We start from the raw sequence: 46,992 nt of genomic DNA on the forward strand, positions 1-46,992 counted from the left end.
GCCGCGCTCGTCGATTATTCGGCGATGTGGCTGAAGCGTGCCGAGGGGCGGAAGTTCCGCGCGACGTTGTCGCCCTCGTCGGACGGGCCGCGCGTCGTGCGCGATCTGCCGTTCGCGACCCCGTGGCGCACGATCCGCATCGCCGACGACGCGGCGGGGCTGGTGGCAAGCGATCTCGAACTCAACCTCAACGAGCCCAACAAGCTCGGCGATGTGAGCTGGGTGAAGCCGATGAAATATATCGGCATCTGGTGGGGCATGATCCGCGGGCCGTGGAGCTGGGGCGAGGGGGCGAACCATGGCGCGACGACGGCACGTGCGAAGCAATATATCGATTTCGCCGCGAAACATGGTTTCGGCGGCGTGCTCGTCGAAGGGTGGAACACCGGCTGGAACGGCGGACTGTTCAACTTCACCAAGCCCGCGGCGGATTTCGATTTGAAGGCGGTCACCGACTATGCGCGCAAGAAGGGCGTGACGCTGATCGGCCATCATGAAACCAACGGTCATGTCGCCAATTACGAGGCGCAGCTCGACGACGCGATGAAGCTCTATGGCCGGCTCGGCGTGGCGTCGGTGAAGACGGGCTATGTCGCCGATGCGGGCGGCATAATTGCGCCGGGCGATACGCCGGGCACGACGCGCAGGGAATGGCACGACGGTCAGTGGCAGGTGCGCCACCACCAGCGCGTCGTCGATACCGCGGCGAAATATCGCATCACGATCAATGCGCACGAACCCGTCAAGGACACGGGCCTCCGCCGCACCTATCCCAACTGGATCACGCGCGAAGGCGCGCGCGGCATGGAATATAACAGCTGGAGCGCCTTCGCGAACGGCGGCCCCGATCATGAACCGACGCTCGTCTATACGCGGATGCTGTCGGGGCCGATGGACTATACGCCTGGCGTGCTGAGCCTCGCGGGGTCGAACGAGGTGCCGATGGCCTCGACGCTCGCGAAGCAGCTGGGCCTCTATCTCGCCATCTATTCGCCGGTGCAGATGGCGGCCGACCGGATCGAGAATCTGGCGAAGTATCCGCGCGAACTCGCCTTCATCGGACAGGTACCGACCGACTGGGCCGAAAGCCGGCTGATCGCGGGTGCGGTCGGCGATTATGCGATCTTCGCGCGCAAGGACCGCGCCAGTGCCGATTGGTATGTCGGCGGGGTCAACGACGGCGCCGCGCGAACGCTAACGCTGCGCTTCGACTTCCTCGACGCCGGCAAGAATTACACTGCGACGATCTGGAAGGACGGCGAGGGCGCCACCTATCTGACCGACGCACGGCACCGGATCGCCTATGAGACGATCCGGGTGAAGAAGGGCGATAGCTACAAATTGTGGCTGGCCCCCGGCGGCGGCGCGGCGATGCGCCTGCATCCAGGGAAATAGTGCGTCAGACGATATCGCTCGCTGCGCCTTCGGGCGACCAGAGATGCGCGGCGAGGCGGTGCAGCGCGCGGGACAGGGTGCGGCGGTCGATCGTCCCGCCGAGCGAAATGCGCATCGCTTTCGGCGCTCCGGGTGCCGCCGCGAAGCGGTCCGACGGCACCGCCGACAACCCGTCGAGTGCGAGCGCGGCGGCGAGCGTGTCGGGGTGGCTGTCTTCGGCAAGCGGCAGCCAGAGGTGATAGCCTTGCGGGTGCGCGGCGTGGCGCGTCTCGCCGAGCACCGTGTGCGCCAGCCTTTGCCGCCACGCCGCTTCCTTGCGGACCGCGCCGACCAGCGCGTCGAAGCGTCCGTCGGCCAGCCATAAAGAGATCATTGCGGCGTTGAGCGGCGGCGCCATCACCGCGCTCTCGTGCTGGAACGAGGCGAGCTGCATGGCCTGTGCGACGCCCGGCGCACGGACAAAGGCGACGCGCAGCGCGGGCGAGACGATCTTGGCCATGCTCGCGACATGCCAGCTGATTTCGGGTGCGAAGCTCGCGATCGCGGGGAGGGGCGCGTCGGGCAGCAGGCCGTAGGCGTCGTCTTCGATGATCTGGACGCCGGCATCCCGTGCCCATGCCGCGATGGCCTTGCGCTCGCCGGTCGCGATCGTCGCGGCGGTCGGGTTGTCGTTGGTCGGGACGACATACAGAGCGCGCAGCGGCGCGTCGGCGTGCACCGCCTCCAGCGCGTTGGCGGTCATCGCCGCGAGCGGGACCAGCGTGACGCCGATCCGGCGCGCGATCGCGCGAAAGCCCGGATAGACATAGAGCCCGCACGCGACGCGGTCGCAGGGCTTCAGGATCGTCGACGCGATCGCGTGCAGCCCGTTTTGGGCGCCCGCGCCGACGATGATCTGCTCGACATCGGATTCAAGGCCTGTGCGTGCCAGGAGCGCGGCGCCGGTCTCGCGATCGGCGGCGCTGCCGCCCGGCCGTTGATAGTGGAGTCGCGCGAGGCCGTCGCCGCGCGCCAATGTCGTGAGCGCGGCGGTCATCGCCTCGACTAGCTGGCTTTCGGCTGCGATCGGCGGGCTGTTCATCGCGATGTCGCTCTGCGCGGCGGTCGCAACCTCGCCCGTTCGCGCGTCGTCGCTGATGAAGCTGCCGGCGCGGCCGCGCGCGACGATGAGGCCGCGCTGGCGCGCGAGGTCATACGCCTTGGTCACGGTGGTGAGGTCGATGCCGAGCCGTGCGGCGAGGTCGCGCTGCGGCGGCAAGCGGTCGCCGTGCCGCAATTCGCCGCGCGCGACCGCCGCCGAGATCGCCGCAGTCACCGCCTTGTATTTGGGACCCGCGGCGCCGGTAATGTCGGGCGCCCATGCGTCACTCGCCACGCCGTTTGTCCGCTTCGTGCCTTTCGCGCGCATTCAGTTTCGCCCACAGATGCTCGGTCCCCGATTCCTGCGCTTTGTTCACATATTGCGAGGCGACCAGCCAGCCCTTGATCGGTCGCAGCGGCAGTACGCAGCCGATGACCATGATGGGGATCGAGAAGACCAGATGGATCCACAGCGGCGGGCTGTAGGCGATCTGCAACCAGACGATGACGAAGGTCAGCGGAAACGCGACGATGCATTGCGAGAAAAAGGCGGGGCCGTCGTCGGGCGCCGCAAAGCTGAAGTCGAGCCCGCAATTCTCGCAGCGATCGGCGAGCTTGAGCCACGACCGGAACATATGCCCCTTGCCGCATTCGGGGCATTTTCCGTGCCAGCCGGCCCACAGGATCCAGCGCAACTTTTCATTGCCGACATCACCGCTTGTCATTTTTGCCTCCAACGGCCGCATGAAATGCCATGCAGAACATATATGGAGCCGGGCGATCCGGGCAGGAAGTGCAAGAATTTCACATTATAATATAGCAGTTTGCTGTATATCGGTGTCATATGCATGGTATATTGTGCACATTATACCATGCATAATATGATTGGAAATCGGAAAATTGCCCTGCATTCGGGCGCGTCTGGAAACGCCGGCGCAGCATCGCAAATCCGCCATCGTTTACGCCGCTTTTACCAGTTCCTGCGCATAGCATGTGCCGATGTTTGCGACTGGGGATAAATGATGGACAGCATGCGCGGCCTGCTTTCGGGCAGCCATGGCCAGGATGATGGCGCGATCGATGCGCCCGCGGTCGTCGGCGTCGACGAACGGCGGATGCAGGTGCGGGCCTATAATTACTGGGCCTCGCTGCTCGCCGATCGCGCTTATCCCTCGGTCGAGGATCTCGACCTCGACGGCGCCGATTTCGGGCCGCATTCGGTGCTGCTCGATTTCACTGCGGGCGTCGAAAATCCGGGACTCGCCTTCCTCGGCGACCGGCTACGCGAGGAATCGCAGATCGACGAGGATGTTCATTACATCAGCCAGATTCCGGGTCGCTCGCTGCTGTCGCGGCTGACCGACCATTATCTCCAGATCATCGCCAACCGCGCGCCGATCGGCTTCGAGGCCGAATTCGTCAACGATCGCGGCGTGACGATCATGTACCGCGGCATCCTGCTGCCCTTCTCGTCCGACGACGACACGATCGACTTCATCATGGGCGTGATCAACTGGAAGGAAGCGGTTCCCGCCGACGAGGCCGAGGAGTTGCAGCTTTCGGTCGAGCAGGCGCTGCGCAGCGCAGCGCCGTTGACCGCGCCCGTACCGGTCTGGGCCGATGGCCCCGACTCGGGGCATTTCGACGACGATGCCATCCCGGGTTTCGCGGCGCTGGACGATGCTTTGGAAATCCATGCCGGTGCCGAGTCCGTGGCCGTCATCGATGAAGATACGGCCGGGCCGGGCGACGATGCCGAACTGGCCGACTGGCTGGCGCTCGCGCGCGAAACCGCCGAACGCGCTCTCGCCGCCGATAGCCGCAGCCGAGGCGCACTTTACCAGGCGGTCGGCAAGGCATGGGATTTCGTGCTCGCCGCGGAACAGCAGCCCGACGCCTTTGCCGCCTTGCTCGACGACGCCGGGCTGAAGGCGCAGGATCGCGCCCCGATGACGCCGGTCGTGAAGCTGGTTTTCGGCGCCGCCTATGACAAGACGCGGCTTGCCGAATATGCCTGTGCGCTCGGCCACGCGAAGGAAGAACGGGTGGGTCGCGGCGAGCTCGCTGCCTATCTCGATCGCTATCCGGGCGGGCTCAAGGGGTTGGTCAAGGACGCGCGCGCGCGGCGCAAGCCGGCGAATGAAAGCAGCGAACGTTCGGACGAAAAGCTCGAGGTGCTGCGCCGTGCGCATCCCGCGCTGATCCTCGAACATGACGCCGGCGATGCCGAATTCGTCGTGCTGATCGCGCGTGCGATGCCCGGCGGGCATATCGGGATCGTCGCCAAGGCGGCCGAGGATCCCGCGCTCGTGGCGAAGCTTGCGAAGAAGGCGATCGCGATTACGCCCGGCGTGTAAGGGGCGCTGAGAGCGTTCACGCAACAGACAAACCCAAAATTGAAATAATTTTACGCGGAGTGGCGAACGAGGCCTTGAGCCGCGCGCGCGTCGGGCGCATAGGGGGCGGAGCGAACGGACCCCCGCCGATCGTCGGCTGGGATCCCCCTCTTTTGGTTCGGGATGCTGCACTTTATGCCTGAAATTACGTCCGACACGCCGGAAACGGACACCCCCACCGCCTCCACCGCCAAAGTTCCCCCGAAAATCGCCGCCGCCTACTTGGCCGCGTTGCGCGGAAGCGCGCTGCCGGGCGAGGGCGACGATATGGACAAGGGCGCGCTTGCCGACGCGAGCCAGTTCGCCGCGCGCGCCGCGCTCGACCGCGCTGCGGAAACGCCGTCGCTGCTGCTCGAACCGATCGCCGCCGACGGCACCGACCGCCGGATGCGGCTCGTCATCATCAACGACGACATGCCCTTCCTCGTCGATTCGACCTCGCAGGTCGTCGCGTCGCAGGGCCTTGCCGTGCACCGCATCCTGCACCCCGTCGTCGCGGTGAAGCGCGACGCAAAGGGACATCTGCAGGAAGCCGGTGAGGGACCCGCCCGCGAGTCGGTCATTTATATGGAGCTCGAGCGCGGCGACGCGCGGGCGCGGCGGCGGTTGCTCGACGCGGTCGAGGCGGCGCTGCGCGACGTGCGCGCGGCGGTCCGCGACTGGCGCGCAATGCGCGCCGCGATGCTCGCCGATGCCGCGATGCGCGTCGAGGGCGAGGCGGCCGAACTGTTGCGCTGGTTCGAGGGCGGGGCGATGACCCAGCTTGGGCATGAATGGCGCACGCGCGACGGCAAGGTCGAGGGTCCGCTCGGCATCAGCGAAAGCGCCGATGGCCAGCTCCTGTCGCCCGCGGCGCTCGAAGCGGCCTTTGCCTGGTTCGATAACGGGGGCACAGCCCCGCTGCTGATCAAGTCGAACCGCTTGTCGGCGGTCCACCGCCGCGTGCTGCTCGACCTCGTCGTCGTTCCCGAATTGAAGGGCAAGAAGGTCGAGCGCCTGTCGATCCACGCCGGCCTGTGGACCAGCGCCGCGCTCTCGGCGCGCCCCGACAAGGTGCCGGTGCTGCGCGCGCAGCTCGAAGCGTTGATGGCGAAGTTCGGCTTCGACCCGACGGGCCATGCGGGCAAGGCGCTTGCGCACGCGCTCACCGCCTTGCCGCACGATTTGCTGATCGCGTTCGACGCGGCGTCGCTCGAAGAGCTGGTGCTCACCTCTATGTCGATCACCGACCGGCCGCGGCCGAAGCTGGTGACGGTGCGCAGCGCGCTTGGGCGCCACCTGTTCGTGTTCGTCTGGTTGCCGCGCGACGAAGTGTCGACCGGCCGCCGTCTCGCTGTCGAAACGATGCTGGTTCGCGAAGCGAAGGCGGGCGTCATCGGTTGGACGATGGTGCTCGAGGATGGCGGTGCGGCGCTCCTGCGCTACACGCTCGACCTGCGCAGCGGCGGGGTTGTCCCCGATACCGAAGCGCTTAATGCCCAGCTCGAACAGATGGTGCGGGGCTGGCAGCCCGAGGTCGAGGCCGCGCTCGCGAAGCGCGGCGATCCCGGCCGTGCGGCGGCGCTTGCGGCGCGCTTCGGTCCGTTGTTTCCGCCCAACTATCGCAACCTCTACAATCCCGAGGAAGCTGCGCGCGACATCCTGCGCCTCCGCGATCTCGACGGCGAGAATCCGCGCAGCGTGCGCCTCGCGCGCAAGAGCCTCGACGGCGACGATCGCCTCCGGCTCAAAGTCTATAGCGCGGTTGGTCCGCTCGCGCTGTCCGACGTCGTCCCGGCGCTTGAACATTTCGGTTTCGAAGTGCTCGAAGAGATTCCGACCACGCTCGGCTCGGCGCGCGTGCCCGGCAGCGAGGATGGCGACGAACCGCCGCTGGTGATTCACGATTTCTCGCTGCGCCTGCCCGCGACTGTCGATGAACTCGCGTTGCTTCCCTATGCCGAAGTACTCGAAGGTGCGATTGCGGCGGTACTCGACGGTCGCGCCGAAAACGACGCGTTCAACGAACTGGTGCTGACCAACCAGACCGATCCCGGTGCGATCGTCTGGTTGCGCGCGTGGTTCCGCTACCTGCGTCAGGGCGGCTCCGCCTATGGCATGGACACGGTTGTCAGCGCGTTGCGCCACGCCCCCGCGCTGACCGCCGCGCTGATCGATCGCTTCCGCGCGCTGCACGACCCGAAGGCGCGTGATGCCAAGCGCGCCGAGGCGCTCGAAGCCGATATCATGGCGGGCTTTGCCGACATCAAGTCGATCGACGAGGATCGTATTCTCCGGCTCTTCCACGCCGTGATCGGCGCGACGCTGCGCACCAACGCCTTTGCGCCCGCCGCCGAGGAGGCGCTGGCGTTCAAGATCGATTCGAGCCTTGTCCCCGGTCTGCCGAAGCCGCTGCCCTGGCGTGAGGTCTGGGTCTATTCGCCGCGCGTCGAGGGCACGCACCTGCGCGCCGGCCCGGTCGCACGCGGCGGGCTGCGCTGGTCCGACCGCCGCGACGACTTCCGCACCGAAATCCTCGGGCTGATGAAGGCGCAGCGCGTCAAGAACGCCGTCATCGTGCCGACCGGCGCGAAGGGCGGCTTCTATCCGAAGGCGCTTCCCGATGCGTCGATCGACCGTGATGCGTGGTTCGCCGAAGGCACCGAATGCTATCGTATCTTCATCCGCTCGCTCCTGTCGATCACCGACAATCTGGTCGGCGGCAAGGTCGTGCATCCGAAGGGCGTCGTGATCCACGACGGTGACGATCCTTACTTCGTCGTCGCCGCCGACAAGGGCACCGCGACCTTCTCCGACGTCGCCAATGCGCTGGCGATGGAACGCGACTTCTGGCTCGGCGATGCGTTCGCGAGCGGCGGGTCGAACGGCTATGACCATAAGGCGATGGGCATCACCGCCAAGGGTGCGTGGCTGTCGGTGCGGCGCCACTTCGCCGAAATGGGCGTCGATGTGCAGAGCGACACGATCCGCGTTGCCGGTTGCGGCGACATGTCGGGCGACGTGTTCGGCAATGGCATGCTGCTGTCGAAGGCGATTCAGCTCACGGCGGCGTTCGACCATCGCCATATCTTCCTCGACCCCAATCCCGATCCGGCGAAGAGCTGGAAGGAACGCGAACGGATGTTCAATCTGCCGCGCTCATCCTGGGCCGATTACAACGCCAAGCTGATCTCGAAGGGCGGCGGCATCTTCCCGCGCAGCCAGAAGAGCATTCCCTTGAGCCCCGAAGTGCAGGCGCTGCTCGGCCTGTCGGTCTCCGAAATCGACCCGGTGTCGCTCATTTCGGCGATCCTCAAGGCGCCGGTCGACCTGCTGTGGTTCGGCGGCATCGGCACCTATGTGAAGGCTGCGAGCCAGAACAACGCCGAAGTCGGCGACCCCGCGAACGACGCGCTGCGCGTCGATGCCGAGGATCTGCGCGTCAAGGCGGTCGGCGAGGGGGCCAACCTCGGCGTCACGCAGGCGGCGCGCATCGCCTTCTCGGCGAAGGGCGGGCGGATCAACACCGACTTCATCGACAATTCGGCCGGCGTCGACTGCTCGGATAACGAGGTCAATATCAAGATCGCGCTCAACCGCGAGATGGCCGAAGGCCGCCTTGCGCAGGCGGATCGCGATGCGCTGCTCGTGCGCATGACCGACAATGTGTCGGAACTGGTGCTCGAGGATAACCGGCTGCAGGCGCTCGCGCTGTCGATCGCCGAAAAGGGCGGATCGGCGGCGGTGCCGTCGCTCGTCCGGCTGATGGAGACGTTCGAGGCGTCGGGCCGGCTCGACCGCAAGGTCGAGGGGCTCGCCGCGAACGACGAACTGCTCCGCCGCGCCGCCGAGGGGCGCGGGCTGACGCGGCCCGAACTCGCGGTGCTGCTGTCGACCGCGAAGCTCGCGCTGCAGGATGCGATCGAGCATAGCGACCTTCCCGACGATCCGGCGCTCGGCAGCGACCTCGCGGCCGCCTTCCCCGACGAGATGCAGCGCGATTTCGCGCAGGCGATCGCAGATCACCAGCTTCGCCGTGAAATCATCGCGACGAAGATTGCGAACCGCATCATCAACCGCATGGGCATCGTCCATCCCTTCGAACTCGTCGAAGAAGAAGGCTGCGCGCTCGGCGACATCGCCGCGGCGTTCGTCGCGGTCGAACGGCTGCTCGAAATGCCCGCGATCTGGGACGCGCTCGACGCGGCGAAGATCGACGAGGCGGTTCGCCTCTCGCTCTTCGCGCAGGCGGCATCGGCGATGACCTCGCAAATGGCCGACCTGCTTCGCGTGACGCAGACGCTGTCGCAGCCCGGACCTGTCGTCGCGCGGCTCGAACCCGGGGTCGACCGCCTGACCGCAGGCGTCGATGCGCTGCTGAGCTCTTCGGTGAAGCGCCAGTGGGACATGCTCGCGCAGCAGCTTCTCGACGCCGGCGCGCCCGAGGCGCTCACCGCGTCGGTCGTCCGTCTGTTCAAGACCGACGGCGCGATCGGCATCGTCGACCTCGCCGAACGGCGCGGCGACGACGAGATCGCGGTGACGCACGCCTTCACGCATCTGGGCGAAGCGCTCGGGCTCGACTGGGCGCAGACGCTGGCGGCGCATATGAGCCCCGCCGATCCGTGGGAACGCCTGCTGGTCAACAGCCTGGCGCGCGATTTCCAGCAGATGCGCCTGACTTTCCTCGCGGGGCTGCCGAAGGGCGACCTCGACGCGGCGGTGACCAAATGGCTCGCCGACCATGCACCGCGGGTCGAGCAGTTCAGGGCAACGGTCGACCGCGCGCGGATGATCCCGAGCCCGAATGGCGCGATGCTGTCGCACATCGCCGGGCAGGCACGCGGGTTGCTGGGGCGGTAAATGCCTTTCCAGCCCCGCGTCGCGATCCTCGTCCCGGCGCCCGATTATTACGAGAAGTGGCAGCCCGCCTTTGCCCGCAAGGCGGCGGCGCTGACCGCGGCCGGGCTGATCGTCGAGCAAAGGGCGTGGAGCGATCCTGGCGATCTGTCGGGTTATGATCTGGTCTTGCCGCTCTTCGCCTGGGGCTATCAGCGCGACGTCGCGGCTTGGTACGCGCTGCTCGACCGACTCGAGGCCGAGGCGCTGCCGGTCGCCAATCCGGTGCCGGTGCTGCGCTGGAACAGCGACAAGGCCTATCTCGCGCAGCTCGGCGCGAAGGGCGTGGCGGTCGTGCCGACGGTCGAGGTTGCGGCGCTCGACGATGCAGGCCTTGCCGCCGCCATGTCGGAACTCGCGATCGAAGAGGCCGTGATCAAACCCGCTATCTCGGGGGGAGCCGACGGTACGCACCGCATCACGGCGGGCGAGGCAATCCCGGCCGATGCGCACGGACAGCGCCGCCTCGTCCAGCCGCTGATGCCTGGCATCCTGACCGACGGTGAATATTCGCTCTTCTTCTTTGCGGGCAAATTCAGCCACGCGATCGTCAAGCGTCCGGCGTCGGGCGACTTTCGCGTGCAGGAACAGTTCGGCGGCCGCGAGATGGTGTGGGAAGCAAGCGAGGCCGCGCAGGAGCTTGCCGCCATGGCGCTTGCGGCTGCCCCCGCCCCGCCGGTGTACGCGCGCGTCGACATGGTCGGCGATGCGGCGGGCAAGCTCCACATCATGGAGCTCGAGTTGATCGAGCCTTCGCTGTTCCTGCATCATGCGCCCGACAAGGGCGCGGCGTTCGGTCATGCGGTGGCGAGGGCAATTCTCGTCTAGAGACCTTCAGGCAATCTTCCGATGCGCCTCGATGGCAAGCCAGGGACCTTGGCCGCCATCATATCCACCGCTCGTATAAGCTTCGATGCGGTCGATATGCCAAGCGCCCGAGGCAGCATAGGCTTCGAGCAGGAACGGCCGGTCCGTGTAGTTGAAATAGCGCCCCATCGAGTCGCGTCCCTCGACGCCGCCGGCCTTGTAATTTGCGAAATGTATTCCGCCGGGTTTTAGCGCGTTGAATATACGAGCCAGAATGGAGGGGAGCGCTGGGCGAGGGACATGCAGCAGGCTCGCGTGCGCCCATATCGCATCATATGCTTCTATCGCTTCCAACTCGTCGAAACGCATGATGCGAACAGGCCGCCCGATCCGGGCGCTGGCTTGCGCCGTCATCTCGGCGATGCCGTCGGTCGGATCGACATTGTGGCCGGCCCGAATCATCGCTTCGGCATCACGTCCGCTCCCGCATCCCAGTTCGAGGATGCGGGAGCCGGGAGGCAGGCGGTCGAGAAATGGCGCGAGCCACCGGCTCGTGCCGTCGGGGCCGCTGGCCGCGTAGTCGGGCGCTTCCCTGGAATAGAAGGCGAGGGTGGCGGGATCGAAGCCCGCATCATTCTCCGTCAATCCCCCGCTCCTTCTGCCGCCACAGCCATTGCCGGATCGCCGAGGTCAGGTTCGGCGGGTCGTCGGCTTCCATCCGTTCGACATCGATTCGCGCGACGAGCGCGTTGACGGGAAGCACCTGCCGCGCGGCTTCGGTTTCGAGCGCGTCCCAGAAGACCGGCTCGAGGCTGATCGAGGTCGGGTGGCCGGCGATCGTCACCGAGCGTTTGACCGGGGGGTTATAGGGGGCGGCCATCGCCGCAGCATAGCCGCTTCGCCACCGTTGGAGGTACGAATTATTTGGGGGTGACCGCGATTCGGGCGAGGCCTAGGTTAAGCCGGTGGAGCGAGGTGCAGACGTGACGACAGCCGGAATCCAGGCGCTCACCGAAAAGGAGAAGGAGACGCTGCGCCTGCTGGTCAGCGGCTATGACGCCAAGTCGATGGCGCGTCACCTGGGGCTGTCGGTGCACACGGTCAACGAGCGGCTGCGCGACGCGCGGCGCAAGCTCGCGGTGTCGAGCAGTCGCGAGGCGGCGCGGCAACTGCGCGACATCGAAGATCGGACCCCCGAAATAATCGGGGACAAGGCTTTGGGGGAAGCGGCGGCGGCCGGCATGGAAGAGAGGGCGGCATCAGTCGAGGCGCACCGCATGGGGCGGCCGCTCGGCTGGATAGCCGGAGGTTTGTTCATGTCGTTTGCTTTTGCCCTGCTCGCTTTCGCCTCGATGTCCGGAAGCCCCGATACGCCCGCCGTACCGCCCGCGACCGCCTCTGCCGAAAGCCCCGCGGTCGCGGCGGCACGTGACTGGCTCGCGCTGGTCGACCGCGGCGACTGGAACGCGAGCTGGGAAGCGACCGGCCAGTCGTTCAAGGCGCTTAACACCGCGGAGACCTGGGCGCGCGTGGCGCGCGAGGTGCAGGGGCCGCTGGGCGCGGTGAAGGCGCGCGTGTTGCTGAGCGAAGAGGCCGTGCCCGCGCCGCCCTATGGCTATCAGATGGTCAGGTTCCGCGCCGACTATGCGAACAAGGCCGGGACGATCGAGACGTTGTCGCTGATCCGCGAAGGCGGCGCGTGGCGGGTGGTCGGGGTGACGGTGGAGTACGGAAAAGGGTGGTGCGGTGGGCGGCGGCAAAGCCGCCGCCTGCCGTCAGACGGGTTCGGCGATCCTTGAGGGGATCGCCGCCCCGCTGGCCGTGACGATGGCTGCCGCTTCGCGACTGCCATCGTCAGTACATATGCTGCCCGCCATTGATCGACATCGTCGATCCGGTCACGAATCCGGCATCCTCGCTGCACAGGAACGCGACGCCGCGCGCGATTTCGTCGGCCTGGCCGAGGCGCCCGACGGGGATTTTCGCGACGATCTTTTCCAGCACCGGCGCGGGCACCGCGGCGACCATGTCGGTGTCGATATAGCCCGGCGCGATCGCGTTGACGGTGACGCCCTTCTTCGCACCTTCCTGCGCCAGCGCCTTGGTAAAGCCGTGGATGCCCGATTTGGCGGCGGCATAATTGACCTGGCCGTACTGGCCCGCCTGCCCGTTGATCGACCCGATGTTGACGATGCGGCCCCAGCCACGCTCGACCATGCCGCCAAAGGTCGCCTTCGCCATGTTGAAGCAGCCGCCGAGGTTGACGCGCATCACATCGTCCCAGTCGTCGTAGCTCATGCGGGCGAGCGTGCCGTCACGCGTGATCCCGGCGTTGTTGACGACGATATCGACCGGGCCGAATTCCTCGGCGATTCGCGCGCAGCTGTCGAGGCACGCCTGATGGTCGCCCACGTCCCATTTGATTGCAGCGATGCCGGTGCGGTCGGTGAATTCGCGCGCCTTTTCGTCGTTACCGCCATAGTTGGCGACGACGGTGACACCCTGTTCCTTGAGTTTCAGGGAAATCGCTTCCCCGATGCCGCGACTGCCACCGGTAACGATTGCGATACGTGCCATAAATCCAGCTCTCCCACAGAGTTATGGCTCCATGACTAGGCCGCGCCGACGACGGCCGCAAGTTGACCGGAACGTCAATCGCAAAGCTATGCAGGGGACGGAGTCTGTTCCACTAACGTGGAAAGCGGCACCAGCCCGCTCCCCCACCCGGCCTCCCAAACGATAGTAACCTAGGGAGGTCGGGTGGGGAGCGGGCTGGCGCCGAACAGAATCTAGTTGCTGATCTGCACCCGGATCTTTGAAAAGTCGCCGATCGCAAGGTCGGCCTTGTCCACCGTCACCACCAGATTGTCGCCCTCGCCGAAGCGCCGGCTCATCAGGCCGCTGGTCGGCAGCTCGATCAGAACGGCGTCGCGATCTTCGTCAAAATCGGCGATGTGACGAAAGGGTTCATGGCCTGTCGCCGCCATCTCGCGCGCCGCGAGGTCCTGCCACCAAGGTTCGTAAAAGGCGCGCGCCGGGGCCGAAAGATGGTCCGGGTTGGCGCACCAGGCATGTTTGGCCCGGTCGAACAGCATCGTCTGGTAATCATGGACCCACAGGTCGGCGTCGGCGCGGTGCGTCGTCAGCGGCAGGGTGATCGTCTCGGTCCGCTCGGCGCCCGTTTCGGGGGCGATCGTGCGTACCGCCGCGGCCCAGCGGATCGCGTGCAGCGCCGCCATCACCGCCGTCGCGTCGCCCGCTGCAAAGGCGTCGCGCGCAGCGCTGTCGTGGACGATGGCGATAATCTCGCGCGCGCGCTCGACCGCCTCGCGATTGATCGCGGCGCGGCGCTTCGCTTCGTCGGCCTCCTCGTCGCTTGCGGCGGCGGGCGGCGCATCCTCCATCGCCAAGTCGCCGAGCCGCATCTCGAGCAGCGCGACCATCGCGGTCATGCTACCCCAGTCGAAGGGGTGGAACGCCGGGTCGGCGATGTCGTAGCCGCGCTCGTACAGCGCGCGGCCGGGTTCGTCGGCGTCACCCTCTTCGAGCGGGTCGGCCTCGCCGGGGCGGACTGCGACAAGGTCGACGGGCCATTCGGGAAAGGCACGGACCGCAAAGGATGCGAGGTCGCTGGCGCCAAGGCCGCCATAGGGGGCGAACCAGCCCTCGGGGTCGTTGAGGGTGAAGGGTGGTGCGACCGGTGTGCCCACGTCGCGCAGGTGCAGGACGCGCATGTCCGGTTTGCGCCGATGGATGAAGAAAGCGAGTGTGCCGTCGCGCGGCCCCAGCCCCGCCCACAGCGCGGGCGGCAGGCCGGCGCAATCGATCTGGGCCAGGAAATCGGCGGGCTGGTCGTCGATCTTCGGCCATTCGGTTCCGGCGGGCAGCCGCGGACGACCACCGAGCCAGCTCGTCGTCGATATCGCGTCGCGCGGCGGAATCTGCGGAACGAGCCGCAGCGTCACCGCTTCGGCGTCCCGCTTTTCAATTCCGACGGCTTGCGATCCGGTATCGGCGCCGGATTTTTCCAGCCGGACGACCTGACGTTCGACGTCGGCGACGTGCGATTCGAGCGCGGCTTCAACAGCCAAGGGTTCGCTCTCCACCGACGATGTCGGGGCGGGATCATCGTTCCATTCGATCGCGGGTTGCTGCGCGAGCGGCGCCTTGCCGCTGACGCGTGCGAGCCGCGACGGCGCGATTTCGACATCTTCCAGTTCCGGCCTCGTCTTGCGTGACAGGCGCGGCAGGCGGCTTTCGCCCGGCGTTCGCGGCGCTGCATGCGCGGCGCGCGGGCGGCGGAGCCACCAGATGGCGAAGGCGATCGCGAGGAAGGCCAGGGTAAAGAGGACCAGCTTCAACGCGGCCGATTCGACCTGGTTCATCGCATATCTCCAAGGGGCGCGGCCGCCGTTTCGGCGCCGGGCCGGATGAATTTAGCGCATGGACCTAAACAGTTGGTAAGCGGGGATGGTCAGAGCCAGCCCGCGAGTTCGCGGCGCACCAGCGCTTCGATCATCGCCAATCCCGGTACGCCGGCGTTGAGGCAGGCGAGATAGGCGAAGCGTTTGCCGCCCGCGGCCTCGAACTGATGCTTGCCGCGGATCGCAAGCTCTTCGAGCGTTTCGAGGCAATCGGCGGCAAAGCCCGGCGCGAAGATGGCGACGCTCCGCCCTTCGCGACCCAATTGTTCGAGGCGCACATCGGTCGCGGGCTCGAGCCATTTGGCGCGGCCGAAACGCGACTGGAACGCGACCTCGACCGGGCGGCCGAGCGCGTCCGACAGCAGGCGCGCGGTCGCCTGGCACTGACAATGATAAGGATCGCCCAGATGCAACGTGCGCTCGGGCATGCCGTGAAAGCTCGCGAGCAGCACGTCGGGCGTGAAATCGAGCGCGGCAAGCCCGGCTTCGACCGATGTTTTCAACGCCTCCAGATAGGCAGGTTCGTCGTGATACGGGGGCACGAAGCGTAGCGCAGGTTGCCAGCGCAGCGTCTTCAGATGGTTGCCCACGGCATCGACCACCGTTGCCGTCGTTGCGGCGCAATATTGGGGGTAGAGCGGCGCGATCAGGATGCGTCGGCATCCTGCGGCGGTCAGCGCGTCGATCGCCGGACCGATTGCCGGCTGACCATAGCGCATGGCGTGGGCGACTATCGCCGCGTCGCCGAGCGCCGCCTGCAACGCCTCGCTCTGCGCGCGGGTGATCGCGGCAAGCGGTGACCCTTCGTCGGTCCACACCTGCGCATAGGCGTGCGCCGACTTTTTCGGGCGGGTGGTCAGGATGAGCCCACGCAGGATCGGCTGCCACAGGATTTGCGGGATTTCGACGACGCGTCGGTCCGACAGGAATTCGGCGAGGTAGCGCCGCACCGAGCGTGCATCGGGCGCGTCGGGTGTGCCGAGGTTGACGAGCAGTACGCCGATGCGCGGCGTCGCCAGGTGCGGATGGTCGGGCGGAAGGGTCACAGCGGATCCGCCGACAGGGGGATGCGGCGGATGCGGCGGCCGGTCGCGGCGAACATCGCGTTGGCGATTGCGGGCGCGACGACGGGTACCGCGATCTCGCCCAGCCCGCCGGGCTCACGGTCGCTGTCGACGAATTCCACGATGATCTGCGGCGTTTGCGACAGGTCGGGCAGCCCGAGCTGGCCGAATTTGCGCGCGGTCGCGATGCCGCCTTCATAGTCGGTGGTCGCGCCGACCGCGGCGGCGAGGCCGAAGACCAGCCCGCCCTCGATCTGCTGGCGCGCGACCGCCGGATTGACGAGGCGCCCGGCGTCGACGACCGCGACAAGCTGTTCGACCTGCAACCCCCGGTCGCTCTGCCGCGCGGTCGCCATCAGCGCGATATGGCTGCCACGCATTGTGTGACAGGCAAGTCCCTGCGCAGTGCCCGCGAGGCCGCCCTCCCATCCGCCGAGGCTGGTCGCGGTGAGCAGGCAGCGCGCGAGGAGCGGCGCGTTGCCGAGCATCGCCATGCGATAGGACAGCGCGTCGGTTCCGGCGCGCGCCGCCATTTCGTCGACGAAGCATTCGGTGAAAAAGGCGGTATAGCTGTCGGCGTTGCCGCGCCAGCGCCCGGTCGGCAGGCCGATGTCTGCGGGGCAATGATCGACCGCGCGGTGGCGGATGGCATAGCTTGATGCGGCGCCTTCGACCGCGGCGGCATCGGAATTGCCCGCCGCGGCGCGCTGCGCAATGTCGGCGGGCGCATTGTCGAACAGGCGCGCGCGCACCTCGTGGTTCGTCGGTGGCACCGCGATGCGCGTCACCAGCGCATCGATCCCCCCCGCGGCGTCGAGCGTCGCGGTCAGCTTTGCTCGCGCCGGCGCGCGCGGGGGCAGGCGCATGATCTCTTCGGCGCGCGACCATGCGAGCTGAACCGGGCGTTTGATTTGCAGCGCGATGATCGCCGCCTGCACCGCGACATTATGGTCGAGGCACGCGTCGAACGATCCGCCCGCCATCATCGGGAACAGCGTGACGTTCGCGGGCGCCAGCCCGGTCGCGCCGGCGATCGCGTCGCGGCACTGCGCGGGTGCCTGCGTCGCGACCCAAACCCGCAGGCCGCTGCCGTCGGGCGCCGCGGTGGCGGTGCGCGTTTCGATCGCCGCGTGGAGCGCGGGGGCGACGGCATATTCGGCCGCGACCTTCGTGCGCCCCTCCATCGCTTCGGCGACATCGCCTTCGCCCGAAATGCGATAGCCGTCGCCCTTCAGCGCGGCCCTCAGCGCCTTGTCGATCCGGTCCGACGAAATCGGCGTGCCCTCGGTCTCGAACACCGGCGCGAAGCGGTCGAGCGCGCGGTTCGCGGCCCACCAGTTGCGCGCGACCGCGGCGACCCAGCGCTCGTGTGTGACGACATGCAGCAGGCCGGGCGAGGCGAGCCCCTTCTTGCGGTCGATTCCCTTCAATCGCGTCGCGCCCAGCGGGCCTTGGCGGATCGCGGCAAACACCATGTCGGGCAGGCGGATGTCCCCTGCATAATTGGCCGACCCGTCGACCTTCGCCGGCAGGTCGAGCCGCGTGAGCTCCTTGCCGTAGAGCGGATCGGCGCTGCTCGCGCGGAAGACGGGTTCGGCGGGCGGCTCGAGCTGCGCCGCCGCGGCGGCGACATCGCCGAAGCGGAGTCGTTTCTTGCCGAAGGTGACGAAGCCGTCGTGGGTATCGCATTGTTCCCAGTCGGCGTCCCAGCGTTTTGCCGCCGCCATCATCAACAGCACGCGCGCCTGCGCCGCCGCGGCGCGGCACGGCCCCTCGAACATGCGCACCGACGAGCTGTTCGCGGTGAGCATTACCGCGTGGCGAACCGCCCATTCGCGGCGGGCCCAGCTGCGCACATCGGACACGAAATCGGGGACCACGGCGCGCGGCGTGAACACGGCGCTATCCTCATCGACGAGCAGCGTGTTGGTATAGAGCGGGTTGATCGGCGCGGTCTCGACCGCGATCGTGCGCCAGTCGGCGCCAAGTTCGTCGGCCATGATCTGCGGCAACAGCGTCGTGACGCCCTGGCCCATTTCGCATTGGGGGACGATCGCGCTGATATGCCCGTTATCGCCGATCTTCAGGAAGGCGTTGAAGATATGTTCGTCGGGCGCGGCGGTCAGGTTGGGCTGGTAATCGCGCGGCCACAGGCTCCACGCGATGGCAAGCCCGCCCGCCGCGGTCGCGCCGACCAGCATCTGGCGGCGGCTGACGTGCGGCAGGCGCGATTTGTTTTTCCCCACAGTGTCGCGAATGCCGGCCATGCCCGCTGCTGATAGTCGGCGCGAGTCGGTGAGGCAAAGGCTTTTGGAAGGCGCGTCCGCGCGGCGCGCGCGACTATTTCTCCGACAAGGCGAAGTCGACGCGCACCGACACCTGCGATTCGTTCACCCCGGGATTGAAGGGCGGCGCGGCCGATTGCGCGACAGCCCGGTTCGCCGCGGCGTCCATTTCGTAATAGGGCATCGGCGGGGCATTCTCGCCGCCGTCGCGGATCGTCAGCACGCGGTCGATCTTGAGCCCCGCGGCGCCCGCATAGGCGTCGGCGCGCGCCCGCGCGGCGCGATAGGCCGCTGCATAGGCCGATTTGGTCGCGGCCTCCTGATCGGAGACGCGCAGCGTCGGACCCGACAGGACGTTGGCGCCTGCCTCTGTCGTCGCGGCGACCGCTTCGCCCGCCTTGTCGACCGCACGCATCCGCACCTCGACCTGGTTGACCGCTTCATATTTGCCCTTGTTCGCGCCCCAGTCGATGCGGTTGACCGTGAGCTGGCGGGTCTGGAGGTCCTTGCCCGCGACCCCGAACGCCTTCAGCGCTTCGGTCACCTTCGTCATCGTTTCGTTGTTTTTCTGCGTGGCGGCTTCCGCCGACGGGGCGATCGTACTCACCCCGGCGGTGAAGCGCGCCTCGTCGGGCTTCGTTTCGGAGCGACCGGTCGCCGAGACCGACAGCAAGGTTTCGTCATGCCCGACCCCGCGCGGGTCGGGCGCCTTTTCGCTGCACGCGCCGAGCGCAAACAGCGGGACGAGCATAAGGGTCTGGCAGCGCATATTTTTCTCCCTTCGATGGCATGGCGGGCGAATCGGTTCCCTACCAGCCCCACGGGGCGGGCGGCGGCGTGACCGGCTTGGCATAGTCGAACGCGACGCGAAAATGCCGCCCCTGCCGGTCGAGGCCATAGGTGAAGCCCGTTCCGGTCGTTTCGACAGACCAGATGTTGGTCGTCGAAACGCTGCGGCCCGTGCGTTCGAACATCGCGATCGATTCGGCATCGACGGGAAAGGTCTGGCGTGTCGCCGTCCCGGCATCGGCGGTGTCGCCGCCATAAAGCGTGACCTCGTCGGGCTTGCCGTCGGCGTGGCGATGGTCGTGCTTCAGGCGAAGCCCTGTTGGCGTGCGGCTGATGATCCATGTGCGCGACCGATCCCAGCCGCCATCGGGGCCGAGTCTGTCGATATGGAAGGGGATTTCGATGCGGTCGGCGGTGCAATGGCGGATGTGCATCACCATCGCCTTGCCGCGCATCTCGGCATCGGCCTCCTGATCGCTCGCGAGGCGGCCGGCATAGGCCTTGCCGCAGCGGGCGGCGAGCGCGTCGAAAAAGGCGTCCTGCGGGTTCGCGTTCGTCGGCGTCGTTGCGCATCCTGCAAGCAGCGACGCGGCGAGCAGCGGTAGCGCAGCCCTCACTTGAGCAGGCCGAGGCGCGGGATTTCGATCTTCGGGCAACGGTCCATGACGACGGTCAGCCCGGCGGCATCGGCGCGTTTCGCCGCGGCTTCGTTGATCACCCCAAGCTGCATCCACACCGCCTTGGCGCCATGGACGATCGCCTCGTCGACCGCGGCGCCTGCGTCTTCGCTGTTGCGGAAGATGTCGACGAGCTCGGCGGGCGGCTCGACGTCGGCGAGCGTCGCAACGACCGGGGCACCGTGGATCGTCTTGCCGGCGTGCCCCGGATTGACCGCAATCACGTCATGGCCCTGGCCTACAAGAAAGGCGAGGACGCCGTTCGAAGCGCGGGCTGGATTGGGTGAAGCACCGACGATGGCGATACGGCGTTTTTGTCCGAGCAACTCGCGAATTTCGCCTTCGTCATTGATCACCATCATTTGCCCTTTCGTGCTTGCAGCCAGTCGGCCACCTTCGCCGCTATCGCATGGAATGGCTCGCCCGTGGGATCGGTTCCCGCCGCCGGGGGGACGCCGCCGTCGCTCGCGAGGCGGATACCCATCGACAGCGGCACGCGGCCGAGGAAGTCGAGCCCCATCGTACCTGCCGCGGCCTCGGCGCCGCCGCAGCCGAACGGGTCGCTGACCTCGCCGCAATGCGGGCAGGCATAGCCCGCCATATTCTCCACGAGACCGATGATCGGAACGTCGGCCTGCTCGAACAGGCTAACCGCGCGGGTCGCGTCCATCAGCGCGAGGTCCTGCGGGGTCGAGACGATCACCGCGCCCGCGGGCTTGTGGCGCTGGATCATCGTCAGCTGGACGTCGCCGGTGCCCGGCGGCAGGTCGACGACGAGCGTGTCGATATCGCCCCAGCTCGCGTCGACGAGCTGTTCGAGCGCCTTGCCCGCCATCGGTCCGCGCCACGCGATCGCCTGTCCGGGCGCCGCGATCTGCCCGGTCGAGAGCATCGGCACGCCATAAGCGTTGGGGACGGGCGCGAGCTTCGACCCGCGCGCTTCGGGCTTCACGCCTTCGCTGTCCATCAATCGAGGCTGCGAGGGGCCATAGATATCGGCGTCGACCAGCCCGACCTTCACGCCGAGGCGCCGCAGCGCGACCGCAAGGTTCGCGGCGAGGGTCGATTTGCCGACCCCGCCCTTGCCGCTGCCGACCGCGATGATCGTCATCGCCTTTTTCTCGGCCGTCATCGCGATGCGCACCTCGCGCACCCCCGCTTCGGCGAGCAGGCCGGCGCGCAGCTTGTCTTCGAGCGGTTTGCGGTCTTCGACGGCGAGTCCCGACACGTCGAGAACGACCGCGAGCAGACCCGAATCGTCGAGCAGGCGGAGGCCCGACGCGCGTCCTTCGCTGAGGTCGTCGGCGGCGGTGGTCAGGCGGGCGATATCGGCGCTTTGTTCGGTCATGTCCGCGCCAGATAGGCATGATTGGCCTGTTTGCCAGCCATTTTCGCGCGCACCCCCTGTTAATCGCGCCCGCCGACCCTATAAAAGCCTTATGAACGACAAGATTGACGGCAGCATGGGACGCCGCAGCCCGAGAGGATTGCGGCAATTTTTCCATCAGATCAGCCAGATGGCCAACAGCCCATGGGGCAATGGCCCGGGCAAGGGGGATGACGACGGAAAGGGCGACGGCAAGAAGCCCGGCCCGCGCAACCCGTGGGTGACCCCCGATCCCGCCGACCAGCGGCGCGGGCCAAAACCGCGCGGCCCCTCGGCGCTCGACGAACTGCTGCGCAAGGGGCGCGGCGGGTTCGGCGGCGGCGGCTCGGGCGGCAGCGGCCAGTTCAATTTCGGCGATTCGGCCAGGTTCTGGAAATGGGGCGTGGTCGGCGTAGCCGTCGCGTGGGTGCTCTTTTCCTCCTTCCACATCGTGCCGCCCGAAAAGGAAGGCGTGGTCACGCGTCTCGGCAGCTATTCGCGCACCGTCGGTCCCGGCGTGAAGCTGACCTGGCCGGCGCCGGTCGAGCGCATCCGGCTCGAAGACGTCCGCGCAATCCGCACGATGGCGGTCGGTTCGCCGAACGCGACCGACGAGAATTTCGTACTGACGCGCGACCAGAGCATTGTCGATCTCGCCTATGAGGTCCGCTGGTCGGTGCGCGATCCCGAACTCTTCTTCTTCCAGCTCGCCGATCCCGAAGGCACGATCCGTGAAGTCGCTGAAAGCGCGATGCGCGCGACGGTCGCGAACTTCGACCTTGTCCAGGCGATCGGCCCCGGCCGCGTCGAGATCGAGGCGCAGGTCCAGCAGCGCATGCAGGAACTGCTCAACCAATATCGCGCCGGCGTAATGATCCAGGGCATCGCGATCCGCCAGGTCGATCCGCCGAGCCAGGTCGACGAGGCGTTCAAGGAAGTCACCGCGGCGAGGCAGGAACGCGAATCGGCGATCAACCTCGCGCGCGCCTATCAGCAGCAGGTGCTCGAACGTGCCCGCGGCGACACCGCGGCGTTCGACAAGATTTACGAGCAGTACAAGCTGGCGCCCGGCGTGACCCGCCAGCGCCTCTATTATGAAACGATGGAGACGGTGTTGTCGAACGTCGACAAGACGATTGTCGAGGCACGCGGGGTGACCCCCTATCTGCCGCTGAATGAGGTGCAGAAGCGGGTCAAGGCGCCCGAAGTCACTGCGAAGGGAGGCGAATGATGAATTCGCTGTTCCAGAACCCGATGCGGCTGCTCTTTGGCGTCGTCGTCCTGCTCGTCATCCTGTCGCAATCGCTCGCGATCGTGCCCGAGGACAAGCAGGCGCTGATCCTGCGCTTCGGCGAGATCGAGCGGACGGTGAACCGCTACAAGCCGAACGAGGATTTCGGGCGCTCGGGCGCCGGTCTCGTCCTGCGCGTGCCGTTCACCGACGGTATCCAGTATATCGACAAGCGCATTCTCGGCGTGAACATGGAGCGCCAGCAGGTGCTCTCGACCGACCAGCAGCGCTTGCAGGTCGACGCCTTCGCGCGCTTCCGCATCACCAACCCGGTGCGCATGTACACCGCGATCCGCACCGAGGATAAATTGCAGGCGCAGCTTGCGACGATCCTCGGCTCGTCGCTGCGCAACGAACTGGGCAAGCGGACGTTCGCGACCTTGCTGTCGCCCGAACGCGGCGCAGTGATGGACAATATCCAGGTCGCGCTGAACCGCGAGGCGAACAAATATGGCGCCGAGATCATCGACGTCCGGATCAAGCGCGCCGACCTTCCCGAAGGCGCGACGCTCGAGGCGGCGTACAACCGCATGCGCACCGCGCGCCAGCAGGAGGCGATCTCGATCCGTGCCGAAGGGCAGAAGGAAGCGCAGATCATCCGCGGCGGCGCCGACGGCGAAGCGGCGCGCATCTATGCGGCGAGCTTTGGCAAGGACCCCGACTTCTATGACTTCTACCGCGCGATGCAGAGCTATCGGCAGACCTTCCTTGGGGAAAACAACCAGGGCGGGACGTCGATCATCATGTCGGCGGACAATGAATATCTGAAGCGTTTCCGCGGCAATTGAGGAGGTCGCGGCGGGCGGACGGTCCGATGAACGGGATATGCAAGCGCCGTTCATGTTCAAATACCGTTCAGCCAGTCCGCCGCAGACCGCCGCAGCCGGGGTAAATTGAGTTTTTCGAGAACGAAGAGGATTTCCGATCGTGCGTTATGTTTATGGCATCACTTCGGCCTTGCTGGCGGGTGGCACCGCGCTGGCGCTGGTCACCCAGTCTCCCGTCGGCGCGCAGGTCGCGCAGAATGAACAGAGCGAAATCGCCAAGGCCGTGCCGCGTTCGGGTGCACCCGAAAGCTTCGCCGACCTCGTCGAACAGCTGCAGCCCGCGGTGGTCAACATCTCGACCAAGCAGGAGGTCACGCTTGGCGTCCGGCTGAATCCCTTTGCCGGGACGCGCGAGCCGATCACGCAGGAGCAGCAGGGCGGCGGGTCGGGCTTCCTGATCTCGGCCGACGGCTATATCGTCACCAACAACCACGTCATTTCGGGCGGCCCGCGCGGCGAGGCCGTCAACCAGGTTACCGTGACGCTGACCAACCAGAAAGAATATAAGGCGACGATCGTCGGCCGCGACGTCGCGTCCGACCTTGCGCTGCTCAAGATCGACGCGAGCGGCCTGCCGTTCGTGAAGTTCGCCGACAGCAGCACCGCGCGCGTCGGCGACTGGGTGGTGGCGATCGGCAACCCGCTCGGTCTCGGTTCGACGGTGACCGCGGGCATCATCTCGGCGGTGCAGCGCAACATCGGGCAGGGCGGCGCCTATGACCGCTATATCCAGACCGATACCGCGATCAACCGCGGCAATTCGGGTGGCCCGCTGTTCGACCTGCAGGGCAATGTCGTCGGCATCAACAATATGCTGATCTCGCCCGTCGGCGCGAACATCGGCGTCAATTTCGCCATCCCCGCCGACGCGGCGATCCCGGTGATCAACGCACTGCGCGCCGGCGAAAAAGTCCAGCGCGGCTATCTGGGTATCGGCATCGCGCCGGTCGACGAGGATCTGGCGGCGGCGCTCGGCCTGCCGAAGGACCGCGGCGAGTTCATCCAGCGCGTCGAACCCGGACAGGCGGGCGAAAAGGCCGGGCTGAAGCGCGGCGACGTCGTGACCAAGGTCAACGGTAAGGACGTCACGCCGCAGCAGACCTTGTCGTACATCGTGTCGAACACCAAGCCGGGCACGCGCATCCCGCTCGAAATCATCCGCGACGGCAAGGCGATGACGATCCAGACGCTCGTCGGCACCCGTCCGCCCGAAGAGGAACTGGCGGGCAGCAACTTCGATCCCGAGGCTGAACAGGCCGAACCCGAAGATGCGACCGGCGCCGCCGACAAGGCGATCCAGAACGAACTCGGCCTGTCGGTGCAGGCGGTGACCCCCGATATCGCACGCGCGGTGGGTGTCGATGCCGGGACCAAGGGTCTCGTGATCGGCGCCGCGTCGGCGAGCAGCGACGCGGGCCGCAAGGGCCTGCGCCGCGGCGACGTGATCCTCAGCGCGAACCGGACGCCGGTGACGACGGCCGAGGCGCTGGCCAAGGCGGTTGCCGATGCGAAGAAGGCGGGCCGCGATGCGGTCCTGCTCGAAATCCTGCGTCGCGGCGGCCCGTCGGCTTTTGTCGCGATCCGCGTGAAATAAGCTCCGGCCCTTTCCGGCCGGGACAGGGGCGCCGCGACCTTCGGGTCCGGCGCCCTTTTCATTTGCGCGCCGTTGCCGATGTTCATATTATGTTCGCATAACATCGAGTCGGGAGAATGATGATGATTGGCTATGTGACGCTGGGGACGAAGGATCTGGCGAAGGCGGCCGCCTTCTATGACGCGATCGCCGCCGAACTCGAAACGCCGCGGATGATGGAATATGAAACCTTCATCGCATGGGGCAAGCCCGACGGCGGCGCGGGGATCGGGCTGACCAAGCCGTTCGACGGCAACGATGCGACTGTCGGTAACGGCGTGATGGTCGCGCTGCAGGCGAAGGACAAGGACCAGGTCCACCGCCTCTATGACATCGCTCTGGCCAACGGTGGGACGTGCGAAGGCCCCCCGGGACCGCGCGGCGAGGGATTCTACGCTGGCTATTTCCGCGATCCCGACGGCAACAAGCTCAACGCCTTCATCATGGGGTGAACCGCCTGAGGCCTGTCGACTTTGGGGCGGAGAGCGGTCGTTCACTCACCGTCTCTCGTCATCCCGGACTTGATCCGGGGTGACGATGATGGAGAGGTCCGCTTCCGGTCGCTGGCCTGTTTGCCGATTGCCTGACCTGCCCCTCCGCTCTAACCTCCTCCGGACTATCAATGGAGGACAACGGGTGAGCGACGGCAGCACGGCAAGCGAAATCTATATCGGCCTCGGCGGCGGCGGAGCGGCGGACGGTCCGCGCCAGTCGCTCGTGCTGAAGCGTGCGAACCGCCACGGGCTGATCGCGGGCGCCACCGGCACCGGCAAGACGGTGACCTTGCAGGGACTCGCCGAAGGGTTTTCGGCCGTTGGCGTCCCGGTCTTTGTCGCCGATGTGAAGGGTGACCTTGCCGGCATGGCGATGGCGGGCAGCCCGACCGCAAAGACGCACGAGATTTTCGCCGCGCGCGCCGCCGAGATCGGTGACAGCGACTGGGCGTATCGTGACAATCCGGTGATCTTCTGGGACCTGTTCGGCGAGCAGGGGCATCCCATCCGCACGACGATTTCGGAAATGGGGCCGCTGCTGCTCGCGCGGCTGATGGGGCTCAACGAAGTGCAGGAGGGCGTGCTCGCGATCGCCTTCCGCGTCGCCGACGAACAGAATCTGCTGCTGCTCGACCTCGGCGACCTGCAGGCGATGCTCGCCTGGTGCGCCGAAAATGCCGACGAGCTCACCACAAAATATGGCAATGTGTCGAAGGCCACCGTCGGCACGATCCAGCGCCAGCTGCTCACCCTCGAAAGCCAGGGCGGCGACCATTTCTTCGGCGAGCCCGCGCTCGATATCCAAGACATGATCCGCACCGACGAGAGCGGCCGCGGCTATGTGAATATCCTCGCCGCCGACAAGCTGATGGCGAGCCCGAAGCTTTATGCGACCTTCCTGCTCTGGCTGCTGTCGGAGATGTTCGAGACGCTTCCCGAGGTCGGCGACCCCGACAAGCCGAAGCTCGTCTTCTTCTTCGACGAGGCGCATCTGCTGTTCGACGACGCCCCGCCGGCGCTGACCGACAAGATCGAACAGGTCGTGCGCCTGATTCGCTCGAAGGGCGTCGGCGTCTATTTCGTCACGCAAAACCCGATCGACATTCCCGAGGATGTGGCGGGCCAGCTCGGCAACCGCGTCCAGCACGCGCTGCGCGCCTTCACCCCGCGCGACCAGAAAGCGGTGAAGGCCGCCGCCGAAACCTTCCGCCCCAACCCCAAGGTCGACGTCGCGCGCGAGATTACCGAACTCAAGGTCGGCGAGGCGCTGGTCTCGTTGCTGATGGCCGATGGCGCGCCGTCGCCCGTCGAACGCACCTTGATCAAGCCGCCCTGTTCGCGCGCCGGCCCGCTCGACGCCAAGGAACGCGCGATTATCAAGTCGATCTCGCCTGTCGCCGACAAATATGACACGCCGGTCAATCGCGAGAGCGCCGAGGAACTGCTCGCCGCCAAAGCCGAGCAGGCACAGGCGGCCGCGGTCGAGGCGAAGGCGCAGGTCGAGGCCGACAAGCAGGCGGCGATCGCCGCGAAGGAAGAGGCGAAGCGCAAAGTCGCCGAGGAGAAAGAGCGGCTGCGGCTCGAAAAGGCGGCGGCGCGCGAGGCGGCGAAGCCGAGTTTCACCGACAAGATGGTGCAATCTGCGGCGCGCTCGGCGGCGACGAGCCTCGGCCGGCAGGTCGCGGGCAAGTTCGGCGGCCAGCTGATGCGGGGCATATTGGGCAGCCTGTTCAAATGACCGGCGCCCCGGCGATGGAGGCGAGCCTTGCCGCCGTCGCCGACGCGGGTATCGATATCCGCCACGCGCTGTTCGACCGCTTCTTCGCCGCCTATCCCGAACGACGCGCGAGTTTCATGGTCGTCGACGCCTCGTCGCGTCGGATGACCGACGAGACGTTGCAGATGATGTACGGTCTGGCCAAAGGCGAAAGCTGGGTGTGGCCGCTGGTCACCGAGCTGGTGCATACCCACCGTGCCTATGGACCGCTGCCGATCGCCGAATATGACGCCTTCATCGACATGACGGTCGCCGAACTGGGCGTGGCGGCCGGCGCGGCGTGGACGAGCGAATGCGCCGCCGCCTGGGCCGGGCAGGCCGAGGCGCTGAAGGCGATGATTCGCCGGGCGCGTGCCGAATGGCAGGCGGCGCTGCCCGACCCCGCGACGGCGGTCTGAACTGCTGTTTCTGACGGCTCGACTCGGGCGCCGAATTGCGGCAGCTTCGTTTCATGACAAAACCTATATTGCCCGGAGAGGTCGCCGCCGCTGTCGTCAATCCCGCCGCCTACGGCGCATGGGATCCGCTGCACGAACAGCTTGCCTGGGCGCGCGCCAATGTGCCGCTTGGTATCGCGGAGAATCACGATCACGACCCCTTCTGGCTCGTCACGCGGCACGCCGACATCATGGCGATCAGCCGCGATCCGCAGCGCTTTGCGAACGGCATCCGGCCGACGGTGCTGACCAATCGCGACGGCGAGGCGCTGGCCCGCGCGGCGACGCCGAACAATGACGGGCATCTGATCCGTTCGCTGGTCCAGATGGATGCGCCCGATCATATGAAATACCGGCTGCTGACGCAGAGCTGGTTCATGCCCAAGAATCTGAAGATCGTCGAAGAGCGCATCCGCCAGATCGCGCGCGAGACGGTCGATCATATGCTCGAGACGGGCGGGACATGCGATTTCGCGCGCGACGTCGCGGCGCATTATCCGCTGCGCGTCATCATGGACATATTGGGCGTCCCACCCGAAGACGAGCCGCGGATGCTGATGCTGACGCAGCAATTGTTCGGCCCGACCGACCCCGAACTGAACCGCAGCCGCGAGGCGATCACCAGCGCCGAGCAGGCGATCGCGATGCTCAACTATGTCATCGCCGATTTCGAAAATTATTTCGGTACGCTCACCGCCGATCGCCGCGCCAACCCGCGCGAAGACATCGCGACGGTCATTGCGAACGCCATGGTCGGCGGCGAACAGATCCCCGACCGCGAACTCGCCGGCTATTATATGATCATCGCGACCGCGGGGCACGATACGACGAGTGCGTCGACAGCGGGTGCGATCATGGAACTCGCGAAGAATCCCGCGCTGTTCGAGCGCTTTCGCAGCGCGACAAGCGACAAGGCGGGGCTGATCGAGGAAGCGATTCGCTGGACCACCCCGGTCCAGCATTTCATGCGCAGCGCCAGGCAAGATGTGGAAATCGGCGGACAGACGATCCGCGAAGGCGACTGGCTGATGCTCAACTATGTTTCGGGCAACCGCGACGAGGACGTGTTTGGCGATCCCTTCGCCTTCGATCCCGATCGCGAAAAGAACCAGCAGATCGCGTTCGGCTTCGGCGCGCATGTCTGCCTCGGCCAGCATCTCGCGCGGATGGAGATGCGCATATTGATGGAAGAGTTGCTGCCCCGGCTTAAAAGCCTCGACCTCGCGGGCGCGCCGGCGCGCGTCGAATCGGTTTTCGTCGGCGGGCTCAAACGCCTGCCGATCCGGTTCGAGGCGGCATAGGCGATACGCCGGTCATCACGCGCGGCGTACCGCCCGCAAAAAATGGAACAAAGTCCGCGTTCGCCGCGTTTCCCGGCGGCTTGCTGAAAGGACTTCGTCATGAATCTTTGGAAAAAGGCCGCGGTTTCAATCGCCGCGACTTCGATGACCCTCTCGCCGGTGGCTGCCTTGGCCGCGCCGACCATGGGGGATGCTAGCGCTGTATCGATTACCGAAGGGCAGAATGAACTCGAAGGCGCAAGCTGGATCGCGATCGTGCTCGGCCTTGCGATCATCGGTGGCGGCATCTGGCTGCTCGTCGATGACGATGGCGACGACGACCCGGTTAGCCCGTAAGTTCGAGAATGCTGCGGAACGGCGCCCTCCCGACGCGGAGGCGCCTTTCGCTTACGCCTTTTCGCCCGGGAAAAAGCGCGCGATGACATCGCTCGCAAGCCGTGCGGGTCGCATCGTTTCGGCGTCGATGCAACACCAGCTCGACTTCACTTCGGCGAGCACCTCCTCGCCGCGCTTGATGATCGTCTCGTAAAAGGCGCGCGCGCCCTGCACTTTTTCGAGGATGACGGTCGCGATGACCTGATCGTCGAGAAACGCCGGACGGCGATAGGTGATCTCGTGCTTCAGTGCGACCCACAGATGCGCCGCAACCGCGTCGGGCGGCGCGATATGCCGCCAGTGCGCGAGCACCGCTTCCTGCACCCAGCTCAGGTAATGGGCGTTGTTGACATGCCCCATGAAATCGATCTGGTCGGCGCCGACTTTGATGTCGTGGTCGTGCGGAAGCGAGGCTGCGGTCATATCGCTGACACTAATGTCAATATTTTGTGACGGAAAGATGAATCTTTCAGCCGCGCCCGCGATAGGGGGCGACCCCCTGATCGGGAAGCCACAATCCCTCGGGGGGCGCGCCCGATTGCCAGAAAACGTCGATCGGAATGCCGCCGCGCGGATACCAGTAACCGCCGATGCGCAGCCAGCGCGGCTGCATCTCGTCGAACAGCCGGCGGCCGATTCCGACGGTGCAATCCTCGTGGAAACCCGCATGGTTGCGGAAAGACCCGAGGAAGAGCTTCAAGCTCTTCGATTCGACGATCGTTTCGCCGGGGGCATAATCGATCACGAGATGCGCGAAATCGGGCTGGCCGGTCACCGGACAGAGCGAGGTGAATTCGGGCGCGGCGAAGCGAACGAGATAGAGATCGCCGGCGCGCGGATTGGGGACATAGTCGAGCACCGCGGCTTCGGGCGCGGCAGGAAGTTCGCTCGATTGGCCGAGATGTTTCGGCGCGAGCGGTGTGGGGCTGGAATCGGTCATGGAAAGCCTCTAGTGCGCAGCGCAGCCGATGTCACCGACCTCGTTGGGCGGCGCGGCCGGGTTCAGCGCCAATTCAGCGGCGCCGGACCAGGATTCATGGTTCGGGATCGCGGAAACAGAATGATCAAGAGGAAGATGGGGCAGGCAGGCAGGGCGGCGTCGCCGCTGATGGCACTCGCGCTGTTGCTGGCGGGTGCGGCGCCCGCGTTCGCGCAGGATACGCCCGCGCCCTCTTCGTCACGCCCGCTCGACTTCCGCCTGCCGCCGCCCACCGACGACAACCGCGCGCCCGGCGTACAGGGGCCGTCGGACAATGGTTTGCCGCCGGTCGCGCCCGGCGAACGGCGCGGCCAGCCCACCCCGACGCCCGCGCCGGCACCGATCCAGCCCGCGACGCCGCCGCGCGTGACCCCCACGCAGCCGGTGACGGCGACGACGCCCGCTCCGGCCCCTGCACGCCGCGATACGCCGGCAACGCCGCGCCCGGCATCGCCCGACGCCGCGACACAGGCTGCGCCCGTCACGACCGGTAACCCCGCGCTGCCGCCGCCGGAGACGGTGGCTCCGGCCGCATCCCCCGCGACCGAAGCGCCGCCCGTGGCTGCTTCCGACGACACGCTGGCCGCCGCCGCGCCTGCAAGCGCGCCGTCGGGCACGCCGATCTGGGCCTGGGCGCTCGCCGCGCTGGCCGCGCTCGGCGCGGGTTACTGGTACTGGCGCCGCCGTTCGGCCTTGGCCGGCCCATCGATTGACGAAGCGGACGAAGCACCGCGTCCCGCCGCCCCGGCGCCCGCAACGCGCGCCGCCGCGCCGAAGCCCGCCGCACCGGCGCGCCCGGCGCCGCCGCAGCCCGCGCCCGTCACGCCGCTCGAACCGCGCGCGGCATCGCCGCTCGTCACCCGTCCGGCGGGGGAGAAGCGCGCGGTCGTCGGCATGGCGCTCGACATTCGCAGCATCCGCTTCGCCGCCGATCATGTCGCGGTGGGTTTTGCGCTCAACCTCCTCAACCAGGGCACGGTGGCCGCCACCGGGCTGATGGTCCGCATCGCGCTGAACCAGGGGTCGGCGATGCCCGAAGCGGTGCTCGGCCGCTTTTTCGATGGCGCGGGCGGAAGCGTCCTGCGCGACGACATTATGCTTGCGCCGGGCGCGGGCGAGGAATTGTCGACCGAAGTCATGCTGCCGCGCGCGGCGATCGAGCCGCTGATGATCGGTGGCAAGCCGATGCTGGTCCCCGTGATCGCATTCGACGTCACCTATCATTGGGACGGCGAGGGCGAGGCGTTCGGCCAGAATGCCGGCAGTTTCGTTCTTGGCCGCGAACAGGGTGCGAGCGGCAGCGAAAAGCTGGCGCCGCTGCCGCTCGACCGCGCCGCCTATGCCGTCGATCGCCCCGGCGCGCGCGCGACGGCGATCAAGCGCAGCTTGTAACCTGGCCCAAAAAGGCACTGGTTTTTTGTTGCGGTGCAGCATCGGCTGGGGCAGGACTGACCATGCTTGAAAAAGCACAGGTGGGGGCATAGGCTGACTATTCCCCGGAAAGACAGAAGCCACAGCAGGATGGCCGGGCGAGGGACAGGCAAACATGTTCCCGAACGGTCGCAACAGGAGCATGACATGGACGCCTTGGTCTCAACCGACTGGCTGGAACGCGAACTGGGGGCATCGGACCTGCGGGTCGTCGATGCGACGAAATTCCTTGCCGACGCAGGCCGCGATGCGCGCGCCGAATATGAGGCGGGGCATATCCCCGGCGCGGTCTTCATGGACCTGGCCGAACTGACCGACGCGTCGAACGCCGTCGACAATATGGCGCCGCCCGCCGAAAAATTCGCCAGCCGCATGCAGTCGCTCGGCCTCGGCGACGGCAGCCGCATCGTGCTCTACGACGACAGTCCGCTGAAGAGCGCGGCGCGTGCCTGGTGGCTGCTCAAACTGTTTGGCGCGCACGATGTCGCGCTGCTCGACGGCGGCCTCGCCAAGTGGAAAGCCGAAGGCCGCGCGCTCGAAATGGGCAAGCAGACGCTGCGCCACCGCCACTTCACCGTGTGGCGCGATGCCAAGGCGGTGCGCACGAAGGACCAGATGCTCGCGAACGTCGACAGCGGCGCCGAACAGGTCGTCGACGCCCGTCCCGCCGCGCGCTTTACCGGCGAGGAACGCGATCCGCGTCCCGGCCTTGCTCCCGGCCATATCCCGGCCTCGCGCAGCCTGCCGCACAGCCAGCTGTTCAACGCCGACGGCACCTGGAAACAGGGTGACGAACTCAAGGCCGTCTTCGACGCCGCCGGGGTCGACCTCGACAAGCCGCTCGTCACGACCTGCGGCAGCGGCATGACCGCGACCGTCGTCGCATTCGGCGCGCACCTGCTCGGCAAGGACGATGTCGCGGTCTACGACGGCAGCTGGATCGAATGGGGCGCCGATCCGGCGACGCCCAAGGCCACCGGCGCGGCCTGATCCGCGCAGTGGCTGGTTCGAGCGACAAGGACAGCGACAGCCTTCGCCTTGCAACGAAACTCGTGCAGGGCGGACGGCGGCCCGAATGGACCGGCGATCCGCGCCTCGGCGGCGGGGTCGTCAACCCGCCCGTGTGGCGTGCCTCGACGATTCTTTACGACAATATCGCCGACCTGAAGGCGCGCGGTCACGCGACGCACGACAAACTCTATTATGGCCGCCGCGGCACCCCGACCGTCTGGGCGCTCGCCGACGCGTTGACGGAAATGGAGCCGGGGGCCGAAGGCACCTTGCTCTATCCGTCGGGGGTCGCCGCCAATTCGGCGGGCCTGCTCGCGCTGCTGTCGCCGGGCGATCATTTGTTGATGGTCGACAGCGCCTATGAACCGACGCGCGCCTTCTGCAACGGGATGCTTGCGCGGCTGGGCGTCGAGACGACCTATTATGACCCGCTCGTCGGCGGCGGGATCGGCGACCTGATTCGGCCCGAAACGAAGCTGATCTTTCTCGAATCGCCGGGCAGCCTGACCTTCGAGGTGCAGGATATTCCCGCGATCACGGCAATCGCGCGGGCGCGGGGCGTGCTGACGATGCTCGACAATACCTGGGCGACGCCGTTGCTGTTCCCGGCGCTCGCGCATGGCGTCGACGTGACGATGATGAGCCTCACCAAATATGTCGGCGGGCACAGCGACGCGATGATGGGCTCGCTGACTGCGACCAGGGCGGTGTGGCCCAAGCTCCGGAGCGCGTCCTATCAGCTCGGGCAGGCGGTTTCGCCCGACGATTGCGCGCTGATGCTGCGCGGGCTGCGCACGCTCGACGTGCGGATGCAGCGGCATGGCGAGAGCGGCCTCGCGGTCGCGAACTGGCTCGCAGCGCGCCCCGAGGTCGGCCGCGTGCTCCACCCCGCGCTGCCCGGCGATCGGGGCCATGCGATCTGGGCGCGCGATTTTACCGGTACCAGCGGGCTGTTCGGCTTCACGCTGCAGGGCGTCGACGAGGCGGCGCGGACGCGCTTTATCGATTCGCTGACGCATTTCGGCATCGGCTTCAGCTGGGGCGGTTATGAAAGCCTTGTCGTGCCGAGCGATCCGGCGTCGATTCGCACCGCGGCCGCGTGGACCGAGGCCGACCCGCTCGTCCGTCTGTCGATCGGGCTTGAGGATGCCGCCGACCTGATCGCCGATCTCGAACGCGGCTTTGCCGCGATGGCGGGATGAGCCGCATGGACGGGCTGCCCGACGGCGTCCTCCGCACAATCGAGGTGCTGAAGGCGATCGGGATCGATGTGGGTTCGTACCGCCTGTCGCTTTACGGGCTGTTCTCGACGATTGTCGTCGCGGTGCTGCTGTACCTGTCGGTGCGCGTCATCCTGCGCTCGATCAAATGGCTCCTCCGTCGCAACACCCAAATCGATGCGACGCAGCGGCTGCTCGCCGAAAAGCTGATCGCGATCGCGCTGTTCGTCTTTGCGCTGCTGTTCGGCATCGACCTCCTCGGTATCGACCTCACCGCGCTTGCGGTCTTTTCGGGCGCCGCCGGCCTCGCCATCGGCTTCGGCCTCCAGAAAACCGTGGGCAACCTGATCGCCGGGATCATCCTGCTGATGGACCGATCGATCAAGCCGGGCGACATCATTGTCGTCGGCGACGGCAGTTCGATGGGCGGTTCCGCGCTGCCGGGCGGGGTGCCCAATGTCGGGCGCGTCGCCAAGATCGGCGTGCGCGCGGTCAACGTCATCACGCGCGACGGCAAGAAGCATCTGATCCCGAACGAGCTTCTGATGACGCAGCCGGTCGAGAACTGGAGCTACGCAAGCCCCGAGGTGCGTGTGCGGATGCGCATCCCGGTCGGATATGACTGCGACCTGCGCCTCGCGCAGCGATTGATCGCCGAAACCGCGAAGGAAAATCCCCGCATCCTCAACGAACCCGAACCGGCCGTATGGATCACGGCGTTCGGCGAGCGCGCGGTCGAGCACGAACTGCGCTACTGGATTTCGGATCCCGAGGCGGGGCTCGGCAACATCCAGGGCGAGGTGTTTCTGGGGATCTGGGACCGCTTCAAGGAAGCGGGGATTCGTATCCCCTATCCGCGAACCGACGTGCGGATCGTCGGGGCGCCGGACGAAGGCCCGGCGCCCGCCGACGTAAATTAGAAGCCGACCTTCTTCGCGCGCTCGATGCACTCGACGATGATGCGCTTCGCGTCGTCGACGTCGCCCCAGCCGTTGAGCTTCGCCCATTTGCCGGGTTCGAGATCCTTATAGTGGGTGAAGAAATGCTCGATCTGCTGGAGCACGATTTCGGGCATGTCCTTGTAGCTCGCGACCTTGTCGTAATAGGGGAAGGTCTTGTTGACGGGGACGCACAGCAGCTTCTCGTCGCCGCCGGCATCGTCTTCCATCATCAGCACGCCGATCGGACGGCATTTGACCACCGCGCCCGCGACGATCGGCGAGCGCGCCACGACGAGCGCGTCGAGGGGATCGCCGTCTTCGCCCAACGTGTGGGGAACGAAGCCGTAATTGGCGGGATAGCGCATCGGCGTGTGCAGGAAACGGTCGACGAACAGCGCGCCCGATGCCTTGTCGAATTCATATTTCACCGGTTCGCCGCCGATCGGCACTTCGATCAGGACATTCAGGCTGTCGGGCGGGCTGTCGCCGGCGGGAATCAGGTCGATACGCATGGGAGATCCTTTTGTGTTTTTGAATCGCGCGCGCCTTTAGCGCCCCAAAGAGCCAAAAGTCGAGGGCGTCGGTCGAGGTGGTGCCGCCTCGCGCTTGCGTAAGCCGAGCCTAGAGTGCGCGGCGCGGCGTCAGCAGCCGGTCGAACCAGTCGGGGCCGCTCGCGGTTTTTTCGAGGTGCGGCCAGCGCAGCCCGCCGTGATAGGCGATCTCGATCTGGCGATAGCGGCCGCCGCGTTCGACGAGCAGGCGCACCGGGGTCTTGCCGTCGGTCGCCGTGCGAATCGCGCTTTCGATCCGCTCACGGCTGTAGCTCAGCCCCTCGACCGCCACGATCTTGGTGCCGTTGATGATATCGGCCTTGAACGCCGGACCGTCCCACAGGATGCCCGTTGCGACGCCATCCTTGTCGATCGACATCCCCAGCGAATGCGTCAGGTCGGCGTTTTTCGCCTGCGCCATGCGGTCGCGGTCATAGGCGTTCGGCGCGTCGCGCCAGACGAGGCGGTATCCCGCGCGCTCGATGCCGCCGACGGGCGCGGGGCGCCCCGGGGCCTGGAGTCGTTCGCGCAGGAAATTGGCCCAGTCATAGGGATGGACGGCGTTCAGCGCCGCGACGACATCGTCGAAATCATAGGTGTCCTGCCCCCAGTCGCCCTCGCGCCCGCCGAAAAAGGCGCGCGCGAAATCATCGAGACTTCGCGCATTGTTCGTCGCCTGACGAATCAGCATGTCGGCCTCCAGCCAGACGAGCGATCCTTCGTTGTAATAATCCTCGCTCCGCGACCAGCTTGCGAAGGGCTTGGGCTTGCGCGCCGCGATGATCGGGTCGAGCGTCGTGTCCTCGACCGACCGCCACAGCCGCCCCGGCTGGACGCTGTAGTTGCCGGCGTTCGTCGCCCATTCGGCGAGGATCATCTCCTTCGACTGCATCCCCGACCGTCCCGCGAGGACGAGGTCCCAGAAGCTCGTCTGGCCTTCGTAAACCCACAGCAGATTGTCCTGCATCGGCGTACGGAAATCGGGCGTCCACATCTTGTCGGGGCGGCGGTATTTGCCGTTCCAGCTGTGCGTCAGTTCGTGCGGGAGCAGCCCGCGCTCGCTGTCATTGTCGTTCCATTTCGTGAAATAGTCGGGATTGCGGCTGTTCTCGCTGCTGCGATGATGTTCGAGCCCGATGCCGCCGAGTTCGTCGGTCAGCGCGAGCAGGAATTCATAGCGGTCGAAATGGCGCACCCCGAACAGGGCAACCGCTTCGGAGACGAGCGCGGCGTGGCGCGCGATATGATCGGGGCTGGCCTCGAGATATTTGGGCTCGTCGGCGACGACGTTGAGCGTCACCTTGTTGCCGAGATCCCATTTGCGGAAATATTTGCCGGCGAACATCGGACTGTCGACGAGCACCTCGTAATTGGTGGGCGCGAAGCTGTAGCGGTTGCCCGAAACCTTGAGCCCGTCGAGCGCCGACGCGCCGGTCCAGCCGTCGGGCAGCGTGACTTCGAGCTGCACCGGAATATTGCGGGTGAAATAGCCCGCCGGATAGAGGCTCACCTGTTCCCATTGCAGGTTCATCATCGACGGCGTGACGACGACGCGGCCTTCGCTCGTCCGTGTGGGCGAGAGAAAGTCGAAGGCGACGTCGATGCTTTTCGTGCCCGCGGGCACGTCGATGTCAAAGGCGTAGACGTCGGTCGGCTGGCGCGTCCAGGATAGCGGCTTGCCGCCCGCGCTGGGCCGGAAGCCCGCCATTTCGGCGATCGCGCCGCGCGGTGCGTGCTTGCCGGGTAGCCATTCGGGATAGAGCAAGGTCAGCTTGCCCGATCGGGCGACGGGGATCGTCTGGCGGACGTGAAAGATGCCGCGCGCAAAGTCGGTCGCATCGACCTTCAATATCATCGTACCCGGATAGGACTTGTCGGACGGCAGCGGGATGGTGTGCGGCTGGACGACCGGCTGCGGGCGGCTGTTGCCGTCCTGGGCGATGGCGGGCGAAAAGACGATGGGGGCGACGATGACGGCCGCTGCGACGAACAGTGCTTTTTTCATGACGCTTCTCTGCCGCCAAATGCTGCGAAGGTCCAGCGACGCCTCTGCAAGCGCGCTTTGCCTTTCGACGAAAAACCATTAGACGCGCGGCGCATGAGCAAGGACAAATCCGCGAAGATCCCGACGCCGCAGGCCGTGCGCGGCACCCAGGACATGCTCGGCGATTTCGCCGACCGTTTTGCGCATGTCGTCGAGACATTCGAACGCGTGCGCCGCCTCTATGGCTACAAGCGCATCGAGGTGCCGGTGATCGAGCCGACCGCGGTGTTCGCGCGCTCGCTTGGCGAGACCACCGACGTCGTGTCGAAGGAAATGTATTCGTTCGACGATCGCGGCGGCGAATCGGTCACGCTGCGCCCCGAATTCACCGCGGGAATCGCGCGCGCCTATATCACCAACGGCTGGCAGCAGTTCGCGCCGCTGAAGGTCGCGACGCACGGGCCCTTGTTCCGCTACGAACGTCCGCAAAAGGGGCGCTATCGCCAGTTCCACCAGCTCGACGCCGAAGTGCTCGGCAGCGGCAGCCCGCTCGCGGATGCCGAACTGCTCGTCTTTGCCGACCAGCTCCTGAAAGAGTTCGGCATATCGGAAGGCGTGACGCTGACGCTTAACACGCTCGGCGATGCCGAAAGCCGCGACGCCTGGCGCGCCGCACTCGTCGAGCATTTCGAAGCGCATCGCGGTGAGCTGTCGGAGGACAGCCTCGCGCGGCTCGACAAGAATCCGCTGCGCATCCTCGACAGCAAGGATCCGAAGGACCGCCCGATCGCCGACAGCGCGCCCGATATCGACGCGTTTCTCACCGGCGAAGCGCAGGATTTCTTCGGCGCAGTGACCGCGGGCCTCGACGCCGCGGGCGTCGCTTGGGAGCGCAACGCGCGGCTCGTGCGCGGGCTCGACTATTATCGCCACACCGCGTTCGAATTCGTCACCGACCGGCTGGGCGCGCAGGGCACGGTGCTCGGCGGCGGACGTTATGACGGGCTGATCGAGAATCTCGGCGGTCCGCCCACCCCGGCGGTCGGCTGGGCAGCGGGGATCGAGCGGCTCGCGATGCTGCTGGCCGACGATGTCATCGACAACCGGCTCGACGCCGTGATCGCGGTCGAGGACGATAGCCAGCTCGCGCTCGCGATGAAGGCCTTGGCGGCACTCCGCAACGGCGGCTTTGCGGCCGAAATCGTGGCGAGCGGTTCGCCGCGCAAGCGCTTCGACAAGGCGGCGAAGATTCCCGCGCACGCGCTGGTGTCGGTCGGCACGCGCGACGGCGGTCTCCATATCAATGTCCGCGGCGATAGCGACCGGGCGAAGCAAGCCGAGGCGGTCGTCCGCGCGCTCTGATGGCACAGGTTTCTTCCAAGCAGATCGACGCCATCATCGAACGTCACGCCGCGCTGCAGGCGCGCATGGCGACGGGCGATATGGCGCCCGCCGATTTCGTCGCGGCGTCGAAGGAGTTTGCCGAGCTCGAACCCGTCGCCATCGCGGCGCGCGAAGTCGTGCGGTTGCGCGGCGAACTCGTTTCGCTGAACGAGATGCTCGCCGACCCCGAAATGAAGGCGATGGCGGCCGAGGAGATCGCCGCGATCGAGGATGCGCTTCCCACCGCCGAGCATGACCTTGCGATCAAGCTGCTGCCGAAGGACGTTGCCGACGAACGCGCCGCGATGCTCGAAATCCGCGCGGGCACCGGCGGCGATGAGGCGGCGCTGTTCGCGGGCGACCTGCTGCGCATGTACAGCCGCTATGCCGACGGACAGGGCTGGAAGGTCGAGGTGATTTCGGCGAACGAGACCGAGGTCGGCGGGTACAAGGAAGTCGTCGCGTCGGTGACGGGGCAGGGCGTGTTCGCGAAGCTGAAGTTCGAAAGCGGCGTCCACCGCGTCCAGCGCGTCCCCGCGACCGAAAGCCAGGGGCGCATCCACACCAGCGCCGCGACTGTCGCGGTGCTGCCCGAGGCCGAGGAAGTCGACGTCGCGATCAACGACAGTGACCTCAAGATCGACATCTATCGCGCGTCGGGCGCCGGCGGCCAGCACGTCAACACGACCGATTCGGCGATCCGCATTACGCATATCCCGAGCGGGCTCGTCGTGATCCAGCAGGACCAGCGCAGCCAGCACAAGAACAGGGCGAAGGCGATGCAGGTGCTGCGCGCGCGGCTCTATGACCTCGAGCGCGAGAAGATTCACAGCGCCGAGGCGTCGGCGCGCAAGTCGATGGTCGGGTCGGGCGACCGGTCCGAACGCATCCGCACCTATAATTTCCCGCAGGGGCGCGTGACCGATCACCGCATCAACCTGACGCTCCACCGCCTGCCCGAGATTATCGAAGGGCAGATGGACGAGCTGATCGATGCGCTGATTGCCGAGGATCAGGCGCAGCGACTGGCGGGGTTGGGTGACTGAAGTCGCCGCCGCGCTGCGCGAGGCGGCGCAGCGGCTGGAAGGCGTGTCGGACACGCCGCGGCTCGACGCCGAACTTCTGATGGCGCATGCGTTGGGTATCGAGCGGCCGACGCTGCTGCTCGATCCCTCGCGTCATGCGGTGCCCGCGGATTTCGTGTCGCTGGTCGAACGACGGATGGCACACGAACCTGTCGCCTATATCGTTGGATATCGGGATTTCTGGACGATCCGGCTGGCGGTCGGACCCGGAACGCTGATCCCGCGTCCCGACAGCGAGACGCTGATCGAGGCCGCGGTCGGCCATTTCGGCGAAGGCGGGCCGAAGCGGGTGCTCGACCTTGGTTCCGGTCCCGGAACATTGCTCTTGGCGGCGCTCGCCGAATGGCCGGAAGCGTACGGCGTGGGCATCGACGAATCCGGAAAGGCGGTCGATTGGGCCGAAAGGAACGCCGATGATCTCGGCATGGGCGACCGCGCGCATTTTCGGGCGGGCGACTGGGCGGTCGGTCTCGAGGGCCAATTCGACCTCATCCTGTGCAATCCGCCCTATATCGCCGACAGCGAAGTTCTGATGCCCGATGTCGCCGACCATGAGCCTGCCGGCGCGCTGTTCGCCGGGGCGGACGGGCTCGACGATTATCGCCGAATTATCCCCGATTTGCCGCGCCTTCTGGCGCCCGGCGGGGCTGCCATCCTTGAAATCGGGCATCGGCAGCATATGTTGGTTCGTGAGCTCGCCGAAGCGGCGGGGTTTTCGGTCGCCTGCAGACAGGATCTCGGCGGCCGCGACAGGGCGCTTTTGCTGACCCGCGCCTGACACCCGCACAAGAATTCGCTTGGTTTCCGCCGCAAAGCGCGGTAGGGGCGGCTCACAGGCCCGACCGGGATACCTTAATTGGTCCGGCTGGCCTGCTTCCCACTTACGATGCTGGTGCGGACCGTGGGGTTCGGCGCAAGCGGTAAAGGGAACCGCGCTTGGAGGCGCGGGCGCGACGCGCATATGGCGCGATCGGCCAAAAGGGGTTGGCGTAGCTTATTAGCTTATTCGACAGGATGTCTCAGTTGAACATGAACAACCGGCAAAGCGGTCGCCGTCGCGGCCGCAACAACAACAGCAACAATAATAACAATCGGTCGCAATCGGGCGGTCGCGGCGGGGTCGACCAGGCCAACCGCATCGACAGCCGGGCGCGCGGCAACGGCGCCCAGATGATCGAAAAATATCGCAACCTTGCGCGCGACGCGCAGCTTGCGGGCGACCGGGTCCAGACCGAATATTATCTGCAGTTCGCCGACCATTATTTCCGCGTCGTGAGCGATTTTCGCGCACGGCAGGAAGAAAAGAACGCCCAGAACGGGCAGGACCGTGGCCACGAGCGCCAGCGTGAAATTCGCGGCGTCGAGGATTTCGACGGCCATGACGATACCGACAGCGATTTCGAAGCCGACACCGGCGCGGGCGACGGTGACAATGGCGACGACCGCGGCGAGCGGACCGATCGTAGCGACCGCAATGAGCGGAACGACCGTGGCCAGCGCGACAACCGCGGCAATCGTGACGACGACAATCGCGGCAATCGCGAACCGCGCGGCAATCGCGACGATGACAATCGCGGCAACCGCCAGCCGGCGCGCAGCCGCCCGGCGCGCAATCGCGACGAAGACGAAACCCGCGACGACCGTAGCGAAGCCCCCGCCGTGCGTGAAGAAGCCGCCGAGCAGGAACCCGCTCCGCGTCCCGCGCGCCGTCCGGCTCGCCGCCCGCGTCAGGACGATAGCGTCGACAATGGCGATGCCGGGATCGACACCGCCGTTTTGCCGCCTGCGATTGGCCGCCCCGAACGCAGCGCCGAAGGCGATGCCGAGGGCGAAGCGCCCGCCGCCAAGCCGCGGCGTACGCGCCGCACGCTGGCAACGCGCAATACCGACGTCGAAGCGGCCGAATAAGCTAGCGTTTTCACACTGGTTTTTCCGATTCGCATGACATAGCCTCCCCGCGGGACATATCCTGCGGGGAGGTTTTTTTATGCGCGTGTTGGCCTTGGCCGCTTTGCCGTTGCTCGTCGGCGGGATGTCTTCTTCGGTTCTGGCGCAGGAGGCCGCGTCCGGCAACGCGCAGGGCGATGTCGCCGTCACCATCTATAATAATGGCCAGTCGCTGGTGCAGGACGACCGCCAGCTCAGCGTCGCCGCTGGACGCAACCGAATCGAGTTCCCCGATGTATCGGCGCGTATCCGTCCCGAAACGGTGACGCTCTCGGGCCCCGGCATCGGCATCGTCGAACAGAATTTCGATTTCGACCTGCTCACCCCCGACAAGCTGATGGACAAGGCGGTCGGCCAGTCGATTACCCTCGTCCGCACCAATCCGGCGACCGGCGCCGAACGCACCGAGCGTGCGAAGGTGCTCGCGGCGAACGGCGGCATCGTGCTCCAGATCGGCGAGCGGATCGAGGTGCTTCGCGACGACGGCCTGCCGGTGCGCGCGGTGTTCGACCGGCTGCCCCCCAATCTGCGCGCGCGGCCGACGCTGTCGGTCACCGTCGATGCCGCCAATGCCGGGACGGTCCCGGCGCGGCTGTCCTACCTCACCCCCAACCTCGGCTGGACCGCCGACTATGTCGCGCTGTTCGACGCCGCGAAGGGCGCGATGGATATCCAGGGGTGGGTGACGCTCACCAACAGCACCGGCACGACCTTCGCCAATGCGCGCACCCTGCTCGTCGCGGGCAATCCAGGCGGGGGCGGCGGGTTTCGCCAGATGACGGGCGCGATGGATTCGGCGGGCACCGAATCGAACGATCGCGAACGGCTCGGCGACTATTATCTCTATCCGCTCGCGCAGCGCACGACGATCGCCAACGCGCAGCAGAAACAGGTGAGCTTCCTCGACGTGAAGGGCGCACCCGCGCGCTCGACCTATGAATATGTCAATCGCTGGCTCGGCAGCAACACCGAGCCGGTGAGCACCGCGAGCGTGCTGCGCTTCTCGACCTCGCGCCAAGGCGGGCTCGGCGACCAGCTCCCGGCGGGCACGATCCGCGTCTATATGCGCGACGCGCGCGGCGACCCGCAATTCATCGGCGAGAACCAGATCGGCCATACGCCGATGGGTTCGGCGATGTCGCTGCGCACCGGCGACGCGTTCGACGTCAAGGTCCAGCCGACCGTCGTCTCGCGCACGCGCAAGGGCGATTCGCGCTGGGTGACGAAGATGAAATATACGGTGAGCAACGCTCGCCCGGCGCCGGTGACGGTGCTGCTCGCGCAGGACGGCCTCTATGGCGACGTGCGGATTAGCGACGAAAGCCTGAAGGGCGAGCGTATTTCGGCCGATCGCATGGAATGGCAGGTGCCGGTGCCCGCGAACGGCAAGGTCGACCTGACCGTCACATTCGATTCGCGTTACTGAGATCCACGCGATGCGGGCCTGGCCCCTGTTGATGTGGGTCGCGGCGCTGCTCGCGCCCGCGCCCTTGCTCGCGCAGGCCGCGGCGCCGGTCACCGTTTCGGCGAAGATCGACGACGCCGCGGTCACCGTCTATCGTGCGCCGTCGCGCGGGAGCGGGCCGATCAATCCGAACTGGCCGCAGGGTTTCGCCTTCATCACCGAAACGCGCACCGTTACCTTGCCGGCGGGGACGTCGATCCTGCGATTCGAGGGCGTGGCCGAAGGGCTGCTCCCCGAAACCGCGGTGGTCAGCGGGCTGCCCGACGGTGTGGTCGAAAAGAATCGCGATGCACGGCTGCTGTCGCCCGCGGGGCTGGTCGATGCCTATCTCAAGCGCAGCGTGACGCTGCGCCGCACGAACCGCGCCACCGGAAAGGTCGTCGAACAGGAAGCGGTGATCCAGTCGGGACCGAACGGCGGGGTCATCCTGCAAACAGCGGCGGGGATCGAGGCGCTCGCCTGCTCGGGGTTGCCCGAACGCATGCTCTACGCCCGCGTGCCCAAGGATTTGTCCGCCAAGCCGACCCTGTCGGTGCTCGTCGAAAGCAAGGCGGCGCGGACGGTGAAGGTGCAGCTCCTCTACCTCGCCGAAGGGTTCGACTGGGCCGCCAACTATGTCGCCGACCGCGGCGCCGACGGAAAGACGCTGGGGCTGACCGGCTGGATCACCGTCGCCAATGGCGGCGTGACGAGCTTTCCGGGGGCGCAGCTCAATGTCATCGCGGGGCGGCTCAACAAGATGTACAGCCCGCCGCTGCCGCGCAGTACGCCGGGGCCGCTGGTGCTGAAATGCTGGCCGATGGATATCACGAGCACGCATCCCTTATGGGAATTGCCGCCGATCATCGAGATCGAACAGAATTACGACGGCAGAATGGCCGAGGAAGTCGTCGTGACGGGCAACCGGCTCGAACGGCGCGCGATGGCGATGGCACCGCCGCCGCCGCCGCCGCCCCCGCCGCCGGCACCGCCGCCCCCTCCCGCCGAGGATCTGGGCGACCTCAAATTCTATCGCGTCCCGTTCCGCGTCGACGTGTCGGCAAAGGGGCAGAAGCAGGTCGCGCTGCTCGCGAAGGACAAGGTCGCGGTCGAACAACTTTATGCGGCGACGCTCTATAATTTCGGTGACGGGAGGCCGCAGCCACTGACGATGCGGCTGCGGGCACAGAATCGCGAATCGGACGGGCTGGGACTCGCGCTGCCCGCGGGCATGGCGACGGTATTCGAAACGATCGGTGGCCGCCGCCTGCTCGTCGGCGAGGCGCGGATCGGCGACAAGGCAAAGGACGAGCGCGTCGACTATGACATCGGCTCAAGCCCCGCGGTCCAGTATAAGGTCGCGGTCCAGAACGACCCGAACCCCGACTATCGCCTGTGGCAGGTCACGCTGACCAACGCCCGGCCTTTCGATGCCGAGGTCGAAATGCTGATTCCCTTCGCGCTCGATCCGACTCCTGCGGGCTGGGAGCGGCGCGGGTCGAGCTGGGTCTGGCGCGTTCGCGTCCCCGCGAACGATAGTCTTGCCCAGACCTTCCGCCAGAAACTGAAGGGCGACTGATACGCCCCGATGATTCGCGTCAGGCTGACGGCAGCGGCCGGGGCCGGTGATTCTCGTCGAGCGCGACGAAGGTGAACAGCCCGCCGGTCACCTTCTCCTCGGTTCGGCCACCATCGCGCGTCGCGATCACCTCGATTCGAATACCCATCGAGGTCCGCCCACGCCGTTCGAGCGTCGCATAGACCGAGATGATATCGCGCAGCAGGATCGGCGCGATGAACTCCATCGACTCGATCGCCACCGTCGCGACCGCGCCCTGCGCCTCGCGCCCGGCGACGATCCCGCCCGCGATATCCATCTGGCTCAATACCCAGCCGCCGAAGATATGGCCGTTGGCATTGATGTCGGCGGGGCGCGGCACGACGCGCAGGATCGGGTCGCGCGGGCAATCTGGCTTGTTATCGGTCATGGTTCATATCCGGATCGTCTTCGAAGGGGTCTTCGATCGCTTCGTCATGGCCGCTGCCGCTCGACAGGAAGACAAGCCCCATCAACGCGGCGCCGAGCAGGACCGACAGGCCCACCCCGGCGGCGGTCGCGATCATCATGTGGATGGTCAGCGCCTCGCCCATCGTGAATCGAAGCCAGCCGAGTGCGCCGACGACGGCGAGCAGCGAAACCAGCGTCATGCCCTTCATCAGCCGGCGATAGCGGGCCCAGGCGACTTTCGACGTGTCGCCATCGTCGAGCGGGGAGCGTTTGACCATGGGCGCCTCCATGGACCACCCCGCGGGCAAGGCCAAGCGCGAATGGAATGCGGCCGGGCGTTTCGGCTTTGCCGCGAATCATGATAGGCTTTGCCTCGACAGAAGCGACATGGGGAGCGGCAGGCATGACGATCGGAGCGATCCTTCACGGGCGGACGGGCGCGATCATTTCGGCGCGCAAGGAAGATAGCGTTCGCGCGGTGCTCGACCTGCTTGCGCAGCACCGCATCGGCGCGGTCCCGGTGATGGAGGGCGAGGCGATCGTCGGCATATTCTCCGAACGCGACCTCGTCCGGCTGATGTCCTCCTATGGCCCCGAGGCGCTCGACCGCCAGCTCGACGAAGTGATGACCAAGACGCCGGTGACCTGCGATTCGGGAACCGCGGTCATCGCGGCGCTGTCGCAGATGACGCAGCGCCGCATTCGCCACCTGCCGGTGGTCGACGGCGGTCGACTCGTCGGATTCGTGTCGATCGGCGATCTCGTCAAATATCGTATCGACAAGATCGAGGCCGAAGCCGCGGCGATGCGCGACTATATAGCGTCCTGAGCGGGCGCATCGGCGGCCGGCGGCTGGCGGCGCAATATAAGGCGGATCACTTCGGCGAGCGCATCGCGTTCGAGCATCCACAGCAACGCGCCATAGAGCGCGACCCCGAGCCCGACGAGCGCCGCGAGTCGCACCGGCGCCGCAAGGCCGAACGGCGCGATCGCCTCGGCGGCGAAGCCTACCCCGATCGCCATCACCAGCGCGGGCGCGAGTCCCGGTAACATCGCACGCGCAACATCCCACAAGGTGACGCCGATCAGCGGTGCCGACAGGCGCGCGGTGACGAGCAGCAACAGCGGCGCGGCGATCAGCCACGCCCACGCCATGCCGATCAGCCCCCACTGCGCTCCGACAAGGAAAGCGATGGGAAAGAGAATCGCGCCGCTCATCGCCGTGAACATCGAGATCGACGGCTTGCCGAGCGCGTTGGTGACGGGGGCAAAGAGAATCTGCACCGTCATCAGGATCAGCGCGAGCGAGATGAGCTGGATATAGGGCACCATGCCCAGCCACTTGGTACCGAACAAGGTTTCGATCATTGGCCCGGCGACGACGGCGAGCCCGCAATAGAAAGGCGCGGCCACGAGCATCAATATGCGCACCGTCTTCAGGAACGACCAGCGCACCGCGGCGGCGTCGGTCTTGATTCGCGCATAGGCGGGGAAGGCGACCTCGTTCAGCGGCGGTACGAACTTTGCCATGAAGATCTGCGCTAGGAACAGCGCCTCGGCATAAAGGCCGAGCGCGTGCGCATCGAATCGCGCACCGGCGATGAAAATATCCGACTGACTCTGCACCAGCCAGAAGAGCTGGCTGAACAGGACCGCCGACCCGAATCCGATGATCTGGCCGCAGCCCTTGAAATTGAAGCTCGGCCAGACGA

General features: G+C 66.6%; 43 protein-coding genes (2 of these 43 only partly in view). 24 read left to right on the top strand and 19 right to left on the bottom strand.

Annotation, left to right across the window (positions count from 1 at the left end):
* Positions 1-1,395 carry the 3' portion of a glycoside hydrolase family 97 protein gene (locus tag ACIPPQ_RS01120; RefSeq protein WP_446542388.1) on the top strand. It extends 630 nt beyond the left edge of the window, so only the last 1,395 of its 2,025 coding nucleotides appear in the window; its start codon lies beyond the left edge, outside the window; the stop codon is at positions 1,393-1,395.
* Positions 1,396-1,399: 4 nt separating this feature from the next.
* On the opposite strand, the gene ACIPPQ_RS01125 is transcribed toward ACIPPQ_RS01120, so the two are convergent.
* Positions 1,400-2,770, bottom strand: a complete 1,371-nt coding sequence (locus ACIPPQ_RS01125; protein ID WP_446542389.1) for an aminotransferase-like domain-containing protein — start codon at positions 2,768-2,770, stop codon at positions 1,400-1,402.
* Positions 2,760-3,200 (bottom strand): DUF983 domain-containing protein, encoded by a 441-nt coding sequence (locus tag ACIPPQ_RS01130; RefSeq protein ID WP_446542390.1) that lies wholly within the window; start codon positions 3,198-3,200, stop codon positions 2,760-2,762. The genes ACIPPQ_RS01125 and ACIPPQ_RS01130 overlap by 11 nt, the downstream gene beginning before the upstream one ends.
* A gap of 297 nt (positions 3,201-3,497) precedes the next feature.
* On the opposite strand from ACIPPQ_RS01130, the gene ACIPPQ_RS01135 reads away from it, so the two are divergent.
* The 3 genes from ACIPPQ_RS01135 (at position 3,498) to ACIPPQ_RS01145 (ending at position 10,577) form a co-directional block, all read left to right on the top strand.
* A complete protein-coding gene (locus tag ACIPPQ_RS01135) occupies positions 3,498-4,832 on the top strand; it encodes a PAS domain-containing protein (protein ID WP_446542391.1) in 1,335 nt (444 codons plus the stop codon).
* Positions 4,833-5,006: 174 nt separating this feature from the next.
* Entirely contained in the window at positions 5,007-9,713 is a 4,707-nt protein-coding gene (locus tag ACIPPQ_RS01140; protein WP_446542392.1) for an NAD-glutamate dehydrogenase, read from the top strand.
* Positions 9,714-10,577, top strand: a complete 864-nt coding sequence (locus tag ACIPPQ_RS01145; protein WP_446542393.1) for an ATP-grasp domain-containing protein — start codon at positions 9,714-9,716, stop codon at positions 10,575-10,577.
* Between the two features lie 6 nt (positions 10,578-10,583).
* On the opposite strand, the gene ACIPPQ_RS01150 is transcribed toward ACIPPQ_RS01145, so the two are convergent.
* On the bottom strand, positions 10,584-11,201 hold the full coding sequence (locus ACIPPQ_RS01150; RefSeq protein ID WP_446542394.1) for a class I SAM-dependent methyltransferase: 618 nt from the start codon (positions 11,199-11,201) through the stop codon (positions 10,584-10,586).
* Complete coding sequence (locus tag ACIPPQ_RS01155; RefSeq protein ID WP_446542395.1) at positions 11,188-11,436, bottom strand: ribbon-helix-helix domain-containing protein; 249 nt, start codon at positions 11,434-11,436, stop codon at positions 11,188-11,190. Before ACIPPQ_RS01155 ends, ACIPPQ_RS01150 begins: the two co-directional genes overlap by 14 nt.
* Positions 11,437-11,539: 103 nt before the next feature.
* On the opposite strand from ACIPPQ_RS01155, the gene ACIPPQ_RS01160 reads away from it, so the two are divergent.
* Entirely contained in the window at positions 11,540-12,355 is an 816-nt protein-coding gene (locus tag ACIPPQ_RS01160; RefSeq protein ID WP_446542396.1) for a DUF4019 domain-containing protein, read from the top strand.
* 55 nt (positions 12,356-12,410) lie between these two features.
* Here ACIPPQ_RS01160 and phbB read toward each other — a convergent pair whose 3' ends face one another.
* The 8 genes from phbB to ACIPPQ_RS01200 form a co-directional block, all read right to left on the bottom strand.
* Positions 12,411-13,133, bottom strand: coding sequence for an acetoacetyl-CoA reductase (gene phbB, locus ACIPPQ_RS01165; RefSeq protein WP_327451881.1), 723 nt, complete (start codon positions 13,131-13,133; stop codon positions 12,411-12,413).
* Between the two features lie 212 nt (positions 13,134-13,345).
* Positions 13,346-14,941 (bottom strand): DUF1963 domain-containing protein, encoded by a 1,596-nt coding sequence (locus ACIPPQ_RS01170; RefSeq protein ID WP_446542397.1) that lies wholly within the window; start codon positions 14,939-14,941, stop codon positions 13,346-13,348.
* An 89-nt stretch (positions 14,942-15,030) separates the two neighbouring features.
* Positions 15,031-16,026 (bottom strand): ferrochelatase, encoded by a 996-nt coding sequence (gene hemH, locus ACIPPQ_RS01175; protein WP_446542398.1) that lies wholly within the window; start codon positions 16,024-16,026, stop codon positions 15,031-15,033.
* A complete protein-coding gene (locus ACIPPQ_RS01180; protein ID WP_446542399.1) occupies positions 16,023-18,311 on the bottom strand; it encodes a molybdopterin cofactor-binding domain-containing protein in 2,289 nt (762 codons plus the stop codon). Before ACIPPQ_RS01180 ends, hemH begins: the two co-directional genes overlap by 4 nt.
* Before the next feature lie 73 nt (positions 18,312-18,384).
* On the bottom strand, positions 18,385-19,098 hold the full coding sequence (locus ACIPPQ_RS01185) for an SIMPL domain-containing protein (protein ID WP_446542400.1): 714 nt from the start codon (positions 19,096-19,098) through the stop codon (positions 18,385-18,387).
* A gap of 40 nt (positions 19,099-19,138) precedes the next feature.
* Positions 19,139-19,735: a hypothetical protein gene (locus tag ACIPPQ_RS01190; RefSeq protein ID WP_446542401.1), complete on the bottom strand. Its 597-nt coding sequence runs from the start codon at positions 19,733-19,735 to the stop codon at positions 19,139-19,141.
* Positions 19,732-20,154 carry a CoA-binding protein gene (locus tag ACIPPQ_RS01195; protein WP_446543088.1) on the bottom strand — a complete coding sequence of 141 codons (423 nt, stop codon included), beginning with the start codon at positions 20,152-20,154 and terminating at the stop codon, positions 19,732-19,734. Before ACIPPQ_RS01195 ends, ACIPPQ_RS01190 begins: the two co-directional genes overlap by 4 nt.
* Entirely contained in the window at positions 20,154-21,143 is a 990-nt protein-coding gene (locus ACIPPQ_RS01200) for an Mrp/NBP35 family ATP-binding protein (RefSeq protein WP_446542402.1), read from the bottom strand. The genes ACIPPQ_RS01195 and ACIPPQ_RS01200 overlap by 1 nt, the downstream gene beginning before the upstream one ends.
* A gap of 91 nt (positions 21,144-21,234) precedes the next feature.
* Between ACIPPQ_RS01200 and hflK the strand changes: the two genes are divergently transcribed.
* The 8 genes from hflK (at position 21,235) to ACIPPQ_RS01240 (ending at position 29,257) form a co-directional block, all read left to right on the top strand.
* Entirely contained in the window at positions 21,235-22,392 is a 1,158-nt protein-coding gene (gene hflK, locus ACIPPQ_RS01205; RefSeq protein ID WP_446542403.1) for a protease modulator HflK, read from the top strand.
* Complete coding sequence (hflC, locus tag ACIPPQ_RS01210; RefSeq protein WP_446543089.1) at positions 22,392-23,240, top strand: protease modulator HflC; 849 nt, start codon at positions 22,392-22,394, stop codon at positions 23,238-23,240. Before hflK ends, hflC begins: the two co-directional genes overlap by 1 nt.
* Positions 23,241-23,379: 139 nt before the next feature.
* Positions 23,380-24,873 (top strand): trypsin-like peptidase domain-containing protein, encoded by a 1,494-nt coding sequence (locus ACIPPQ_RS01215; RefSeq protein WP_446542404.1) that lies wholly within the window; start codon positions 23,380-23,382, stop codon positions 24,871-24,873.
* A 122-nt stretch (positions 24,874-24,995) separates the two neighbouring features.
* Positions 24,996-25,364 (top strand): VOC family protein, encoded by a 369-nt coding sequence (locus ACIPPQ_RS01220; protein WP_446543090.1) that lies wholly within the window; start codon positions 24,996-24,998, stop codon positions 25,362-25,364.
* Positions 25,365-25,548: 184 nt separating this feature from the next.
* Positions 25,549-27,144 (top strand): helicase HerA-like domain-containing protein, encoded by a 1,596-nt coding sequence (locus tag ACIPPQ_RS01225; protein WP_446542405.1) that lies wholly within the window; start codon positions 25,549-25,551, stop codon positions 27,142-27,144.
* A complete protein-coding gene (locus tag ACIPPQ_RS01230; protein ID WP_446542406.1) occupies positions 27,141-27,581 on the top strand; it encodes a hypothetical protein in 441 nt (146 codons plus the stop codon). The genes ACIPPQ_RS01225 and ACIPPQ_RS01230 overlap by 4 nt, the downstream gene beginning before the upstream one ends.
* A 53-nt stretch (positions 27,582-27,634) precedes the next feature.
* Positions 27,635-28,921: a cytochrome P450 gene (locus ACIPPQ_RS01235; protein WP_446542407.1), complete on the top strand. Its 1,287-nt coding sequence runs from the start codon at positions 27,635-27,637 to the stop codon at positions 28,919-28,921.
* Positions 28,922-29,020: 99 nt separating this feature from the next.
* On the top strand, positions 29,021-29,257 hold the full coding sequence (locus ACIPPQ_RS01240; protein WP_446542408.1) for a hypothetical protein: 237 nt from the start codon (positions 29,021-29,023) through the stop codon (positions 29,255-29,257).
* A gap of 51 nt (positions 29,258-29,308) precedes the next feature.
* Here the strand turns inward: ACIPPQ_RS01240 and ACIPPQ_RS01245 are convergent, their stop codons facing one another.
* Complete coding sequence (locus ACIPPQ_RS01245; RefSeq protein ID WP_327451850.1) at positions 29,309-29,719, bottom strand: acyl-CoA thioesterase; 411 nt, start codon at positions 29,717-29,719, stop codon at positions 29,309-29,311.
* Positions 29,720-29,765: 46 nt separating this feature from the next.
* Complete coding sequence (gene queF, locus ACIPPQ_RS01250; RefSeq protein ID WP_327451848.1) at positions 29,766-30,236, bottom strand: preQ(1) synthase; 471 nt, start codon at positions 30,234-30,236, stop codon at positions 29,766-29,768.
* Positions 30,237-30,356: 120 nt separating this feature from the next.
* Between queF and ACIPPQ_RS01255 the strand changes: the two genes are divergently transcribed.
* The 4 genes from ACIPPQ_RS01255 (at position 30,357) to ACIPPQ_RS01270 (ending at position 34,857) form a co-directional block, all read left to right on the top strand.
* The gene (locus ACIPPQ_RS01255; RefSeq protein ID WP_446542409.1) at positions 30,357-31,667 is read left to right on the top strand and encodes a hypothetical protein; all 1,311 of its coding nucleotides are present in this window, start codon (positions 30,357-30,359) and stop codon (positions 31,665-31,667) included.
* 186 nt (positions 31,668-31,853) lie between these two features.
* A complete protein-coding gene (sseA, locus tag ACIPPQ_RS01260) occupies positions 31,854-32,696 on the top strand; it encodes a 3-mercaptopyruvate sulfurtransferase (protein ID WP_327451842.1) in 843 nt (280 codons plus the stop codon).
* Positions 32,651-33,919, top strand: coding sequence for a cystathionine beta-lyase (gene metC, locus ACIPPQ_RS01265; RefSeq protein WP_446542410.1), 1,269 nt, complete (start codon positions 32,651-32,653; stop codon positions 33,917-33,919). Before sseA ends, metC begins: the two co-directional genes overlap by 46 nt.
* 5 nt (positions 33,920-33,924) lie before the next feature.
* The gene (locus ACIPPQ_RS01270) at positions 33,925-34,857 is read left to right on the top strand and encodes a mechanosensitive ion channel family protein (protein ID WP_446542411.1); all 933 of its coding nucleotides are present in this window, start codon (positions 33,925-33,927) and stop codon (positions 34,855-34,857) included.
* Here ACIPPQ_RS01270 and ppa read toward each other — a convergent pair.
* Together ppa and ACIPPQ_RS01280 are read right to left on the bottom strand one after the other, a co-directional pair.
* On the bottom strand, positions 34,854-35,390 hold the full coding sequence (gene ppa / locus ACIPPQ_RS01275; RefSeq protein WP_327451835.1) for an inorganic diphosphatase: 537 nt from the start codon (positions 35,388-35,390) through the stop codon (positions 34,854-34,856). The genes ACIPPQ_RS01270 and ppa overlap by 4 nt on opposite strands.
* A 109-nt stretch (positions 35,391-35,499) precedes the next feature.
* Entirely contained in the window at positions 35,500-37,434 is a 1,935-nt protein-coding gene (locus tag ACIPPQ_RS01280) for a M61 family metallopeptidase (RefSeq protein ID WP_446542412.1), read from the bottom strand.
* Positions 37,435-37,527: 93 nt separating this feature from the next.
* Here ACIPPQ_RS01280 and hisS point away from each other — a divergent pair, with 93 nt between their 5' ends.
* The 6 genes from hisS (at position 37,528) to ACIPPQ_RS01310 (ending at position 44,851) form a co-directional block, all read left to right on the top strand.
* Positions 37,528-38,775 (top strand): histidine--tRNA ligase, encoded by a 1,248-nt coding sequence (gene hisS, locus ACIPPQ_RS01285; RefSeq protein WP_446542413.1) that lies wholly within the window; start codon positions 37,528-37,530, stop codon positions 38,773-38,775.
* Positions 38,775-39,842 carry a peptide chain release factor 1 gene (prfA, locus tag ACIPPQ_RS01290; RefSeq protein ID WP_446542414.1) on the top strand — a complete coding sequence of 356 codons (1,068 nt, stop codon included), beginning with the start codon at positions 38,775-38,777 and terminating at the stop codon, positions 39,840-39,842. Before hisS ends, prfA begins: the two co-directional genes overlap by 1 nt.
* Positions 39,835-40,659, top strand: coding sequence for a peptide chain release factor N(5)-glutamine methyltransferase (gene prmC, locus ACIPPQ_RS01295; RefSeq protein WP_446542415.1), 825 nt, complete (start codon positions 39,835-39,837; stop codon positions 40,657-40,659). Before prfA ends, prmC begins: the two co-directional genes overlap by 8 nt.
* A 251-nt stretch (positions 40,660-40,910) precedes the next feature.
* Positions 40,911-41,789 (top strand): DUF4167 domain-containing protein, encoded by an 879-nt coding sequence (locus ACIPPQ_RS01300; RefSeq protein WP_446543091.1) that lies wholly within the window; start codon positions 40,911-40,913, stop codon positions 41,787-41,789.
* A 79-nt stretch (positions 41,790-41,868) separates the two neighbouring features.
* Positions 41,869-43,254 carry a DUF4139 domain-containing protein gene (locus tag ACIPPQ_RS01305; RefSeq protein WP_446542416.1) on the top strand — a complete coding sequence of 462 codons (1,386 nt, stop codon included), beginning with the start codon at positions 41,869-41,871 and terminating at the stop codon, positions 43,252-43,254.
* Between the two features lie 10 nt (positions 43,255-43,264).
* The gene (locus ACIPPQ_RS01310; RefSeq protein ID WP_446542417.1) at positions 43,265-44,851 is read left to right on the top strand and encodes a DUF4139 domain-containing protein; all 1,587 of its coding nucleotides are present in this window, start codon (positions 43,265-43,267) and stop codon (positions 44,849-44,851) included.
* Between the two features lie 19 nt (positions 44,852-44,870).
* Here the strand turns inward: ACIPPQ_RS01310 and ACIPPQ_RS01315 are convergent, their stop codons facing one another.
* Both ACIPPQ_RS01315 and ACIPPQ_RS01320 read right to left on the bottom strand, forming a co-directional pair.
* Entirely contained in the window at positions 44,871-45,260 is a 390-nt protein-coding gene (locus ACIPPQ_RS01315) for an acyl-CoA thioesterase (RefSeq protein WP_446542418.1), read from the bottom strand.
* The gene (locus ACIPPQ_RS01320; RefSeq protein ID WP_446542419.1) at positions 45,250-45,558 is read right to left on the bottom strand and encodes a hypothetical protein; all 309 of its coding nucleotides are present in this window, start codon (positions 45,556-45,558) and stop codon (positions 45,250-45,252) included. The genes ACIPPQ_RS01315 and ACIPPQ_RS01320 overlap by 11 nt, the downstream gene beginning before the upstream one ends.
* A gap of 125 nt (positions 45,559-45,683) precedes the next feature.
* Between ACIPPQ_RS01320 and ACIPPQ_RS01325 the strand changes: the two genes are divergently transcribed.
* Positions 45,684-46,109 (top strand): CBS domain-containing protein, encoded by a 426-nt coding sequence (locus ACIPPQ_RS01325; RefSeq protein WP_327451825.1) that lies wholly within the window; start codon positions 45,684-45,686, stop codon positions 46,107-46,109.
* Here ACIPPQ_RS01325 and ACIPPQ_RS01330 read toward each other — a convergent pair.
* Positions 46,094-46,992, bottom strand: partial view of a lipopolysaccharide biosynthesis protein gene (locus ACIPPQ_RS01330; RefSeq protein ID WP_446542420.1) — the 3' portion only. Its footprint extends 634 nt past the window's final position; 899 of the gene's 1,533 nt are visible here — the last part of the coding sequence; the start codon falls outside the window, past its right edge; it ends in the stop codon at positions 46,094-46,096. The two genes, ACIPPQ_RS01325 and ACIPPQ_RS01330, sit on opposite strands and share 16 nt — an antisense overlap.

This window comes from Sphingopyxis sp. LARHCG72 (assembly GCF_052871675.1).

Coding starts and splice junctions, on each gene's coding strand:
- ACIPPQ_RS01130 (WP_446542390.1), bottom strand. CDS start 3,200: ATGACAAGCGGTGATGTCGGCAATGAAAAGTTGCGCTGGATCCTGTGG.
- ACIPPQ_RS01135 (WP_446542391.1), top strand. CDS start 3,498: ATGGACAGCATGCGCGGCCTGCTTTCGGGCAGCCATGGCCAGGATGAT.
- ACIPPQ_RS01140 (WP_446542392.1), top strand. CDS start 5,007: ATGCCTGAAATTACGTCCGACACGCCGGAAACGGACACCCCCACCGCC.
- ACIPPQ_RS01145 (WP_446542393.1), top strand. CDS start 9,714: ATGCCTTTCCAGCCCCGCGTCGCGATCCTCGTCCCGGCGCCCGATTAT.
- ACIPPQ_RS01155 (WP_446542395.1), bottom strand. CDS start 11,436: ATGGCCGCCCCCTATAACCCCCCGGTCAAACGCTCGGTGACGATCGCC.
- phbB (WP_327451881.1), bottom strand. CDS start 13,133: ATGGCACGTATCGCAATCGTTACCGGTGGCAGTCGCGGCATCGGGGAA.
- ACIPPQ_RS01170 (WP_446542397.1), bottom strand. CDS start 14,941: ATGAACCAGGTCGAATCGGCCGCGTTGAAGCTGGTCCTCTTTACCCTG.
- ACIPPQ_RS01180 (WP_446542399.1), bottom strand. CDS start 18,311: ATGGCCGGCATTCGCGACACTGTGGGGAAAAACAAATCGCGCCTGCCG.
- ACIPPQ_RS01185 (WP_446542400.1), bottom strand. CDS start 19,098: ATGCGCTGCCAGACCCTTATGCTCGTCCCGCTGTTTGCGCTCGGCGCG.
- ACIPPQ_RS01195 (WP_446543088.1), bottom strand. CDS start 20,154: ATGGTGATCAATGACGAAGGCGAAATTCGCGAGTTGCTCGGACAAAAA.
- ACIPPQ_RS01200 (WP_446542402.1), bottom strand. CDS start 21,143: ATGACCGAACAAAGCGCCGATATCGCCCGCCTGACCACCGCCGCCGAC.
- hflK (WP_446542403.1), top strand. CDS start 21,235: ATGAACGACAAGATTGACGGCAGCATGGGACGCCGCAGCCCGAGAGGA.
- hflC (WP_446543089.1), top strand. CDS start 22,392: ATGAATTCGCTGTTCCAGAACCCGATGCGGCTGCTCTTTGGCGTCGTC.
- ACIPPQ_RS01220 (WP_446543090.1), top strand. CDS start 24,996: ATGATTGGCTATGTGACGCTGGGGACGAAGGATCTGGCGAAGGCGGCC.
- ACIPPQ_RS01230 (WP_446542406.1), top strand. CDS start 27,141: ATGACCGGCGCCCCGGCGATGGAGGCGAGCCTTGCCGCCGTCGCCGAC.
- ACIPPQ_RS01235 (WP_446542407.1), top strand. CDS start 27,635: ATGACAAAACCTATATTGCCCGGAGAGGTCGCCGCCGCTGTCGTCAAT.
- ACIPPQ_RS01240 (WP_446542408.1), top strand. CDS start 29,021: ATGAATCTTTGGAAAAAGGCCGCGGTTTCAATCGCCGCGACTTCGATG.
- ACIPPQ_RS01245 (WP_327451850.1), bottom strand. CDS start 29,719: ATGACCGCAGCCTCGCTTCCGCACGACCACGACATCAAAGTCGGCGCC.
- queF (WP_327451848.1), bottom strand. CDS start 30,236: ATGACCGATTCCAGCCCCACACCGCTCGCGCCGAAACATCTCGGCCAA.
- ACIPPQ_RS01255 (WP_446542409.1), top strand. CDS start 30,357: ATGATCAAGAGGAAGATGGGGCAGGCAGGCAGGGCGGCGTCGCCGCTG.
- sseA (WP_327451842.1), top strand. CDS start 31,854: ATGGACGCCTTGGTCTCAACCGACTGGCTGGAACGCGAACTGGGGGCA.
- metC (WP_446542410.1), top strand. CDS start 32,651: ATGGGGCGCCGATCCGGCGACGCCCAAGGCCACCGGCGCGGCCTGATC.
- ACIPPQ_RS01270 (WP_446542411.1), top strand. CDS start 33,925: ATGGACGGGCTGCCCGACGGCGTCCTCCGCACAATCGAGGTGCTGAAG.
- ppa (WP_327451835.1), bottom strand. CDS start 35,390: ATGCGTATCGACCTGATTCCCGCCGGCGACAGCCCGCCCGACAGCCTG.
- ACIPPQ_RS01280 (WP_446542412.1), bottom strand. CDS start 37,434: ATGAAAAAAGCACTGTTCGTCGCAGCGGCCGTCATCGTCGCCCCCATC.
- hisS (WP_446542413.1), top strand. CDS start 37,528: ATGAGCAAGGACAAATCCGCGAAGATCCCGACGCCGCAGGCCGTGCGC.
- prfA (WP_446542414.1), top strand. CDS start 38,775: ATGGCACAGGTTTCTTCCAAGCAGATCGACGCCATCATCGAACGTCAC.
- ACIPPQ_RS01300 (WP_446543091.1), top strand. CDS start 40,911: ATGAACAACCGGCAAAGCGGTCGCCGTCGCGGCCGCAACAACAACAGC.
- ACIPPQ_RS01305 (WP_446542416.1), top strand. CDS start 41,869: ATGCGCGTGTTGGCCTTGGCCGCTTTGCCGTTGCTCGTCGGCGGGATG.
- ACIPPQ_RS01310 (WP_446542417.1), top strand. CDS start 43,265: ATGCGGGCCTGGCCCCTGTTGATGTGGGTCGCGGCGCTGCTCGCGCCC.
- ACIPPQ_RS01315 (WP_446542418.1), bottom strand. CDS start 45,260: ATGACCGATAACAAGCCAGATTGCCCGCGCGACCCGATCCTGCGCGTC.
- ACIPPQ_RS01320 (WP_446542419.1), bottom strand. CDS start 45,558: ATGGTCAAACGCTCCCCGCTCGACGATGGCGACACGTCGAAAGTCGCC.
- ACIPPQ_RS01325 (WP_327451825.1), top strand. CDS start 45,684: ATGACGATCGGAGCGATCCTTCACGGGCGGACGGGCGCGATCATTTCG.